General features: G+C 34.3%; 68 protein-coding genes, 1 tRNA gene and 2 pseudogenes (1 of these 71 running past the window's edge). 38 read left to right on the top strand and 33 right to left on the bottom strand.

Annotated features, from left to right (window positions below; genetic code table 11):
• Window positions 1-114: 114 nt before the first annotated feature.
• The gene (locus OPR58_RS01465) at window positions 115-1,674 is read left to right on the top strand and encodes a proton-conducting transporter transmembrane domain-containing protein (RefSeq protein ID WP_265022839.1); all 1,560 of its coding nucleotides are present in this window, start codon (window positions 115-117) and stop codon (window positions 1,672-1,674) included.
• Window positions 1,659-3,002: a signal recognition particle protein gene (ffh, locus tag OPR58_RS01460; protein ID WP_264374535.1), complete on the top strand. Its 1,344-nt coding sequence runs from the start codon at window positions 1,659-1,661 to the stop codon at window positions 3,000-3,002. Before OPR58_RS01465 ends, ffh begins: the two co-directional genes overlap by 16 nt.
• A 259-nt stretch (window positions 3,003-3,261) precedes the next feature.
• On the opposite strand, the gene OPR58_RS01455 is transcribed toward ffh, so the two are convergent.
• A complete protein-coding gene (locus OPR58_RS01455; protein WP_010405332.1) occupies window positions 3,262-3,963 on the bottom strand; it encodes an ABC transporter ATP-binding protein in 702 nt (233 codons plus the stop codon).
• The gene (locus tag OPR58_RS01450; protein ID WP_029237671.1) at window positions 3,956-4,738 is read right to left on the bottom strand and encodes an MlaE family ABC transporter permease; all 783 of its coding nucleotides are present in this window, start codon (window positions 4,736-4,738) and stop codon (window positions 3,956-3,958) included. Before OPR58_RS01450 ends, OPR58_RS01455 begins: the two co-directional genes overlap by 8 nt.
• Window positions 4,739-4,972: 234 nt before the next feature.
• Between OPR58_RS01450 and rpmF the strand changes: the two genes are divergently transcribed.
• The 4 genes from rpmF to OPR58_RS01430 all read left to right on the top strand — a co-directional run bounded on the left by rpmF (window position 4,973) and on the right by OPR58_RS01430 (window position 7,379).
• Window positions 4,973-5,155: a 50S ribosomal protein L32 gene (gene rpmF, locus OPR58_RS01445; RefSeq protein WP_006014434.1), complete on the top strand. Its 183-nt coding sequence runs from the start codon at window positions 4,973-4,975 to the stop codon at window positions 5,153-5,155.
• A gap of 8 nt (window positions 5,156-5,163) precedes the next feature.
• Window positions 5,164-6,201 carry a phosphate acyltransferase PlsX gene (gene plsX, locus OPR58_RS01440; RefSeq protein ID WP_265022838.1) on the top strand — a complete coding sequence of 346 codons (1,038 nt, stop codon included), beginning with the start codon at window positions 5,164-5,166 and terminating at the stop codon, window positions 6,199-6,201.
• The gene (locus OPR58_RS01435; protein ID WP_265022837.1) at window positions 6,194-7,150 is read left to right on the top strand and encodes a beta-ketoacyl-ACP synthase III; all 957 of its coding nucleotides are present in this window, start codon (window positions 6,194-6,196) and stop codon (window positions 7,148-7,150) included. The genes plsX and OPR58_RS01435 overlap by 8 nt, the downstream gene beginning before the upstream one ends.
• A gap of 155 nt (window positions 7,151-7,305) precedes the next feature.
• A tRNA-Arg gene (locus OPR58_RS01430) sits at window positions 7,306-7,379 on the top strand.
• 8 nt (window positions 7,380-7,387) lie between these two features.
• Here OPR58_RS01430 and OPR58_RS01425 read toward each other — a convergent pair.
• Complete coding sequence (locus OPR58_RS01425) at window positions 7,388-8,338, bottom strand: complex I NDUFA9 subunit family protein (protein WP_265022836.1); 951 nt, start codon at window positions 8,336-8,338, stop codon at window positions 7,388-7,390.
• Between the two features lie 48 nt (window positions 8,339-8,386).
• A complete protein-coding gene (locus OPR58_RS01420; RefSeq protein ID WP_265022835.1) occupies window positions 8,387-9,763 on the bottom strand; it encodes a UDP-N-acetylmuramoyl-tripeptide--D-alanyl-D-alanine ligase in 1,377 nt (458 codons plus the stop codon).
• A gap of 184 nt (window positions 9,764-9,947) precedes the next feature.
• On the opposite strand from OPR58_RS01420, the gene OPR58_RS01415 reads away from it, so the two are divergent.
• The 9 genes from OPR58_RS01415 (at window position 9,948) to OPR58_RS11235 (ending at window position 14,278) form a co-directional block, all read left to right on the top strand.
• On the top strand, window positions 9,948-10,682 hold the full coding sequence (locus tag OPR58_RS01415) for a hypothetical protein (protein WP_265022834.1): 735 nt from the start codon (window positions 9,948-9,950) through the stop codon (window positions 10,680-10,682).
• Between the two features lie 3 nt (window positions 10,683-10,685).
• Window positions 10,686-10,967 (top strand): hypothetical protein, encoded by a 282-nt coding sequence (locus OPR58_RS01410; RefSeq protein ID WP_010403548.1) that lies wholly within the window; start codon window positions 10,686-10,688, stop codon window positions 10,965-10,967.
• Window positions 10,968-10,973: 6 nt separating this feature from the next.
• On the top strand, window positions 10,974-11,342 hold the full coding sequence (locus tag OPR58_RS01405) for an HIT domain-containing protein (protein ID WP_006014413.1): 369 nt from the start codon (window positions 10,974-10,976) through the stop codon (window positions 11,340-11,342).
• A gap of 17 nt (window positions 11,343-11,359) precedes the next feature.
• Window positions 11,360-11,713, top strand: a complete 354-nt coding sequence (locus tag OPR58_RS01400) for an NADH-quinone oxidoreductase subunit A (protein WP_064085468.1) — start codon at window positions 11,360-11,362, stop codon at window positions 11,711-11,713.
• Entirely contained in the window at window positions 11,704-12,207 is a 504-nt protein-coding gene (locus tag OPR58_RS01395; protein WP_007302257.1) for a NuoB/complex I 20 kDa subunit family protein, read from the top strand. Before OPR58_RS01400 ends, OPR58_RS01395 begins: the two co-directional genes overlap by 10 nt.
• A 1-nt stretch (window position 12,208) precedes the next feature.
• The gene (locus tag OPR58_RS01390) at window positions 12,209-12,784 is read left to right on the top strand and encodes an NADH-quinone oxidoreductase subunit C (RefSeq protein WP_017532371.1); all 576 of its coding nucleotides are present in this window, start codon (window positions 12,209-12,211) and stop codon (window positions 12,782-12,784) included.
• A gap of 3 nt (window positions 12,785-12,787) precedes the next feature.
• Window positions 12,788-13,732 (top strand): malate dehydrogenase, encoded by a 945-nt coding sequence (gene mdh / locus OPR58_RS01385; protein WP_265022833.1) that lies wholly within the window; start codon window positions 12,788-12,790, stop codon window positions 13,730-13,732.
• Between the two features lie 121 nt (window positions 13,733-13,853).
• On the top strand, window positions 13,854-14,102 hold the full coding sequence (locus OPR58_RS01380) for a DUF6444 domain-containing protein (protein WP_265022268.1): 249 nt from the start codon (window positions 13,854-13,856) through the stop codon (window positions 14,100-14,102).
• Entirely contained in the window at window positions 14,102-14,278 is a 177-nt protein-coding gene (locus OPR58_RS11235) for an IS66 family transposase zinc-finger binding domain-containing protein (RefSeq protein ID WP_406846499.1), read from the top strand. The genes OPR58_RS01380 and OPR58_RS11235 overlap by 1 nt, the downstream gene beginning before the upstream one ends.
• Window positions 14,279-14,348: 70 nt before the next feature.
• Here the strand turns inward: OPR58_RS11235 and OPR58_RS01370 are convergent, their stop codons facing one another.
• Window positions 14,349-15,314 carry an IS110 family RNA-guided transposase gene (locus OPR58_RS01370; protein WP_265022736.1) on the bottom strand — a complete coding sequence of 322 codons (966 nt, stop codon included), beginning with the start codon at window positions 15,312-15,314 and terminating at the stop codon, window positions 14,349-14,351.
• A 279-nt stretch (window positions 15,315-15,593) separates the two neighbouring features.
• Between OPR58_RS01370 and tnpC (OPR58_RS01365) the strand changes: the two genes are divergently transcribed.
• Window positions 15,594-16,937, top strand: a complete 1,344-nt coding sequence (tnpC, locus tag OPR58_RS01365) for an IS66 family transposase (protein ID WP_265022247.1) — start codon at window positions 15,594-15,596, stop codon at window positions 16,935-16,937.
• A 138-nt stretch (window positions 16,938-17,075) separates the two neighbouring features.
• Window positions 17,076-18,035 (top strand): IS66 family transposase, encoded by a 960-nt coding sequence (gene tnpC / locus OPR58_RS01360; RefSeq protein ID WP_320109902.1) that lies wholly within the window; start codon window positions 17,076-17,078, stop codon window positions 18,033-18,035.
• A gap of 81 nt (window positions 18,036-18,116) precedes the next feature.
• Here the strand turns inward: tnpC (OPR58_RS01360) and OPR58_RS01355 are convergent, their stop codons facing one another.
• From OPR58_RS01355 to trmD, 4 genes are all read right to left on the bottom strand, one after another.
• Complete coding sequence (locus OPR58_RS01355) at window positions 18,117-18,914, bottom strand: phosphoribosylformylglycinamidine synthase subunit PurQ (RefSeq protein ID WP_265022832.1); 798 nt, start codon at window positions 18,912-18,914, stop codon at window positions 18,117-18,119.
• The gene (locus OPR58_RS01350; RefSeq protein ID WP_064085769.1) at window positions 18,911-20,164 is read right to left on the bottom strand and encodes a PstA family ABC transporter permease; all 1,254 of its coding nucleotides are present in this window, start codon (window positions 20,162-20,164) and stop codon (window positions 18,911-18,913) included. Before OPR58_RS01350 ends, OPR58_RS01355 begins: the two co-directional genes overlap by 4 nt.
• A 253-nt stretch (window positions 20,165-20,417) precedes the next feature.
• Entirely contained in the window at window positions 20,418-20,795 is a 378-nt protein-coding gene (rplS, locus tag OPR58_RS01345; RefSeq protein ID WP_007302278.1) for a 50S ribosomal protein L19, read from the bottom strand.
• Window positions 20,792-21,490 carry a tRNA (guanosine(37)-N1)-methyltransferase TrmD gene (trmD, locus tag OPR58_RS01340; protein WP_010403659.1) on the bottom strand — a complete coding sequence of 233 codons (699 nt, stop codon included), beginning with the start codon at window positions 21,488-21,490 and terminating at the stop codon, window positions 20,792-20,794. Before trmD ends, rplS begins: the two co-directional genes overlap by 4 nt.
• Before the next feature lie 74 nt (window positions 21,491-21,564).
• On the opposite strand from trmD, the gene purC reads away from it, so the two are divergent.
• A complete protein-coding gene (gene purC, locus OPR58_RS01335; protein ID WP_265022831.1) occupies window positions 21,565-22,287 on the top strand; it encodes a phosphoribosylaminoimidazolesuccinocarboxamide synthase in 723 nt (240 codons plus the stop codon).
• Here purC and purM read toward each other — a convergent pair.
• Window positions 22,284-23,321, bottom strand: coding sequence for a phosphoribosylformylglycinamidine cyclo-ligase (gene purM / locus OPR58_RS01330; RefSeq protein ID WP_264730070.1), 1,038 nt, complete (start codon window positions 23,319-23,321; stop codon window positions 22,284-22,286). The two genes, purC and purM, sit on opposite strands and share 4 nt — an antisense overlap.
• 137 nt (window positions 23,322-23,458) lie before the next feature.
• Here purM and OPR58_RS01325 point away from each other — a divergent pair, with 137 nt between their 5' ends.
• From OPR58_RS01325 to virB9, 3 genes are all read left to right on the top strand, one after another.
• Window positions 23,459-23,734, top strand: coding sequence for a hypothetical protein (locus OPR58_RS01325; RefSeq protein WP_012481935.1), 276 nt, complete (start codon window positions 23,459-23,461; stop codon window positions 23,732-23,734).
• A complete protein-coding gene (locus OPR58_RS01320; RefSeq protein ID WP_125855783.1) occupies window positions 23,719-24,084 on the top strand; it encodes a histidine phosphotransferase family protein in 366 nt (121 codons plus the stop codon). The genes OPR58_RS01325 and OPR58_RS01320 overlap by 16 nt, the downstream gene beginning before the upstream one ends.
• Before the next feature lie 328 nt (window positions 24,085-24,412).
• A complete protein-coding gene (gene virB9 / locus OPR58_RS01315; RefSeq protein ID WP_007302273.1) occupies window positions 24,413-25,198 on the top strand; it encodes a P-type conjugative transfer protein VirB9 in 786 nt (261 codons plus the stop codon).
• Between the two features lie 7 nt (window positions 25,199-25,205).
• On the opposite strand, the gene OPR58_RS01310 is transcribed toward virB9, so the two are convergent.
• Both OPR58_RS01310 and mraY read right to left on the bottom strand, forming a co-directional pair.
• Entirely contained in the window at window positions 25,206-25,799 is a 594-nt protein-coding gene (locus OPR58_RS01310) for a ribonuclease HII (RefSeq protein ID WP_007302272.1), read from the bottom strand.
• A 5-nt stretch (window positions 25,800-25,804) separates the two neighbouring features.
• Entirely contained in the window at window positions 25,805-26,785 is a 981-nt protein-coding gene (mraY, locus tag OPR58_RS01305; RefSeq protein ID WP_265022830.1) for a phospho-N-acetylmuramoyl-pentapeptide-transferase, read from the bottom strand.
• A gap of 157 nt (window positions 26,786-26,942) precedes the next feature.
• Between mraY and OPR58_RS01300 the strand changes: the two genes are divergently transcribed.
• Window positions 26,943-27,920 (top strand): hypothetical protein, encoded by a 978-nt coding sequence (locus OPR58_RS01300; RefSeq protein WP_265022829.1) that lies wholly within the window; start codon window positions 26,943-26,945, stop codon window positions 27,918-27,920.
• Between the two features lie 68 nt (window positions 27,921-27,988).
• Complete coding sequence (locus tag OPR58_RS01295; RefSeq protein ID WP_010403621.1) at window positions 27,989-28,552, top strand: DNA-3-methyladenine glycosylase; 564 nt, start codon at window positions 27,989-27,991, stop codon at window positions 28,550-28,552.
• Between the two features lie 200 nt (window positions 28,553-28,752).
• On the opposite strand, the pseudogene OPR58_RS01290 reads toward OPR58_RS01295, so the two are convergent.
• A pseudogene (locus tag OPR58_RS01290) lies at window positions 28,753-28,989 on the bottom strand (helix-turn-helix domain-containing protein); the annotation flags it as partial.
• Between the two features lie 148 nt (window positions 28,990-29,137).
• Window positions 29,138-30,157 (bottom strand): Mrp/NBP35 family ATP-binding protein, encoded by a 1,020-nt coding sequence (locus OPR58_RS01285; RefSeq protein ID WP_010403618.1) that lies wholly within the window; start codon window positions 30,155-30,157, stop codon window positions 29,138-29,140.
• A gap of 79 nt (window positions 30,158-30,236) precedes the next feature.
• On the opposite strand from OPR58_RS01285, the gene OPR58_RS01280 reads away from it, so the two are divergent.
• Window positions 30,237-30,473, top strand: a complete 237-nt coding sequence (locus OPR58_RS01280; RefSeq protein ID WP_264686899.1) for a hypothetical protein — start codon at window positions 30,237-30,239, stop codon at window positions 30,471-30,473.
• A gap of 74 nt (window positions 30,474-30,547) precedes the next feature.
• Window positions 30,548-31,096: a WD_0033/WD_0034 family tandem repeat-containing protein gene (locus OPR58_RS01275; protein WP_265022828.1), complete on the top strand. Its 549-nt coding sequence runs from the start codon at window positions 30,548-30,550 to the stop codon at window positions 31,094-31,096.
• Window positions 31,097-31,175: 79 nt separating this feature from the next.
• Here OPR58_RS01275 and OPR58_RS01270 read toward each other — a convergent pair.
• Window positions 31,176-31,557 (bottom strand): annotated as a pseudogene (locus OPR58_RS01270) (IS4-like element ISWosp8 family transposase); the annotation flags it as partial.
• Window positions 31,558-32,040: 483 nt separating this feature from the next.
• On the opposite strand from OPR58_RS01270, the gene OPR58_RS01265 reads away from it, so the two are divergent.
• Genes OPR58_RS01265 through OPR58_RS01255 form a run of 3 tightly spaced genes read left to right on the top strand, consistent with a single transcriptional unit; the run spans window position 32,041 to window position 32,791 of the window.
• The gene (locus OPR58_RS01265; protein WP_265022827.1) at window positions 32,041-32,193 is read left to right on the top strand and encodes a hypothetical protein; all 153 of its coding nucleotides are present in this window, start codon (window positions 32,041-32,043) and stop codon (window positions 32,191-32,193) included.
• 27 nt (window positions 32,194-32,220) lie between these two features.
• Window positions 32,221-32,565, top strand: coding sequence for an ankyrin repeat domain-containing protein (locus tag OPR58_RS01260; RefSeq protein ID WP_265022826.1), 345 nt, complete (start codon window positions 32,221-32,223; stop codon window positions 32,563-32,565).
• A 34-nt stretch (window positions 32,566-32,599) separates the two neighbouring features.
• Window positions 32,600-32,791 (top strand): hypothetical protein, encoded by a 192-nt coding sequence (locus tag OPR58_RS01255; RefSeq protein WP_320109897.1) that lies wholly within the window; start codon window positions 32,600-32,602, stop codon window positions 32,789-32,791.
• 4 nt (window positions 32,792-32,795) lie between these two features.
• On the opposite strand, the gene tnpC (OPR58_RS01250) is transcribed toward OPR58_RS01255, so the two are convergent.
• Window positions 32,796-33,734 carry an IS66 family transposase gene (gene tnpC / locus OPR58_RS01250; RefSeq protein WP_265023147.1) on the bottom strand — a complete coding sequence of 313 codons (939 nt, stop codon included), beginning with the start codon at window positions 33,732-33,734 and terminating at the stop codon, window positions 32,796-32,798.
• A 302-nt stretch (window positions 33,735-34,036) separates the two neighbouring features.
• Here tnpC (OPR58_RS01250) and tnpC (OPR58_RS01245) point away from each other — a divergent pair, with 302 nt between their 5' ends.
• Window positions 34,037-35,380: an IS66 family transposase gene (gene tnpC / locus OPR58_RS01245; protein ID WP_265022247.1), complete on the top strand. Its 1,344-nt coding sequence runs from the start codon at window positions 34,037-34,039 to the stop codon at window positions 35,378-35,380.
• 182 nt (window positions 35,381-35,562) lie between these two features.
• The gene (locus OPR58_RS01240) at window positions 35,563-36,528 is read left to right on the top strand and encodes an IS110 family RNA-guided transposase (RefSeq protein WP_265022277.1); all 966 of its coding nucleotides are present in this window, start codon (window positions 35,563-35,565) and stop codon (window positions 36,526-36,528) included.
• A 70-nt stretch (window positions 36,529-36,598) separates the two neighbouring features.
• On the opposite strand, the gene OPR58_RS01235 is transcribed toward OPR58_RS01240, so the two are convergent.
• The 4 genes from OPR58_RS01235 to rsfS form a co-directional block, all read right to left on the bottom strand.
• Window positions 36,599-36,775 carry an IS66 family transposase zinc-finger binding domain-containing protein gene (locus OPR58_RS01235; RefSeq protein WP_406846499.1) on the bottom strand — a complete coding sequence of 59 codons (177 nt, stop codon included), beginning with the start codon at window positions 36,773-36,775 and terminating at the stop codon, window positions 36,599-36,601.
• Window positions 36,775-37,023, bottom strand: coding sequence for a DUF6444 domain-containing protein (locus OPR58_RS01230; RefSeq protein WP_265022250.1), 249 nt, complete (start codon window positions 37,021-37,023; stop codon window positions 36,775-36,777). The genes OPR58_RS01235 and OPR58_RS01230 overlap by 1 nt, the downstream gene beginning before the upstream one ends.
• Before the next feature lie 339 nt (window positions 37,024-37,362).
• On the bottom strand, window positions 37,363-38,625 hold the full coding sequence (gene tyrS, locus OPR58_RS01225) for a tyrosine--tRNA ligase (protein ID WP_265022825.1): 1,263 nt from the start codon (window positions 38,623-38,625) through the stop codon (window positions 37,363-37,365).
• A gap of 229 nt (window positions 38,626-38,854) precedes the next feature.
• Entirely contained in the window at window positions 38,855-39,172 is a 318-nt protein-coding gene (rsfS, locus tag OPR58_RS01220; protein WP_064085463.1) for a ribosome silencing factor, read from the bottom strand.
• Between the two features lie 128 nt (window positions 39,173-39,300).
• Between rsfS and OPR58_RS01215 the strand changes: the two genes are divergently transcribed.
• The 3 genes from OPR58_RS01215 to OPR58_RS01205 are packed head-to-tail and all read left to right on the top strand — an operon-like array spanning window position 39,301 to window position 41,165.
• Window positions 39,301-39,900 (top strand): AAA family ATPase, encoded by a 600-nt coding sequence (locus OPR58_RS01215; protein WP_265022824.1) that lies wholly within the window; start codon window positions 39,301-39,303, stop codon window positions 39,898-39,900.
• Window positions 39,893-40,381 carry an RNA pyrophosphohydrolase gene (locus OPR58_RS01210; RefSeq protein ID WP_007302261.1) on the top strand — a complete coding sequence of 163 codons (489 nt, stop codon included), beginning with the start codon at window positions 39,893-39,895 and terminating at the stop codon, window positions 40,379-40,381. The genes OPR58_RS01215 and OPR58_RS01210 overlap by 8 nt, the downstream gene beginning before the upstream one ends.
• Window positions 40,371-41,165, top strand: a complete 795-nt coding sequence (locus tag OPR58_RS01205) for a TatD family hydrolase (protein WP_265022823.1) — start codon at window positions 40,371-40,373, stop codon at window positions 41,163-41,165. Before OPR58_RS01210 ends, OPR58_RS01205 begins: the two co-directional genes overlap by 11 nt.
• 4 nt (window positions 41,166-41,169) lie before the next feature.
• On the opposite strand, the gene tnpC (OPR58_RS01200) is transcribed toward OPR58_RS01205, so the two are convergent.
• Window positions 41,170-42,108 carry an IS66 family transposase gene (gene tnpC, locus OPR58_RS01200; protein ID WP_265023150.1) on the bottom strand — a complete coding sequence of 313 codons (939 nt, stop codon included), beginning with the start codon at window positions 42,106-42,108 and terminating at the stop codon, window positions 41,170-41,172.
• Between the two features lie 234 nt (window positions 42,109-42,342).
• On the opposite strand from tnpC (OPR58_RS01200), the gene OPR58_RS01195 reads away from it, so the two are divergent.
• Entirely contained in the window at window positions 42,343-43,308 is a 966-nt protein-coding gene (locus OPR58_RS01195) for an IS110 family RNA-guided transposase (protein ID WP_265022277.1), read from the top strand.
• 70 nt (window positions 43,309-43,378) lie between these two features.
• Here the strand turns inward: OPR58_RS01195 and OPR58_RS01190 are convergent, their stop codons facing one another.
• Window positions 43,379-43,555 carry an IS66 family transposase zinc-finger binding domain-containing protein gene (locus tag OPR58_RS01190; RefSeq protein WP_406846499.1) on the bottom strand — a complete coding sequence of 59 codons (177 nt, stop codon included), beginning with the start codon at window positions 43,553-43,555 and terminating at the stop codon, window positions 43,379-43,381.
• Window positions 43,555-43,803, bottom strand: coding sequence for a DUF6444 domain-containing protein (locus OPR58_RS01185; protein ID WP_265022250.1), 249 nt, complete (start codon window positions 43,801-43,803; stop codon window positions 43,555-43,557). Before OPR58_RS01185 ends, OPR58_RS01190 begins: the two co-directional genes overlap by 1 nt.
• A 70-nt stretch (window positions 43,804-43,873) precedes the next feature.
• Between OPR58_RS01185 and OPR58_RS01180 the strand changes: the two genes are divergently transcribed.
• The 3 genes from OPR58_RS01180 (at window position 43,874) to OPR58_RS01170 (ending at window position 46,025) form a co-directional block, all read left to right on the top strand.
• Window positions 43,874-45,025 carry a magnesium transporter gene (locus tag OPR58_RS01180; protein ID WP_265022822.1) on the top strand — a complete coding sequence of 384 codons (1,152 nt, stop codon included), beginning with the start codon at window positions 43,874-43,876 and terminating at the stop codon, window positions 45,023-45,025.
• An 81-nt stretch (window positions 45,026-45,106) separates the two neighbouring features.
• The gene (locus tag OPR58_RS01175) at window positions 45,107-45,475 is read left to right on the top strand and encodes a hypothetical protein (protein ID WP_265022821.1); all 369 of its coding nucleotides are present in this window, start codon (window positions 45,107-45,109) and stop codon (window positions 45,473-45,475) included.
• A gap of 85 nt (window positions 45,476-45,560) precedes the next feature.
• A complete protein-coding gene (locus tag OPR58_RS01170) occupies window positions 45,561-46,025 on the top strand; it encodes a hypothetical protein (RefSeq protein WP_265022820.1) in 465 nt (154 codons plus the stop codon).
• 77 nt (window positions 46,026-46,102) lie between these two features.
• Here the strand turns inward: OPR58_RS01170 and ccmE are convergent, their stop codons facing one another.
• From ccmE to OPR58_RS01125, 10 genes are all read right to left on the bottom strand, one after another.
• Complete coding sequence (gene ccmE, locus OPR58_RS01165) at window positions 46,103-46,495, bottom strand: cytochrome c maturation protein CcmE (RefSeq protein WP_265022819.1); 393 nt, start codon at window positions 46,493-46,495, stop codon at window positions 46,103-46,105.
• The gene (locus OPR58_RS11385; protein ID WP_458694758.1) at window positions 46,479-46,616 is read right to left on the bottom strand and encodes a CcmD-like small membrane protein; all 138 of its coding nucleotides are present in this window, start codon (window positions 46,614-46,616) and stop codon (window positions 46,479-46,481) included. The genes ccmE and OPR58_RS11385 overlap by 17 nt, the downstream gene beginning before the upstream one ends.
• Window positions 46,613-47,449: a biotin--[acetyl-CoA-carboxylase] ligase gene (locus tag OPR58_RS01160; RefSeq protein ID WP_265022818.1), complete on the bottom strand. Its 837-nt coding sequence runs from the start codon at window positions 47,447-47,449 to the stop codon at window positions 46,613-46,615. Before OPR58_RS01160 ends, OPR58_RS11385 begins: the two co-directional genes overlap by 4 nt.
• Window positions 47,450-47,453: 4 nt before the next feature.
• Window positions 47,454-48,839 (bottom strand): NADH-quinone oxidoreductase subunit N, encoded by a 1,386-nt coding sequence (locus OPR58_RS01155; protein ID WP_265022817.1) that lies wholly within the window; start codon window positions 48,837-48,839, stop codon window positions 47,454-47,456.
• Window positions 48,836-50,278, bottom strand: coding sequence for a complex I subunit 4 family protein (locus tag OPR58_RS01150; RefSeq protein WP_264376130.1), 1,443 nt, complete (start codon window positions 50,276-50,278; stop codon window positions 48,836-48,838). Before OPR58_RS01150 ends, OPR58_RS01155 begins: the two co-directional genes overlap by 4 nt.
• A gap of 3 nt (window positions 50,279-50,281) precedes the next feature.
• On the bottom strand, window positions 50,282-52,129 hold the full coding sequence (gene nuoL, locus OPR58_RS01145; protein WP_265022815.1) for an NADH-quinone oxidoreductase subunit L: 1,848 nt from the start codon (window positions 52,127-52,129) through the stop codon (window positions 50,282-50,284).
• 4 nt (window positions 52,130-52,133) lie between these two features.
• Complete coding sequence (gene nuoK, locus OPR58_RS01140) at window positions 52,134-52,442, bottom strand: NADH-quinone oxidoreductase subunit NuoK (protein ID WP_010404075.1); 309 nt, start codon at window positions 52,440-52,442, stop codon at window positions 52,134-52,136.
• Entirely contained in the window at window positions 52,433-53,020 is a 588-nt protein-coding gene (locus tag OPR58_RS01135) for an NADH-quinone oxidoreductase subunit J (protein ID WP_029237644.1), read from the bottom strand. The genes nuoK and OPR58_RS01135 overlap by 10 nt, the downstream gene beginning before the upstream one ends.
• 64 nt (window positions 53,021-53,084) lie before the next feature.
• A complete protein-coding gene (locus OPR58_RS01130) occupies window positions 53,085-53,636 on the bottom strand; it encodes a hypothetical protein (RefSeq protein WP_265022814.1) in 552 nt (183 codons plus the stop codon).
• 120 nt (window positions 53,637-53,756) lie between these two features.
• On the bottom strand, window positions 53,757-54,425 hold the full coding sequence (locus OPR58_RS01125; RefSeq protein WP_265022813.1) for a hypothetical protein: 669 nt from the start codon (window positions 54,423-54,425) through the stop codon (window positions 53,757-53,759).
• A gap of 170 nt (window positions 54,426-54,595) precedes the next feature.
• Here OPR58_RS01125 and OPR58_RS01120 point away from each other — a divergent pair, with 170 nt between their 5' ends.
• Window positions 54,596-56,255, top strand: partial view of an ATP-dependent helicase gene (locus tag OPR58_RS01120; RefSeq protein ID WP_265022812.1) — the 5' portion only. It continues 254 nt past the right edge of the window; only the first 1,660 of its 1,914 coding nucleotides appear in the window; it begins with the start codon at window positions 54,596-54,598; its stop codon lies beyond the right edge, outside the window.

The following is a 56,255-nucleotide window of genomic DNA, read 5'->3' as shown; positions in this document are numbered from 1 at the left end:
TAACCTTCTAAACCCTGATATAATTATATGGTAATTAGCTTAACTAGTGGTTAATATGCAAATTGATTTTATTTGTATGTTGAGGTAGCATAAACCATACTGTTTTACATCATTGTGCAACTTTATAAATTTTTATTGCTATTTCTATTGACTACATTAATAGTGATAGTCCTAATATTACCTGAAAATTTAGGTACTACACTGAATTGCTCTCATCCAGTTCTAAATTTTGATTTATCTTTTCGTATCGTACTAATATCTTTTTTATCAGTTGCATTTTTAGCTGTTCTACCAACACAAAATTTGACTTTTTCAGAGATGCTATCTTTTTTTGCTTATACTACCTGCTCACTCTGTGCAATTTTATCCAAGCAGATAATGTTGGTTATAATATTCTTTGAATTAATGACCATCAGTGCATTTTTTATTATCGCAGCTAGCTGTAGAGATAGTGGATCTGCAATAAGGTACGCTTGTGTACACTTTTTGGTTGGAGTTATATTGACAGCAGGATTGGCACTTCAAAGCACTAACCTGATAATTTTGGGTTTATTGATAAACTGCGCTTGTTTTCCTTTTTCGTTTTGGGTTGTTGATGCATATCCTGCTGCATCACTACATGGCACTACATATCTCTCTTTATTTACCACTAAAGTCTCTTTTTTAGTGATGCTTTTACACACTTACACCCTATGGCAAGATTGTACTGAAATATTAGCACTTGTAGGCGCCATCACTGTAATTTACAGCATTATATTTGCTTCTCTTGAGCAAAATATTCGCAGATTTTTATGCTATAACGTTGTAGGACAAATGGGCTTGCTGATTATTGCAGGAAGTTTGCTCAGTCCTTCGGAAAAAGCAATACCAATTTTGATACTGCATATAATCTTCTCTCTTGTTTATCAATCATTATTGTTTGTGGTCAGTAATTCGATTATTTTACAAAAAAAAATAATTAGTTTTAATGGAGTGGGTAAACTGATGTCAGTGGAAGGCATGTGTGCTATAATCGCAATACTTACAATGGCTGCATTTCCTGGAACCGTTGGATTTATCAGTAAATCATATATCACAGCTGAAATTGAAATGAACACTGTTGCCTTAAAAGGGTATAAAAATTTATATAAGCTTCTAAATTTGCTGCTTCATTTAAGCGTGGGGCTAAAGTTTCTTTATTACTTATTTATTGCAAAAAGTAAGTCAAAACCTTTAGCAGAGAGGGGAGGCAAAATGACTATGATTATTTTAGCATTTATATGCGTAATCGCTGGCAATCCTTACTTACCTATTTACAATAAACCTTCGATTTTCGATTTTGTGTACAACACAAAAAATGTTTTGTCGCAATTTAATTTATTACTATGTACCACTTTATTGTTTATTCCTTTACGCAAGTTATTTTACCCGAGAGTAAATTTTAAAATGGATGTTGATTGGATTTTTAGAGTTTTCATATCCTATATTGTCTTGTTGTTCAATCAATTGGTCTTTAAAGTGAGAGAAATGTCTGCCAACGTACTGCAAAACTTGACTAATTCACTTACTAATTTATACTTTAATAATATTACTAAACTTAAAGAAGTGCTAAGTTATAACTCAGTAAGTTTTGTTTCAGCTTCTTCTCTCTTTTTAATGAGTATTCTACTAATGCTATTATGTTTAAATCGTTAACTGAAAGTTTAAATTCTGTATTTAGTAAACTGAGAGGAAAGTCGATCATTTCTGAAGATGATTTTAATCTTGCCATGCGTGAAATACGTATAGCTTTAATTGAAGCTGACGTTTCACTTGAAGTTGCAAAAAAATTCATCAACGACATTAAAGATAAAGTGATTGGGGAAAAAGTCATAAAAAGTGTTTCTCCAGCACAAATGATAATTAAAATTGTGCAGGATAATTTAGTTGCAGTTCTCGGATCAGAGAAAAGTGACTTAAATCTAGCAGTTAAACCCCCTGCTGTGATTATGATGGTGGGCTTACAAGGTGCAGGTAAAACAACTACCTCAGGAAAGCTTGCTTTAAAGCTAAAAAAGCAAAAGAAAAAAGTGATGCTTGCCTCTTTAGACATTTATAGGCCGGCTGCCCAGAAACAACTTGAGGTGCTGGGTAAACAGATAGACGTACAAACTTTATCTATAGTAATAAATGAGGAGCCTATTGCAATTACAAAAAGGGCACTGGCAGCAGCAAAGAACGATAATTATGATGTATTAATACTAGACACCGCAGGCAGGCTTCATATTGACAATAATATGATGAATGAGTTGAAAGCCGTAAAGGAAATAGCTTCACCTGCAGAAGTTATTTTAGTAGCCGACGCAATGATAGGCCAGGATGCGGTCAACATTGCCAAATCATTCAATGAGGTAATAGGTGTAACCGGCATTATTCTCACCCGTGTTGATGGTGATGCACGTGGTGGTGCTGCTCTTTCTATGAAAATGATCACCGATTGTCCAATTAAATTTATTGCTTGTGGTGAAAAATTAAGTGACCTCGATGATTTTTATCCCGATAGAATTGCAAAAAGGATACTTAGCATGGGTGATGTTGTATCATTGGTTGAAAAAGCTGCTGAGATTGTTGGTCAGGAAGAAATTGATAAGTTACAAAAGAAAGTAAAAAAGGGTAAATTCGACCTAAACGACCTAGTGGGAATGTTAAAAACTCTGAGTAAAATGGATGGCATTAGCAACATAATGAAATTCATCCCTAGTTCATTCACAAAAAAGCTAAGTAGCAGTGTGCCAGACGACAATAAAGTGAAAAAATATATAGCCATCATAAACTCAATGACCGAAAAAGAAAGGCAAAATCCAGATATTTTAAATGGCAAAAGAAGACTTAGAATTTCTAAGGGGTCCGGAACAAGTGTAACTGACGTTAATCTTCTAATTAAGCAGTATAATCAAATGAGCTCTATGGTGAATAAATTCAGTAAAGTTGATCATAATAAACTCAAAGAATCTGATTTAATGGATATGCTGAGCAGAAAATAAATCAGCAGGTAGTAGAATGAAATAAAATCATCAGTTGTAATTGCTGTTGAGTAGTGAAGTAACAAATTCAATAAATTTCCGCAGTTGGAATTGGCATAATAATAAAAATTGATATAAGTTACTTTAGCTATATTTAATGCGTTGTTTTATAGCTAACACACCATACCACCGTGGCACTACACTAGTAACAGAACGACAATTGTCAGTAGCTCAAGTTAGGCTAGATATGGCATTCACAATATCGTTTGTAAACCTATAGCTATATATAATGAATGAATTTTTTTATATATTCGTTATTAGTATTTTGTATTTCTTGGACAGTTCCGTGGTAGATAATATTCCCTTCGTATAATACTGCTATTTTATCAGCTATTTTAAATGCACTATGAATATCATGTGTAATCGTGATAATTGTAGGGTTAAAGTCTTTAGATAATTTTATTATTATCTCGTTTACCATATCTGACATAATTGGGTCCAATCCTGAAGTTGGCTCATCCAATACAATAATTTCTGGATTGTGCGCAATCGCCCTTGCAAGTGCTACTCTTTTTTTCATTCCGCCTGATAGCTCGATTGGAAACATATCTGCTATGCTTTCCTCCAGTCCAACATCATTTAACTTCTCGATTGCTAGCTGTTTTGCCTCCTTTTCGCTGATATTAAAGCGCTTTTTATAATTAAAAGATATATTTTCCCACACTGTAACGTAGTCAAATAAAGCGGAATTTTGAAATAAGACTCCAAATTTATTTTTGCTTTCACTATTTATTTTAATAGACCCTGAGTCTGGTTTTAGCAATCCAATGATTATTTTTGTTAATACAGATTTACCACTTCCTGAGCCGCCAAGTATGACTAATGATTCCCCCTTCGATATATTAAAACTTATGTTGTTTAATATCGTTCTATCATCAAAAGACAAGCTTAGGTTCAATATTGATATTATGGGGCTATACATGTATCAAAGTAATCAAGTAGTTTGCTAAAATGATCAATATGGACGAAAAAACAACAGTTGATGTTGTAGCAACACCTACTCCTCGTGCACCTTCTCTACAATGGTAACCGTAATAACAACTTGAAACAGAAATTATAGCACCAAAAGCAGTCGCTTTCATTAGCCCAACAACAAAATCGTTTATATTAAAGAATTGAGCTGTATATTTTATGTATATATTTAAATTGTGGTTAAATTCAAAGACTGCGGTGACATACCCTCCAAATATTCCTATTAGATCTGCACATACTGTAAGTATTGGAAATACTATAACTGACGCTAGAATTCTTGGTGCAATTAAATATTTGAAAGGATTGATGTCCAAAGTTGTAAGTGCATCTATTTGTTCAGTGATGCGCATCGTGCCAATTTCTGCTGCAATTGAGGACCCAACCTTTCCTACCATTATTAAGCTAATCAAAACTGGCCCTAACTCTTTAATGATAGTGATCGTAACAAGCTTAGGTACTACTTGTTCTTGATTAATCAATAGACCACTTAAGCTACTTTGTAAAACTATCACCGCTCCTATAAAAACTCCAGTGAGCCCAACAATTGGTAAAGAGAAAAAGCCTATCTCTATAATTTGTTTTGCTACATTGCTAAAATAATACGGTGGCACAAAGCAGTGGTATAGAGATTGAATAAAAAACACAAATGCGTTACCAAGCCTCAACAGAAAGTTGATAAAGCACCTACCGATTATTCTAACACTGTTTACATCAAAGGAACTCACTTTGCATTTATCTTAGCTAAAAATTAGTTTTACTGATTTTATTAAAATTTTTATTAACTCTATCGCAGAGTATAGTCAAGATATGTCTTAAGTTCAATATACTTTGATCAAAATGCTTGAGTTTAAGTTTATAAGAGTGAATTGTATAAGAAAACCTTACTTATTTCGCTATTTACTTCTTGTAAAAAACATGCTACTAATAAATTGTGTTATATAATTGGATTGGAGTAAATCTTGGCAGTTCCAAAAAGAAAAAAGTCAAAGTCAAGGCGTAATATGCATCGTTCTCATCATGCTATTAAGCCTAAGAATATTGTGGTATGTGCAACAACTGGAGAATTCATGTTGCCTCACAACATAGCAGTTGACAATAGTTACAAAGGAAAACGTGTTTTCATTAAACAAAAGGCGGAGTAACTCATGATATGTTACCCACGGTCAACAACAACATAGTTATCGCACTTGATGCTATGGGAGGGGATTTTGCACCTCTTTCCGTAATTCAGGGTGCTAGTTTTTTCTTGGATAATCTTGTTGACCCAGGTGTTGAAGTTTTTTTTCATATTTATGGAGATCAGAAAGAAATATCTCCTTTGCTTTCAAAATACAAAAAAGTAAGCGATAACTCCGAATTTACCCATTGCTCTGATAATGTTCTTCCAAATGATAAACCCTCTTTTGCACTTAGACATCGCAAAGATTCAAGTATGAAGGCAGCTGTTGAAGCAGTGAAAAAAGGTAAAGCTTTTGGGATGGTGTCTTCAGGCAACACTGGAGCATTGATGGCTATCTCCAGATTTATTTTAGGAACATTACCCAATATCTATCGTCCGGCTATTGCATCTGTCTGTCCAACTAAGACAAAAAGCTTTGCATTGCTTGATCTTGGTGCAAATGTTGACTGTAATACTGACTCATTATTTCAATTTGCATTAATGGGGAGTATATTTGCAAAAATAGCATTAAAAGTTGAAAATCCTGAAGTCGCTTTGCTAAACATTGGTACAGAGGAAGTGAAAGGTACTGACTCAGTAAGAGGAGCTTTTGAGTTACTCAAAAATGCTCCAAGTATTAACTTCAAAGGATATATAGAGGCAAGTGAATTTTTAGATGGTAATATAGACGTAATTGTTGCTGATGGTTTTGTTGGTAACGTAATGCTCAAGACAGCTGAGGCAACTGCTGGTACTTTTATCAGTCTAATAAAACAGGAAGTATTTAATTCATGGATGACAAAAATGCTTGTCGGCATATTGTTGAAACCCAAGCTAAATAAAACATTAGAGCGTTTTAATCCTAAAATTAGAAGTGGAGCTATGTTTTTAGGGCTAAATGGTATCATTATAAAGAGCCACGGAAATTCTGATGCTATTTCTTTTGCTCACGCTATAAAATTTGCAGTAAATGCAATCAGTGAAAATTTGAACCAGAAGATAATTAACGGGGTAAGTCATATTGAATAAAAGTTTCATATTGAGCACTGGTTCTTACCTACCAAAAAAAATTTTGAGTAATAACGAAATTGCATCGATAGTTGAAACAAACGATGAATGGATAAGGCAAAGAACAGGAATAGTTCAAAGACATATAGCAGATGAAGGAGAATTAACGTCAGATCTAGCTGTAAATGCAGCAAAAAGTGCTATAGAAAAAGCTAAAATTTCAGTGGATGAAATTGACTTGATTATAGTTGCAACAACAACACCTGATAAAACTTTGCCTAGCTGTGCAACGATTGTACAAAGTAAGTTAAAATGTAAAAATGCATTTTCTTTTGATGTACAAGCAGCATGCTCTGGTTTTATATATGCAGTTACAGTTGCTGATTCGCTCATAAAATCTAACAATAGAATAAAATATGCGCTCGTTATTGGTGCTGAAATAATGTCTAGGATTGTTGACTGGGAAGATAGGTCAACTTGTGTACTCTTTGGTGATGGTGCTGGTGCAGTGATAATAAAATCAGAAATGGGTAGCAGCGGCATCATATCAACAAACTTACACTCTGATGGCAATGTGGACATACTATGTACAAACGGAGGAATATCCTCTACTCGTGATTCTGGAAAAATATGCATGAATGGAAGAGAAGTGTTTAAACACGCAGTAGAAAAGTTAACAATCTTAGTAGAGGAAACTTTGAAATGCAATAATTTGAAAATCACTGATATTAACTGGTTAATTCCCCATCAAGCAAACATTCGTATTATTGAAGCAGTAGTAAGGAAATTAGATTTTCCTATAGAGAAAGTGATTAATACCGTTGATAAGCATGCAAACACCTCAGCAGCGTCAATTCCACTGGCCTTAGACTATGCAATACAAGAATCAAAAATAAAATCAGGAAATCTGGTACTGCTGATTTCAATAGGTGCAGGCCTAACCTGGGGTTCTGTGTTACTGCGCTATTAGACTTCCTGCATTATTTCTCGTCACTCAAGCTTCTTTTTTTTTAAGTTTCAGCGTTACATGCTGTACTGACAAAGTTTTAAGATATTATTACAAACATCATATTCACAAGAAATACTTGACTTCACGTGTACTAAGAAGCATTTTATATATGCTGTGTGCCCGTAGCTCAGTTGGATAGAGCAACAGCCTTCTAAGCTGTGGGTCGTAGGTTCGAATCCTACCGGGCACATTCTTCTATCAATACTTTCTATAAATCTTCAAGTACTCTGGCACCACATTTTCAATCGCTAATGGTCGAATTTTCATTATTTCAAGATCATCTGACTTTTCGATTGAACTACTCATCATAACTTTCACCTGATCTCGAGTAAGTATAGGACTTGCATCTCCGGTTATGGGTTTTAACAGCACAGAAACAACTTTACTTTCTAAGAAGAAGGCTATCAATCTTGCCATTGGAAAAGATACATTGATCAGTAAACACTTTCTGTTAGTAACATTCAGAATAAACTTTAATAAGCTTTTAAAAGAGTAAACTTTTGGTCCACCTATATTATAAATTTTTTTATCTTGCTTATTAAAGCTGATAATACGGTATACCACTTCAGCTAAGTTTGTTACACATATCGGCTGAAACTTCGTTATTCCACTACCGATTAACGGCAAAAAAGGAAGAATTGTTGCTAATCTTGCAAATTTATTGAAGAAACTATCTTCTTTACCGAATACAAGACTTGGCTTAATTATTATTGCTCCCTGAAATGCTGAAGTTACAGCTTTTTCACCTTCTAATTTACTGTGGGCGTATCTTGACAGCTTACTATTTTCTATTCCCATGGCAGAAAAATGTATCATCATGTATACACTTTTTATTTGCGCAGCTTTTGCTATTCTTTCAGCTACTCCAACATGAACGTCATAGAAATCGTATTTTCTTTTTTCATATAATATTCCTACTAAATTTATAACAACATCACACCCCTCCATACTTTCTAAAATTGATTTTTCATTAAAAAAATCTCCTTCAATTATTGATATTTGTCCTAAATTTCCACATAACTTCAGACAAGCAGCTTTTTCCTGATCACGAGTAAATATTCTTATTAAATACCCCGCCGCTGCCAAGCGTCTTACGATGTGTTTTCCTATAAATCCCGTTCCACCAAAAATAACTATACGTTTTATCACAGTTAAAACTTCCAATAACTTAACTTTAAATTAATACAATAGTTTTATTTAATATTCTATTGTGAATTCCTGCACTATAAGGTCCATTCTCATTCCATGAGAACCTTTAACTAAAATTACATCATTACCTTGAACAATATTAGCTAAATTACTTTTCAATTGGTTAGAATCATCGAAATGCATGCCTTTTATATTCTCCGGTAAAAGTTTATTCAATTCTAACATAAATTTACCAACTGTATGAACTTTATTCACATTTTGTTCTACTATAGAGTCAAGCAACTCTGTATGAAATACTATGCTTTCATTACCAAGTCCTAACATATCGCCAAGTAGTGCCACTTTTCTTAAATTAGAATATGTACCTAAAGTTCTTATTGCAGCCTTCATTGAAGTAGGGTTAGCATTATAGGAGTCGTTAATCAAATGTACTAATTTTCCATTGTATTTAGCTTGATGAACATTACCTCTACCTTCTGTTACAGTAAAATTCTCAAGTGCTAGTGGTAATTTAGATAAATCAAGTTCGAGACTTTGCAAAACTGCTGTAACAACTAATGCAGAGTATGCAAAATGTTCGCCTTTTACAGGTAAATTACAGTTCATAATTTGACCACTGTTCAGTTTGATTTTTAAATTTAGACCGTTATCGTCTCTTATTAGGTCTAACAAACAAACAGTAGCACTTTCATTCTTACCAAAGCTTACTACATTTCTGTTAGCATTTGATAAGAGATAATCATAATGTTCATTATCCTTATTCAAAACCAAAGTACCATTATTTTTCATACCATGTAGAATTTCTAATTTCGCTTGCGCAATATCAAGTAGAGATGAAAAATTTTCAACATGCGCAGGTTCAATGTTGGTAATAACTGCAATATCCGGATTGCTAATCTCCGATAACTCTTTTATTTCACCAGCTCTACTCATTCCTATTTCAAGGATTAAATACTGGCAGTCTTCTGGCGCTTTTAGAATCGTAAAAGGCAATCCTATATTATTATTCAAGTTACCTTCATTTACATGAGATACTCCATAATGCAACAAAACAGTGTTAAGCATATCTTTTGTAGTGGTTTTCCCAACACTACCTGTAATTGTGATAACTTTAGCATTAACAAGAATATTTCTAATGTAATATGATGCCATATTATGCAAAGCTTTTAGAGTATCTTGCACAATAATTAGAGGAAAATTTCTATATTTATCTTCGCTTACTACCGCAGCAACAGCTCCTTTTAAAAATGCTTCATGTAGAAAATCATGCCCATCAAATTTCTTTCCCTTGAGAGCAATAAATAAATCACCTTTTTTTATGCTTCTTGTATCCGTTGAAATATTTGAGCTATATACCGAATTACAAACACCCTCCCCTCTTCCGCCAGTAGCATCGATAATATTATTTGCGTTCCATTTTAACATAATTTATCTTTAAAGGTAATTTGAACAAGAAAAGCAGCAAAAATACTAAATACTTTGGTAATGTACAAATAATGATTGCTATCTCTATAATTTCATCTTATAATAGATATACAAGCTTAAATATTTTCGTCTATAATTGGGTGTATTTTACTATCTGATTGTAGAAAGTGACTTGGAGGTATGTATGGCAAAAGATGAGTCAAATAAAAAGTCTATTTTGGCTAAGATAAAAGGCGTGTTTTTTCTTGTGCCTAAAGCACTTATTTATCCTATAAAGAAACCGTTTGCTTCAATTGATGAAATGAAGCATGATGCTAAAGTTTCATTAAAAAAGGCTGTGAGTGATGTACCTAAAGAAGAAGAGAAATATGACCCACCTATAAAAACCACAGAAGCTAGTAAGTACCTTGGCATACAAATAACAAAACAAGAAAAAGGTAAGGTAAGTTTTTTAGCGTCAAGAACTTTAACGGGGGATATACCTTACTTGAGTCCAGAGAAATTAGATAAAATAAGGAAAGATCTGCCAAATATAACTATTTTTAGAGAAGGAAACAAAATTGTAATTGAAGTTGATGTTGAGAAGATTATCCAAGAAATAAAAGATAAAAATCCAGGTATAGATGAAAAAGTAATGAAAAAGTACGCTCTTGAAGGAATTTATAATAAAATTGATTATGATCTCAAAAATTTGGCAAAAATTACTGGTGGAGAGTTTAAAGTTCACACAGACCGAAAGTTGCTGTATGATATTGCAGAAAAGTTGTATAGTGGATACGATAGTAAAAAGCAACAGTCACAAGAAGTTATAAGGTCTATAGGTAAAGAAAAGTCATCAGAGAAAATTTTAAATAATTGGCAAAAAGCTATTAAACAAGATTTTGAAAATTGCGAAAGCATAAGAGGTAGGGGGAAATAAATTATGGAGAGTGTTATGAAAGAAGTTAAAATAGAGGAAAGGTATCATAGCCTAACTGTTCCTGGAGATATGTATCATTTACAACCAGAAGTTATTGCTGCAAGAAGGGCAAAAAGAATAGAAACGTTTTCAAAAAGACACCAAATGGACTATGGGTCAGTTTTGCGTGGACAAGATATACAGCTAAAAGACGTTTCAAGTCTTGAAGATGCTTCTAGCGAAGCAGCAATAAGCCCACCTTCTACACCAAATCATAAGCAAAATAGAAGAGGACCAGGAATTTAATAAAGTATGGGTAGTACAGCTTATGATGACACTAATATTTTTGCTAAGATATTAAGAGGTGAGTTGTCTTATGAGGAAATACATAAAAATGAAAATGTGCTAGCTTTTCGTGATAAGTATCCTGATGCACCAGTTCATATTCTAGTTATACCAAAAGCTCAATACGTTTCATACGATGATTTTGTTCTGAAAGCTTCCGAAGAGGAAATAGTAAGTTTTTTTAAAACTGTTAGAGAAATAGCACATAAATATAACTTAGAAAAAACAGGATATAGATTAGTTACTAATCACGGTAAAGATGGAGAGCAAGTTATACCGCACTTTCACATACATATTTTAGGTGGTAAAAGATTAGGAAAGCATGTAAATTCATAGTGTTATATGTTTTTTAAATGAGTGAATATTTAACCATATTAATTTTTATCTGTGTATCAATTGTAGTATCCTTTACTTTAGGTGTATTACCTATGTTTCTTGCAGTCAGTAACCCAGATGGTGAAAAGCTTTCTACATATGAGTGTGGCTTTAATCCTTTATCAAGAGCCAGAAAAAGTTTCGACATAAAATTTTACTTAGTTGCAATATTGTTCATAATATTCGATTTAGAAATTGCTTTTCTTTTCCCTTGGGCCGTTTCTTTATCTAAAATAAGCTATTGCGGATTTTGGTCTATGATGATATTCCTTGCAATACTTACTATAGGCTTTATTTATGAGTGGTGTAAAGGTGCGTTGGAATGGGAATAAATTTATCTAATGGCGACTGGAATCGTTACAAAAAAGAAGGTTTTCTTATCACTAAATTTGGCGATTTAATAGATTATATAATGAACTGGGCAAGGTCTGGTTCATTGTGGCCAATGACATTTGGTCTTGCATGTTGCGCAGTAGAGATGATGCACACTGCATCCAGTCGTTATGATCTTGATAGATATGGCATAATCTTTCGTGCAAGCCCAAGGCAAGCAGATGTTATGATTGTTGCTGGCACGTTAACTAATAAAATGGCAGCAGCATTGCGTAAAGTTTATGATCAAATGGCAGATCCCAAATACGTCGTCTCTATGGGAAGTTGTGCAAATGGCGGTGGCTATTATCATTATTCTTACTCAGTAGTCCGTGGTTGCGATAGAATTGTGCCAGTTGATGTGTATGTTCCTGGATGCCCTCCAACTGCTGAGGCGTTGCTATATGGAATGCTATGTCTACAAAATAAAATAAAACGAACTAAAAATATATAGCATGGATAAAACTGCAAAATACATACAAAAAAAGACTAAATGTGAATGTATTCAGAAAAATGATGGCACTATTGTAATATATTCAGCTTTGAATGACATTGAAAATCACTTACTCTTTCTACGTGATGATGAAAAGTGTAGGCTTGAATTATTAGTTGACGTTTTTGGAGTTGATTACCCAGATAGAGAAAAACGTTTCGAGCTAATATACAATTTGCTCAGCGTTGTACACAATATCAGAGTGCACATAAAGCTTCAGTTATGTGAAGGTGATATACCTCTAAGTGTAGCAAAGATATTTAACGCAGCTTCGTGGTTTGAGCGTGAAGTATTTGATATGTATGGAATAGAGTTTTCTGATCACCCAGATTTACGTAGGATTTTAACGGATTATGGATTCAAAGGTCATCCAATGTTAAAAGATTTTCCTCTCACTGGCTACGAGGAAGTAAGATACGATATAGAGGCAAAAAAGGTTGTATATAATCCTATAGACTTACCACAAGATTTTCGTATGTTTGACAGCTTATCCCCTTGGGAAGGTAGTAAAGCCACAAAAGTAAATATAAAGGAGTAGAAAATGACAGCACAAAGAAAAAAAATATCTTTGATTGGTGCGGGAAATATCGGTGGGACTCTTGCCCATATGATTGCACTAAGAGAGCTAGGAGATGTTATTTTGCTTGATGTAAGCGATGGAATACCACAAGGTAAAGCGCTTGACATTACAGAATCATCTCCTATTGATCGATCTAATGTCAATATTACTGGTACAAATAGGTATGAAGATATAAAAAACTCTGACGCAATTATAATAACTGCTGGCATTGCCAGAAAACCTGGAATGAGCAGAGATGACCTTCTGCAAACTAATGCTGCAGTAATGAAAGAGGTTGGGGAAAATATTAAAAAACATTCTCCAAACGCATTTGTAATAGTGGTTACCAATCCTTTAGATGCTATGGTTTCAGTAGTATACAAATCTTCAAGTCTGCCAACTAATATGATTGTTGGTATGGCAGGAGTGCTTGACTCTGCTCGTTTTCGTTATTTTCTTGTAAGTGAGTTAAATATTTCTGTCGAAGATGTATCTGCTTTTGTGCTTGGAGGACATGGTGACACTATGGTACCACTAATCAATTATGCTTCAATTGCTGGCATTCCACTTACCCAAATCATTGAGATGGGTTTGATTACGCGAGGAAAAGTTGATGAAATAGTTGAGCGCACTCGTAATGGTGGAAAAGAAATAGTTGATCTACTTAAATCTGGATCTGCATACTATGCTCCTGCATCTTCAGCCATAAGCATGCTAGAATCATACTTAAAAGATAAAAGGCGTATATTACCATGCGCTGCTTATCTTAATGGTGAATATGGTGTGAAAGACTTATTCATTGGTGTTCCTACTATTATTGGCAAAAATGGAGTTGAGAAAGTTCTAGAAGTTAAAATGAACGATAGTGAACAAGAGATGTTTTATAAATCTGTAAGTGCAGTAAAAGAGCTCTGTCAGCTAAATTAATTGCCCTATAGAATTTCTTTGAGCTCAAGCTTCGAAAACGTAACCGTTCACGGAGATAAGGTGGTTTACAAAGTAAGTATAAAAGTGTAAAGAGATAGGAATCTAAATATGGAATGGGTAAATGACAACAGTGCTGCAAGAAAAGGTTGTAGCAGAAAACGCTAATCTCAAGGAAGAAATAAAAGCACTGATCAGAGAAAATGATAGCTTGAAAGCAAAAATAGTTGAATTAGAAGACAAATTGGGCTTAAATTCGCAAAATTCTCATCGCTGCCACCATCACGAGATATATATCGTAAGAAAGCAAAAAAGAAAAGTGATAAAAAACCAGGAGGTCAGCCAGGACATAAGGTGCATAAGCGTGAATTAATGGCTGCAGACGAGGTAGTGAGATGCACAATTGATACAATTTGTATGTGTGGAGGTAAGATTACTTTAGAAGATGAAATTATTCATCAGAAGGCAGAGTTGCCAGAAATTAAGCCAATTGTAACTGAGTACAGGTTGCAAAGAGGACATTGTAGCAGTTGTGTTAAAAGTCAATAGAAAAATTGATGTAGCTGTGAATAAGTACTTAAAATTTGTGTGGGCGTACTTATTCACAGCTATGCTATTGCTATATAGAAGCAGTTTTAGGGCTATACTCCTCAGTAAACAGTCTACCGTCTCTTACTAAAGAGTTAGCAAGGATAAGTAATTTTCTCATTGCAGCAGTAGAGGTAACTTTATATGGTTTTTTATATTGATTGTATAGCCTATCAAAGAAGATTTTTATATAAGAATTGTACCTTTGCGCACTAAGAATGCACATATGTAAAACCTTTCTAATTTGTGATCTACCACCCTGAATACACCTTTTTCCCTTACTAAAACCACTATCTCGATTAAAAGGTGCAACTCCGGAAAGGCTGGATATTTCTTTATGTTGGAGAGTTCCAAGCTCGGGTAGATAACAAATAAAAGTAATAGCTGTTATTGCACCTACACCAGGTATACTAGTTATTGACATGTACTTTTTTTTAAGCTCTTGATTTTTATCGACTAATTCCATTACCTCATCTTCTAAGACTTGAATTTGATTTTGTAAAATTGCAAGTAGCTCTTCCATTTGTTTGATTATAGATAAATCGGTTACTTGATGAGCTTGGGTTTTTTGTATTTTTGCTATTTCTACTAGTTGATTCCTGCGAGATAATTTTTGCTTCAAACAGTCAATACTACTAACTTTTAAAGGAGTGACACGCATGTCTGTATTACTAACATAACGTGAGATGATGCTACAGTCTATTTTATCAGTTTTAGTAGCAATACCAAGGCTTTTTGCATAATCTCTCACCCATCTTGGTTGAATGACATATACTTCAAAACCATGGCTTAATAAAGTATAAGCACATAATTTTTCGTACCCACCAGTTGCTTCAAGTCCAACTTTGGTTACGTTATGTAAACGCAAAAAGTCGATTATTTGATCAATAGCTTGAACGTTATTTTCAAATACTTTATGATGTCCAAGTGGATGAATATGGATATCTAGTTTATTTTTGCTAATATCAATGCCAGTAATAATATTTGATAAATTCATAATCCCTCCATAAATAATGTGTATACTGCATTTTCCACCCTTATATACGAGCCTAAAAGCTCAACCAGTTGTTCGGAACTTTCAGTATAATAAACCAGAGAGGAGAACCTGTAACCGTTCACGCAATGGCGTCAACTTAAGAGCCTTCATTAGCAGACTCTCCTAAAGACATGATGGCGTTTAGGCTTATCAACTTTGTCCATTCACGGTATAAGAAAGTAGTTTACAAAAATTGCATAATTAGTATAAAAAACAATAAACTAGATAGATGAGGGGTTGATGATAGAGGTGCTACAAGAAAAGATTGTGGTATTGGAGTCAGAAGTTGGTACTCTGAAAGCAGAGAATGATAAGTTAAGGACAAAAATAATTGAGCTAGAGGATAAGCTGGGTTTAAATTCAAAAAATTCATCGCTGCCACCATCGCAAGATGTATATCGCAAAAAGACAAAAAAGAAGAGCGATAAAAAACCAGGCGGGCAGCCAGGACATGAAGCGCACAAGCGGGAATTGATGGTAGCAGATGAGGTGGTAAAATGTTCAATTGATACAATTTGCATGTGTGGAAGCCAAGTTATTTTAGAAGAAGAAACTGTGCATCAAAAGGTTGAATTGCCAAAAATTAAACCGATAGTGACTGAATATAGGCTACAAAAAGGCTACTGTAAGGCGTGTAAGAAAAGGATCTCAGCTAGTCTGCCTGAAGGTGTGACAAGGGATCTTTTAGGAGCTAATGCAAAAGCAGTAATTAGCAGTTTTAGTGGATTTTTTATCAATTCAAAAAGGGAAGTACAGCAAATTTTGAGCAGCATATTTAATCTGAATATAAGCCTAGGTTTGGTATCAAAGACCGAGGGTAGAGTATCAGAAAAATGTATATCTGAATACGAAAAAATAAGAGAAGAGCTACGGAAAAGCAAGTATTTACATATAGATGAAACAAGCCATAGGAACCAGGGAAAGAAAGGTTGGAGTTGGGTAGTAACGAATAAAACAGCAACACTTATGAAGTTAGTTGGATCTCGCGGAAAGAAGATATTAAAAGGGCTATTGCCAGAGTATGATGGAATAGTTATAAGCGATAGGTATGCTGCGTATAATTACTTTAATCGTGAAAACAGACAGATATGCTGGGCCCATTTAGCAAGGGACTTTGAAAGGTTTTTTTACAGTAAAAATGTTGAAGTGAGCAGAATTGGCGCAGCATTAAAATCGCTGAGCAACAGGGTATTTGTGGTAGATAGAGCACGTAAACAAAACCTGATAGACAATTTAAGATTTTTCCGGTTAATGAGGAAGATTCGAAAAAGGGTGAAACATTTTTTGCGAGAGATAACAAGGGTTGCAAAAGGAACTCAGGCCTCGAGAATGGCTGCCAATATACTACGTTCTGAAGATATGATGTGGAGATTCGTGCGCAATCCTGATCTGATCGAGACAACCAATAACCTTGCAGAACGTCAGGCTAGACGGTACGTCATTTATCGTAAAAATAGTTTTTTCACTTGGTCAGAACGTGGAGAAAAGTTCATTGAAAGAATGCTTTCGATATTTTTGACTGCACGTTTGAATGATCAGAATCCTGTCCAGAAACTACAGAATTTAGTCGCTATTCCTGCCTAATTGGGAATATTCCGTGAACGGTTACAGGAGAACCTTGCTGCAAAACGGTCCTTATGACCAAGAGTATGTACGGTTCCTCCTCTCTGCGTGTCTTTATACCGCCATTTCGTGACATTTATAAAGACTTGTTTTTAACATATAAGAGTATGTAATAAAAGAATTACAGCAAATTTACCCGAAGGTGTTGCAAGAGATTTTCTAGGACCCAATGCTAAAACAGTTATAAGCAGCCTTAGCGGCTTTTTTATTAACTCAAAAAGAGAGGTACAGCAAATTTTGGGCAGTATTTTTAATCTAAATATAAGCCTTGGTTTAGTCTCAAATACTGAACGCAGGGTATCGAAGAAGTGTGCATCTGAATATGAGAAAATGAAGGAAGAGTTGCAAGGAAGCGAGTATTTGCATATAGACGAAACAGGGCACAGAAATCAAGGAAAGAGAGGCTGGAGTTGGGTAATAACAAACAAAGCGTTGACACTTCTGAAGGTAAGCGAGTCTCGTGGTAAGAAGGTGTTGAAGAGTTTACTGCCAGAATATGATGGTATAGTTGTGAGCGATAGATACGCTGTATACAATTACTTCAATCGTGAAAATAGACAGATATGTTGGGCACATCTGGCAAGAGATTTTGAGAGATTTGCCCATAGTAAAAATGTTGAAGTGAGCAAAATTGGCCAAGCACTAAAATCGCTCAGCAATAAGGTGTTTGTAGTAGATAAGGCAAAAAAACAAAATTTGATAGATAATTTGAGATTTTATCGACTGGTGCGAAAAATTCGGAAAAGGGTAAAACATTTTTTACGTAAAATGACGAGGGTTGCAAATAGCACTCAAGCTTCAAGAATGGCCGCTAAGATGTTACGATCTGAGGATATGATGTGGAAGTTTTTAAGAAAACCTGAAGTGATAGAAACAACTAATAACCTTGCAGAACGGCAAATTAGACGGTACGTAATTTATCGTAAAAACAGCTTTTTCACCTGGTCAGAACGTGGAGAAAGATTCGTGGAAAGAATGTTGTCGATATTTTTGACATCACGTCTAAATGGCCAGAACCCCTTTCAAAAGCTACAGAATCTAGTAGCTGTCACTGCTTAGTTCTTTAATTCATTCTCACAATCCGTGAACGGTTACCTTTTTATGGCTTAAAAACTTGTTGTATGTAACGTATTGTAATACTTACGCAAAATATTTTAGTGCATTCTCAAATATGAGCATTCCATTACCATATTTTGGCATAGCCACTCCTGAACGTTTACATTTTTCTTTTTCAAGAGGCCAGTTGTCCTGCTGAGTAAAAAATATTCCTCTCTCTGGGTGAGGCATTAAAGCTAAAACTCTACCACTTTTGTCTGACAAAGCTGCCAGGTCGTATATAGATCCGTTTGGATTGTAAGGAAATTGTAAATTTGCATAGTCACCATTTTCATCAACGTAACTCAGTGCAACGGAATTATTTTCAATCAATTGATTTAAAATATCTTGATCCATAAAAAACCTGCCTTCTCCATGAGCAACAGGAAGATATAGCTCACTCAGGCCCCGTAGCCAAACAGAACTACTCTGCGGATTAACTCTCACTCTAATCCAACGACATTGGTAATTACCTATATCATTAGAGGTTAAAGCTAGATTAGAGAATTCTGGAACTAATTTTACTAATATCTGGCAACCATTACATATCCCTATAATAAGCTTATCCTGAGATAAGAAATTTTGAAATTCGTCTAACAAGTTGTTTTTTATACGCAAAGCAAATGCATTACCAGCACCAGTATCATCACCATAGGAAAAACCTCCTGGAATTGCAAGTATATTGCTTAATTTCAGTTCACTTGGATTATCTATAATATCATTAATGTGAACGATTTTTACTTCAATATTATTAATACCAAGCTTTCTGCTGCATTCCATAAATGCAAATGCAGTTTCTTTTTCGCAATTTAAGCCATAACCAGAGAGGATTGTAATTTTCATGAATCAAAAAACTCGAACTTTCTTTTTACAAAATTTGCTATTAAATTCAAAGCAAATAGCATTAACAATAAAGCTATAATTGCAATGGCAGCAAGCTCAATAAATGCAATTTCAGGACTACTTGACCATATGTATATTTGTACAGGTAAAACAGTTGCCGGATCGAAGAAGGATGTAGGTGTATCAGCAATAAATGCTACCATGCCTATCATAAGTAAAGGGGAAGATTCGCCTAAAATCCTTGCAATTGCAAGCACTGCACCATGTATTATCCGTGGCAACGCAATCGGTAAAGAGTGATCCAATATCACCTTGATGTGAGGTGCACCTAGCGCAAACGCTGCATCTTTTATTGCAATAGGAACGTTTGTAAAGGCATTTTTTGTTGCAATAATAATATTAGGCAGCATCATAAATGAAAGAGTCATCCCGCCAACAAGCGGTGAAGAACGGGGTAAACCAAATATGCCCAAGTAGAGAGTCAGTCCTACCACACCAAATATTATCGAAGGCACTGCAGCAAGGTTATTCATGCTAATTTCTACAATACTGGTTATTAGCCTATTTCTAGGCATAAATTCATAAAGACAGATACCTGACATAATTCCTATTGGCAATGCCAACGCTAAGCATACTATAATTGTCATTAATGAACCGATAAATGCCCCTAAAATCCCTGCATTCTCAGGCTCACAAGAATCAGACTTAAGAAACAGAGACTTATTAAAAAATTTTCTTACTCTTCCCTTCTCTTTTAACCAATCAAGTAATTTAGCATAATGATCATTCAAACATTTATTTTTATATAGTGAATTGATCACACTTGATGCGGTAAACCAAATCTCATATTCACCACTATTTTTTACTCTCTTAAGAAAAAACCTCTCTAGCTCCTTGTAAGAGTTACGACTTAAAATTTCGTCACTGTCTTTAAAGTCAATTCCTTCAAACACTTTATGTAAAGAGTTATTGAGTAGTCTAATGGACTTATATCGTAAATCACCAGGATTATTAGTTAAAATAAGATCAGCATTTATTTCAACTGGCAATAAAATTTTCGTTACTGTTAAAGCACTGTAAGAGTTAACTAATATACTTAGTAATATACATATAGGACACCCAATTGAGACAATCAGTGCTGTAAAAGAGCAAAAGCATAAAATGCTGTTCTTTTTATTTTTTCTTTTTACACGAGCATGTACGCGCTTAGATTGAAGTAACTTAAGGAAGTTTTTCTTTATTATACCCATTTACTTTTCTTTACATGAGGATTTGAAAAGACTTTCCCCTTTTTCCAGTGCTTGACACTGAGATCTAACAGGCTTTGCCTGCAAATAATTTTTATATTTTCCATGAAAGCACAAACCAAAAGGAGAATCTGGATCCCAGTGTCAAACATTGGGATGACACCACAGCAGGAGGCAAAGTACAGTTGTGCGCCACACACTGGGATAATAAGAGAGAGTTTTGAGATGATACAATTGACATCACTCCCTATTGTATCTACTTAGATTTTTTTTTAACATAAGTAGTACGTTCTTTGATCCTTGCAGCTTTCCCAAATAGCTTGCACAGATAATATAATTTTGCTCTACGGACCTTTCCCTTTCTCATCACTTGTACTGAAATTAATGCAGGAGAGTAAACAAAAAATTGTGATACTATACTTTCTCCATGACTTACCTTTCTAACTGAAAAAGAAGAGTGTAATCCACGATTTCTTTTTGATATACATACGCCCTCAAATATCTGTATACGCTCACCCGTACTATCAACTACCTTAAAAGTGACCTTCAAATCATCGCCAGGACAAAAAGCTGGCATCTCTTTGGCTAACCTTTGTATTTGTTGTTCGTTAAATTTTTCAAGTAAGTTTGTCATTTATCATCTCCATTCAACAATTCAGGTCGACGTTCCTTTGTTCTAACATATGACTGTTCCCTTCTCCAATCACTTATTTTTCTGTGATTGCCAGACAACAGAACCTTAGGAACTTTGTACCTACTCCACTGCTCAGGCCTAGTATATTGAGGATATTCAAGCATACCACCACTATAACTAAAACTTTCTTCAGCAACGCTATCGAAATTATTTACTACACCTGGAAGAAGCCTAATACATGCATCAAGAACCACCATTGCAGCTGGCTCACCTCCCGAAAGTATATAATCTCCAATACTTAACTCATAAGGAGTATACACATCAATTACTCTTTGGTCAACACCTTCAAATCGACCACACAATATTGTTACATGAGGAATTTCTGTTAGCTCCTTTGCAATGCTCTGATTAAATTTTGTACCAGATGGAGTCATATAAATAAATCTAGTATTTTTATGAGCAGAAAGCACATTATCAACTGCATTACCAATCACATCTGGGCGCATCACCATCCCTGCTCCACCTCCATATGGAACATCATCTATAGTTGAATGTTTATCTTTAGCAAAAGAACGAATATTTACTATTTCAAGATTCCATATTTTTTTTTCCAACGCTCTTCCAGCAAGAGAATAGTTCAAAAATCCGGGGAACATTTCTGGAAATATGGTTAATATTGTAACATTGAACGCCATTAAGGTTTATTTTAAGTTATTTGGGGCTATACTCTAAGAACAGTAAATTGATATGATACATAGTTAAATTAAATATGTCACTGAATAAAACGATATACGAAGGTAAAGCCAAAGTCATTATTGAAACTGAAGACTCATCAACTGTTATACAGTACTTTAAAGATGATGTTACAGCGTTCAACAAGGAAAAATATGAAATTATTGAGGGCAAAGGAATAATTAATAATCATGTTAGTGCTTTTATCATGGAAAAGCTTGAAGAAGCAGGAATTAGCACGCACTTTATAAACACTCTAAACGAAAGAGAACAGCTAGTCAAAAAACTCAAGATAATACCTCTTGAGATAGTGGTTAGAAACATTGCAGCTGGCAGCTTTTGCAAACGTTTTAATATCAAAGAAGGTGAGACACTTACATCTCCTATAATCGAGTTTTTTTACAAAAATGATGACCTAGCCGACCCAATGGTGAATGAAAATCACATACTATATTTTGGTTGGTTATCCAATAAAGAAATGGAAGAAGTTAAAACTACAACTTTAAAGATCAACAAAATCTTAGTCGACCTATTTTCAAATGCAAATATATATTTAGTTGATCTCAAGTTAGAATTTGGCAAATTGATAAACAACAGCACTAAAATCATTTTAGCCGATGAAATCAGCCCTGATAATTGTAGGCTATGGGATAAAAATACGCATAAAAAGCTAGACAAAGATATTTTCCGTTTAAATCTAGGAAACTTAAAGGAAGCATACTCAGAAGTTGCAAAAAGACTGTCAGTAAAGTTAGACTAACTAAATACTACTCTATCAAGTGGAGGGTTACATGCCTCATCAAGTTTTCCAATAATCTCAATTTTTTCTCCACGCTTTTGGAAATGGCTTTCCACATCCTTCATATTATCGGGATCTACAATCAGTACTATACCTATGCCGCAATTAAATGTTTTTAACATTTCTCTCTTTTCTATTTTGCCTTCTTCTTTCAGCCATAAAAATATATCTGGCCATTTCCAAGAATTAATATTTATGTCTACAAATAAATTTCCTGAGAGAATTCTTGGGATATTGTCTATTAACCCGCCACCTGTTATATGCGCAATGCCTTTTACCTTTGGCATAATAGGCAACAAAGAATCAACATATATCTTTGTTGGCTTAAGTAATATTTCACCCCAAGATTTATTATTCCATGGAGATATATCATTATAATTTATACCTAAGCTTTTAAAAATATGGCGCACCAAAGAAAATCCATTTGAGTGAATTCCATTTGATTCTAAACCAACTACACAGTCACCTGCTTTCATTATACTACAATTTGGAAGAATTTGCTTTCGATCAACAACACCAACCACAAACCCTGCAAGGTCATAGTGATTGTTACCATACATTCCAGGCATTTCTGCAGTTTCTCCACCAACTAATGCTATTTTAGATTCCTTGCACCCTTCTGCAATGCCCTGGATTACAGACAATAAAACGTTTTTGTTTAAAACGCCTGTTGCAAAGTAATCAAGGAAAAATAAAGGTGTTGCTCCTTGTGCAAGTAGATCATTTACACACATTGCAACTAAGTCTATACCTATAGTATCATGCTTATTCACCTCTTGAGCTATTAATAGTTTTGTGCCCACTCCATCAGTTGAGGAAACAAGTACTGGATGGTCGTATTTCTTACTCAGCGAAGAAAAGTCAAACAATGCGGAAAATGATCCTACTTCACTAATTACTTCTTCTCCTTTAGTCTTTTCAATAATAGGTTTAACTTTTTTTATTAGTTCATTATATAGTTTAAGGTCTATTCCAGATTTAGCATAAGTATTCATAACGCCTTCATAAATCTTATAATTATTAATACTACATTAATGCTTTGACACAAAAAGCGCAACGAAACTTTCTCTTAAATTGACTACTACATGCCTACCAATATAGGGTTAACTTAAATCATTTATACTTTTATCCAATGAATAAAAACATAATGTTAATAACAGAATGCCTATCAGGACGAATTCTTCATGATTTTGCTAGTTCTATGCAAGGAATAGTGGGTGGATTGGAAGAGCTTGAAGAAAACAACCCTAATATGCAAAACGAAGCATTGTCATTGCTTAAAGAAAGCTCCGATGATTTAATATATAAATATAAAGTTATGAAGCAAGCTTATTCTCATTCATCAGATAATTGCAGCTTTGTTAAGACTAAATCCAATATAGAAAATTATTTATTAAAAAAAAAGTAAAGCTTCAGTGGAGAGTAAGTGAATGTCCTACAGAAAACTTAATTGAAAAAATAAATAAGATAATTTCCAATATGGTGATAACTATAATCAGTGCAGTGGCACAAATTGAATTAGTGTCTATTTTACTGACTAAAACAGAAGATAAAACACTACTCACTATAAAAGTAGTAAATGAACATAAATCAATAAGTACATTATTAGTGAGCAAATTAACAAAAAAAAATGATATTCGTTTGGATACAAAAGACATTATTATCTATATGACTTCTTTACTGTTAGAACAGTATAACACTAAAATCAATTGCACTTGTGAAAGTAATTCACTGAATATAGGCTTAACTATAACTTGAGGTGGCTTCATATTTCATAAAAAGGAATCGATACTATAAATTTGAATCTTGGATAAGGAAAGGAAAAATTTTGTGGAGTAACTTAGACATAAAATCTGTAGTTAATTTCTTTGCAGGGAGTGTTAAATAAACTGTGTCAAACCGAGAAGTAAAAATAAAATAGAAACAAAAAATGGAGGTTTGACACAGTTTATTTAACACTCCCCTTTTTCCTGCAGTAATGAATTATTATGAAGCTTGCATTTTCTATCGCTTACTACTGGGATAGCTTAACAGTTGCAGTGCATGTCTATCAATGATAAAATGAAGATCAGTTTATTTTGATACTATGATTAGGGTACTCTTTGTTGCACTATTATTTTTTTGTGGTGGTTATGCACTTGCAAAACAGGAACCAAGACCAATAGCTGGTGATAACCACATAAAGGTAATGAATTATAATCCACAGGCTATACATAAGTACACGGGCTTTTATGGTTATCAATCCAGCATATTGTTTGAGCCAGGGGAGGTAATAGAGAGTCTTTCAATGGGTGATGCAACCGGTTGGCAACTCCTTCCTCAAGGTAATAGATTATTTATTAAGCCTATAGATGATATTGCCGATACTAATGCAACTATAATTACCAATAAAAGAGTTTATTATTTCGAATTTCATGCTGAAGAAGCAAACGGGCTAGATGATCCAAGGTTAGCATATGAAGTAAGGTTTCTTTATCCACTGTTCAACAGTGATGAAATTTATTCAACGAGTAACGGTGATATTCTAGAGCAAGCTAGTCATACCACTATCCCTGATATAAGTGATATTGAGGTTATAAAGAAAGGCTTGAATTTTAACTATTCCATCTCGCACGTTAAAGGCAGTCAATCAATAATACCAATTAAGGTTTTTGATGACGGAAAATTTACATATCTACAATTTAATAAAATAAACTCTGATTTCCCGGCAGTTTTTATGGTTGATTCTGCAGGATATGAATCCTTGATAAATTTTCGTACAGTTGATGACTACCTGATAATTGAAAGAGTAAGCTCGGTATTTACCTTAAGAAACGGATCAAGCACAGTCTGCCTGTTTAATGAAAACATACCTTTCAAAAAAGGTAAGTGATTAAAGGCTATAGTATTCTTATAGGTGCAAAATTCTTTCTATGGTGCTTCGTAATTCCATGAAGGCCAATAGCGCTGAGGTGTTCTTTTGTTCCATATCCCTTATTTTTATACCAATTATATTGAGGATGTTTATTATGCAATTCTTCCATAAGCCGATCTCTTGTAACTTTTGCAACGATTGAAGCAGCTGCGATTGATATACTTAAGCTATCACCATTCACTATAGATTTTACTTGCCATTTTACTTCAGGTGGTTGATTACCATCAACTAGCACATAATCTAGTTCTAGATTCAAGTTTGCCAACGCACGTTTCATTGAAAGCTTTGTTGCTTGCAAAATATTGTATGAGTTTATTTCTTCTACGCTTGCCATTCCTATACCAAATTTTGCAACAGACGTTATTTTTTCGTATAGAACTTGCCTACACTTAGGGGTTAGCTTTTTTGAGTCGTTTATTCCATCAATAACCGTATCTCTATCAGTAAATATTACAGCTGCAGATATCACTGGACCGGCAAGCGGACCTCTTCCTACTTCATCTACTCCTGCTATAATTCCTGATAATGTATTTTCTAATGAAAAGTCTGGATATTTCATAATTCCTATAATAAGAAAGTTAAAGCAAAAATCGAACAAGCAATAGAAATTATCCAAAATTTTATAACTATTGTATTTTCTGACCACCCTTTCTTTTCAAAGTGATGATGTATTGGTGTCATAAGGAAAATTCTTCTTCCTGCTCCATATCTAAATTTTGTATATTTAAAATATGATACCTGAATAATCACAGATAAAGTCTCTATTACAAAGATTATTCCAATAACGGCAAAAAGCATTTCTTTTTTAATTAGAACACTAGTGAGTCCTAAAGCTGCACCGATTGATAGGCTTCCAACATCACCCATAAATATTTTTGCTGGATGTGTGTTAAACCACAAGAAACTTAAAATAGCTCCTATAAATGTAATGCAGAATAAAGTAATGTTTACATCTGTCTGAGTGATGTATGCAATTAGCCCCAAAAAAGCAAAGGAAGTAATGGCTTGAGTTGCAGCAAGGCCATCTAGGCCATCTGTAAGATTCACAGCATTAGAAGAGCCGACAATTACAAATGCAGCAAACGGAAGATATAGATAGCCAAGGTCGATTGCTACTTCTCTAAATAGAGAAATTTTTGTAAAACCTTCAGCAGATTGTAGCTTAAGTATAAACATACAGACCAGAGTAACGACAAACTGAATAAGTATTTTGGTTTTTGCACTTAAACCTCGGTGGTGATTTGTCTTCAATTTTAAATAGTCATCAATAAATCCAAGTAGAGCAAAAAATAGAGTTATAAATACCAGCAATGAAATTTCTGGTGTTAATTGAGTCCAAAGCAGGATTGGTAATAAAGCAGAAGTTAGTATTATTATTCCACCCATAGGTGGTATATTCTTTTTTGTTATTAAATGACTTTCTGGTCCATATGATCTGATTGGTTGTCCATCTTTACTTATCTTTTTTAGAAGTTTTATAAAATAGGGAAAGAGAATAAACCCAAAAATAAATGAGATAAAAAACGTCTTTGTAGATGAGATCACCTGCCTATTCAAAATTAACTAGATATTATACCAAAAGCTTTACCTAATCTCAATTTATACCTTTTTATCAGCTCATTTTATTTGGAGTAAATTTAGTTATTGATTAGTTATAGCAAAGTTTGCATACTGATATTTAGTTAATGGTAAGAGGTGGCATATGTTAGATTATATTAAAAAGCTTTTGTGGGCTACTACAGTACCTGATAATGAGAGTAGAGTTAAAAGTTCTTACACGCATATAGTAGAGAAACCTTCTTTTGGTGATGCAGATTCAAAGTTGAGTAAGGAAGAAAGGTCAGAAGAGCATCTTGTTCTTCTAAAAGGTAAGGGCAATAGCTCTGGTACAACTGTAACAGAAGGATCGTCTAGTATTCAGAATGCAGTATCAGGCAAGAACAAGCGTGAATATATCAAATTAGACAGTGATGAAGAATGGGATAAATTCTTTGAGTTACAGAATGATCCAGACACTAATACTACAAACAAAGAACCTTTTTCTCCGAAGAAAGGAGAATCTCACTATCATGGTAAAGAGATTGTAGGCAAGATTGCTGACCAAATTAAGGCAGAGATATCGAAGGTATATACCATAGAGTCCATAATGATAAAAGAAGGCAAAAGGGAAGAGAATATTGTTTATCCTACCGTGAGAGTTGTGCTACATGCCAATAAAGAAGGAGTAGATATAGCTAAACTTCTAGGCGGTAGTATATGTAAAGAGTATGGTGTAAGAACAATTACATTTTGTCATCCTAATCAAGAAAAAAAGAGGGGGGCATCTTGCTATATTAATAATGATAGTGATAATGAGGAAAGAGTTTATGAAATAATTAGTGGGTTATATGAAATGACTTTAAAGTGGTATGTTGATGGAAGAGAATGCAAAGTTAAAGTTAACATTGATGGTAAGAATGGTGTAACTCTCCTTGAAGGCAACGGTGTTACTGCAGAGCAGTTGCGTGCAAATAAAGAAGTCAAAATAGGTAAGAGACGTGAGCCAAAATCTTTATATGAAGCGTTAGTACCGCAATTGCAACAAAAGAGCTCTGAATCAGTCAAGGTTTTACAGCAGCCTTCAACAGATGTAACAAATGTGACAACAACACCAACTTCTACTTCTCAGAGATGCTCTTGACTAAATAAATAAGAAAAAGCAAAAATAGTATAACTTGCTTACAAATGTAAGTAACTTGTACTTCTATGATGAATAACACAATATTACCAAGAAATTTCTATGAACGGCCAACTTTAACCGTAGCTGGGGAGCTGCTAGGGAAGATTCTGAAATTTTCTAATTTTAGTGGAATAATAACTGAAGTTGAAGCGTATATAGGAATGGATGACCCAGCTTGTCATGCAGCAAGAGGCTATACTAATCGAACCTCAGTAATGTTTGGTACGCCAGGGTTTTCGTACGTATATTTTATATATGGAATGTACTATTGTCTAAATATTGTAACAGAAGCAGAAGGATTCCCAGCAGCAGTGTTAATACGAGGATTAAAGCTCACTGAACCGCTTGAAGCAAATTTAGGCGGGCCAGGCATACTGTGCAAAAAATTAAACATTACAAAAGAACATAATAAACAAGACCTTACTATAAGTCATGAATTTTGTCTCTATGAATATCACCTCAAACCAGATTATGTGTGCACTCCAAGAATCGGAATTAGTAAAGGCAAGGAGAAATTTTGGCGATTTAAAAGTTGCGTTTTAGCAGAAATGCCTAAAATCACACTCAACAATAAATATAGACCTCCTGCATAAACTAGATAAAAAGGCAAATAGCCTTTTATGTTTACCAACAATAGACTTCTTGGATAACCTAAGGATATTTTTTGATCTTCTATGGGGGAGTTGAACATTCCCTTTTTATAAAACTTTTGCATACTCCTATTTAACTTTAATAGCTCTTTATCTTTCTGAAATCTGGATGTTTTATCAATGCATCTTCTATTCAGCCGTTAGCAAGAACTTTCACTTATTCCATAGCTTTGCACTATATGGAAATATGTACGGTATTTACACAAATATTCGAGTGCTATTAATAAATATGCATTGTTTATTTGGTTTTCCTCCTCTTGCCTTTTTCTTGGCCTCTTCCTCTATTAAAATTTCTATTATTTTTCCAATGTTTTTCTTTTTACTCCTCTTAGTCTTCGAAGCTTCTCTTCATCAAGTTTACTTACCTGCTCAAAATTTATACCTTCCCTAATATTGCTTCTACTACTTGTTTCTTAAGTTATCCAAGAAGTCTATTGTCTGTTCAGATACGAGGTAGCTGCTGCCATTTGAAATATTTTATTCACCTAAAATTACATTCTACCTATTTTAAAAGTAGTTTAAAAAACTTTATAGACTGCATACAAAAGACCTAACATCTTTAGCAATGCCTTCATAAATCCTTACTAAATCCTCACTTAGTATTGAAGGATTTCCACAATCAGAAGCACTACATATTTGCGGATCTAGAGGAACTCTGCTCAAGAGTTTGACTCCCAGCTCTTCAGACATTTTTTTTGCACCACCTTTTCCAAATATGTGTATTTTTGAATTATCTTGAACAAAATAGCTCATATTTTCCACAATGCCGATAATTGGCACGCTGAGCTTTGTGAACATATCATAAATTTTTTGTGCATCGATTAAAGCAAGCTCCTGTGGAGTTGAAACTATTATTGCTCCAGTTAAACTAAAATTCTCCATCAGACTTAAATGTACATCGCCAGTGCCAGGCGGTGTATCAATGATTAAATATTCTATATCAGACCACCTTGTTCCCATTAGCAAATTGTAAAGTGCTTTTGTGATCATAGGTCCACGCCATATTACTGCGCGGTCCTTATCAATAAAATAGCCAATTGAAATAGTATAGAGACCATGTTTCTCTATAGGCATTGCTTTACCACTCTGTATTTCTGGTTTTAATTTCTCAGTGCCCAACATTTTAGGAATCGAAGGACCATATATATCTGCATCAACTAGCGCAACTTTATGTTTTAATTCTGCTAACGAAAGAGCTAGATTTAGTGCAACTGTCGACTTACCCACACCTCCTTTACCAGAAGCAACGACAATTATATTTTTCACTCCTTCGATATGAAGTTTAGCTTTTTGTTGCCTAGCTTGTTTTTGACCAGTAGCAACTACAGTAACCTTTCCTACTCCCGGTATCGCCTTAACAGCTTGCTCACAATTTTTTCTTAATTCTTCATTTGGCTCAGTAACTTCAAGAGCAAAAGCAACATCTTTACCCTTAATAACAATTGAGGATACTACACCAACATTCTTACCACTTTTCTTCTCTATAACCTTTTTTAGGCTCTCTCTTACGATTTCCTCATTAACCTGTGTAAATTTTTTCCAGAACATATGATGAAATTTTTTCTATTGGTGTATACTAACATAGAATAATTAAACTGCACTGACTTTAAAGCGAGGTTACAAGAATATGCTAAATGATAACAACTTAACACAAGCACAACGAAATTTGCATTTTAAGTTGAAAAAGGTAATATCAAATGGTGAGGGAATTAGTAATATCTTGAAAGTAGCCTCAGAGAATGATTTACTAAAAGTTCTTACAATAGGATATACTACACGATTTCCAACAGATGGAGGACGCACTTTAATACTGCTTAGCCTAGCTATACATAGAGACAATAATGAATGTGTTAATTCTATTTAGAACAAGCTCAAAACAATGGTATACTACAAGATATTCTTACTACTGCAAATATTATAAACTATCAAAATGGTTTGATGTACACCTTAACATCGCTTGGCTTTGCCATACATCATAATAAGGGAAGGTATATTAATGTTATTTTAACAAAAGCCCAAGAAAATGGTATATTACAAGATATTCTTGCTTCTAGAAATATTGTACAGTATTTAAATATTATAGCGTATACTTTAACGCCACTTAACTTTGCTATATATAAAGGCAATAACGAATGTATCACTATTTTAATACGAGTTCAAAATAGTGATACACTACGAAATATCCTTACTTCTAAAGATATTGTGCAGCTTCCAGGCGTGACGTATGTCATTAAACCATTTGCCTTTGCTATATATAAAGGTAATAATGAATGTATCAATTCTATTTTAATACGAGCTAAAAATAGTAGCATGCTACAAGATGCATTTACTGAAGTAAGTACTCTACTGTTTCCATATGGTAGATATACTTTGAATGCTTGTGAGCTAGCTGTAGTTGTTAATGAGAACAATGCTAGTATTAGGACTGCATTAGATAATGTATCTATTTCTTCTAGGTATGTTAGAGAAAATAGCAAAGTTAATTAATTTCTTAAGTAACTCTTTCTTGCAAGTACTACTTTTTTATGTATCTGTTTAGGCAATGGCGTTAACTTAAGAGAATAAATTAGCAAGCTCTCCTAAAGACATTATGGCGTTTAGGCTTATCTACTTTATTGCGGCTATACAATCTTCACGTTGACTTTAGTGCGTATTTTAAAAAGGGCTTGAAAGTTTTTTGGTGCTAATAAGCACCTGATAAAGTTTCTGTCTCATTACACCAAATAAAACTGAAAAATTTAAACAATACTCAGCAATTTGATCTGGGTTCCAAGGCTCTTGTGCATCACACATATGAAGTATTGCACATGACCAAGTTTGCACAAAATTCTTATTTCTAAATTTATCCCAGAAAAATTCTCTAATTCTCCTTCTACTTTGAGTCGTTTATAGCACTCCTCTATGTGACACCTTAATAGATAAGCTTTACTGATATCTTCTTTATTGAAATAAAATAGAAACCAAAGGTCCTATTTTTTACAGTATTTTACTCCTTAACATCTTTCCTTAAGTTGACGCCATTGGGCTTTGTTGCATCGCTATCTACGATGGATAAAAGATAAAAATGTAGAATATCAATAGCTTATTATTCTAGCATTTATAGTAAGGACAGTCAGTAAATATCTAAATTTAAGTAAAAGAAGTTTTATTATCATTCACTAATCTAGCTAGAATTCAAGAATTTCAATGCTTTAGCTATTTTAAGTAGAATTAAATTTACTAGTACAAACAATAAATTACTATTCTTAAATTTGATCAGATTGATTGCAAAAAATAAGATTTTCAATAAGCTGCTTGTATAGTTAACCTTTCATAGATAGTGATGCAACAAAGCCCGCTGGAATCTAGTTCATATTATATATTTATCTGATAAGTTCCATGTATGTGTAATTTATTTAAATTGACTTCTTATCATATAATTAAATACATTATTGAAAATTAAAGGTAAGGTTATGGCAATGGAAATTTCAAATTGGCACGAATTATTGAGTTTAGTTAATGTTGACAAAGATTTAAGCAAAGATAACGTAATTGAAAAAATACAAAATGAGCTGAAAAGATATTCAAAGGAATATGAAGAGTGAGAAAAGTCTGGCTTTGATATAAATTATGTGTTTAAAGATGGTGAAAAAGTGACTCTTTTGCATTTAGCTGCTTCCTGTAACCTAGAAAATATAGTGAACGCTCTCATAGAAAAAGGTGCAAATGTTAATGAAAAAGGTGCAGGAGGAGAGACTCCTTTACATGAGACTACTCATCTTAAAAGTATAAACATAGCAAATGTTCTAATAAAAAAAGGTGCCGATGTTAATTCAGTAGATATGTTGGGAAATACTCCTTTACACTATCTTAATCGTTCAGCAATTAAGAAAGGGCAGATTGATGGTGGGGCAGCTACATTATTAGTTATAGCTCTTCTTATAATAGTCCGAACGGAGGTAAAAACGTCTTTATAGCTATTATAAGCCAAGAGGCCAGCAGTATGTTATTATGACCTGTTCGGATTATTGTGAGAAGAGCTATACTGCTATAGCAGTGGCACTTTTTGCAACTCGAACAGTGACAGCTGAGTTAATACCTATAGTTATAGCAGTGGCTGCAATTACAGCAGCAGCACTAACGGTTGGCAATGTAACATATAAACTGTTAAGTAACCGTTCACGGATTGTGAGAATGAATTAAAGAACTAAGCAGTGACAGCTACTAGATTCTGTAGCTTTTGAAAGGGGTTCTGGCCATTTAGACGTGATGTCAAAAATATCGACAACATTCTTTCCACGAATCTTTCTCCACGTTCTGACCAGGTGAAAAAGCTGTTTTTACGATAAATTACGTACCGTCTAATTTGCCGTTCTGCAAGGTTATTAGTTGTTTCTATCACTTCAGGTTTTCTTAAAAACTTCCACATCATATCCTCAGATCGTAACATCTTAGCGGCCATTCTTGAAGCTTGAGTGCTATTTGCAACCCTCGTCATTTTACGTAAAAAATGTTTTACCCTTTTCCGAATTTTTCGCACCAGTCGATAAAATCTCAAATTATCTATCAAATTTTGTTTTTTTGCCTTATCTACTACAAACACCTTATTGCTGAGCGATTTTAGTGCTTGGCCAATTTTGCTCACTTCAACATTTTTACTATGGGCAAATCTCTCAAAATCTCTTGCCAGATGTGCCCAACATATCTGTCTATTTTCACGATTGAAGTAATTGTATACAGCGTATCTATCGCTCACAACTATACCATCATATTCTGGCAGTAAACTCTTCAACACCTTCTTACCACGAGACTCGCTTACCTTCAGAAGTGTCAACGCTTTGTTTGTTATTACCCAACTCCAGCCTCTCTTTCCTTGATTTCTGTGCCCTGTTTCGTCTATATGCAAATACTCGCTTCCTTGCAACTCTTCCTTCATTTTCTCATATTCAGATGCACACTTCTTCGATACCCTGCGTTCAGTATTTGAGACTAAACCAAGGCTTATATTTAGATTAAAAATACTGCCCAAAATTTGCTGTACCTCTCTTTTTGAGTTAATAAAAAAGCCGCTAAGGCTGCTTATAACTGTTTTAGCATTGGGTCCTAGAAAATCTCTTGCAACACCTTCGGGTAAATTTGCTGTAATTCTTTTATTACATACTCTTATATGTTAAAAACAAGTCTTTATAAATGTCACGAAATGGCGGTATAAAGACACGCAGAGAGGAGGAACCGTACATACTCTTGGTCATAAGGACCGTTTTGCAGCAAGGTTCTCCGTAACCGTTCACGCAATGGCGTCAACTTAAGAGCCTTCATTAGCAGACTCTCCTAAAGACATGATGGCGTTTAGGCTTATCAACTTTGTCCATTCACGGTATAAGAAAGTAGTTTACAAAAATTGCATAATTAGTATAAAAAACAATAAACTAGATAGATGAGGGGTTGATGATAGAGGTGCTACAAGAAAAGATTGTGGTATTGGAGTCAGAAGTTGGTACTCTGAAAGCAGAGAATGATAAGTTAAGGACAAAAATAATTGAGCTAGAGGATAAGCTGGGTTTAAATTCAAAAAATTCATCGCTGCCACCATCGCAAGATGTATATCGCAAAAAGACAAAAAAGAAGAGCGATAAAAAACCAGGCGGGCAGCCAGGACATGAAGCGCACAAGCGGGAATTGATGGTAGCAGATGAGGTGGTAAAATGTTCAATTGATACAATTTGCATGTGTGGAAGCCAAGTTATTTTAGAAGAAGAAACTGTGCATCAAAAGGTTGAATTGCCAAAAATTAAACCGATAGTGACTGAATATAGGCTACAAAAAGGCTACTGTAAGGCGTGTAAGAAAAGGATCTCAGCTAGTCTGCCTGAAGGTGTGACAAGGGATCTTTTAGGAGCTAATGCAAAAGCAGTAATTAGCAGTTTTAGTGGATTTTTTATCAATTCAAAAAGGGAAGTACAGCAAATTTTGAGCAGCATATTTAATCTGAATATAAGCCTAGGTTTGGTATCAAAGACCGAGGGTAGAGTATCAGAAAAATGTATATCTGAATACGAAAAAATAAGAGAAGAGCTACGGAAAAGCAAGTATTTACATATAGATGAAACAAGCCATAGGAACCAGGGAAAGAAAGGTTGGAGTTGGGTAGTAACGAATAAAACAGCAACACTTATGAAGTTAGTTGGATCTCGCGGAAAGAAGATATTAAAAGGGCTATTGCCAGAGTATGATGGAATAGTTATAAGCGATAGGTATGCTGCGTATAATTACTTTAATCGTGAAAACAGACAGATATGCTGGGCCCATTTAGCAAGGGACTTTGAAAGGTTTTTTTACAGTAAAAATGTTGAAGTGAGCAGAATTGGCGCAGCATTAAAATCGCTGAGCAACAGGGTATTTGTGGTAGATAGAGCACGTAAACAAAACCTGATAGACAATTTAAGATTTTTCCGGTTAATGAGGAAGATTCGAAAAAGGGTGAAACATTTTTTGCGAGAGATAACAAGGGTTGCAAAAGGAACTCAGGCCTCGAGAATGGCTGCCAATATACTACGTTCTGAAGATATGATGTGGAGATTCGTGCGCAATCCTGATCTGATCGAGACAACCAATAACCTTGCAGAACGTCAGGCTAGACGGTACGTCATTTATCGTAAAAATAGTTTTTTCACTTGGTCAGAACGTGGAGAAAAGTTCATTGAAAGAATGCTTTCGATATTTTTGACTGCACGTTTGAATGATCAGAATCCTGTCCAGAAACTACAGAATTTAGTCGCTATTCCTGCCTAATTGGGAATATTCCGTGAACGGTTACGTCACTGCTTAGTTCTTTAATTCATTCTCACAATCCGTGAACGGTTACGGTTCTCCTCTCTGGTTTATTATACTGAAAGTTCCGAACAACTGGTTGAGCTTTTAGGCTCGTATATAAGGGTGGAAAATGCAGTATACACATTATTTATGGAGGGATTATGAATTTATCAAATATTATTACTGGCATTGATATTAGCAAAAATAAACTAGATATCCATATTCATCCACTTGGACATCATAAAGTATTTGAAAATAACGTTCAAGCTATTGATCAAATAATCGACTTTTTGCGTTTACATAACGTAACCAAAGTTCGACTTGAAGCAACTGGTGGGTACGAAAAATTATGTGCTTATACTTTATTAAGCCATGGTTTTGAAGTATATGTCATTCAACCAAGATGGGTGAGAGATTATGCAAAAAGCCTTGGTATTGCTACTAAAACTGATAAAATAGACTGTAGCATCATCTCACGTTATGTTAGTAATACAGACATGCGTGTCACTCCTTTAAAAGTTAGTAGTATTGACTGTTTGAAGCAAAAATTATCTCGCAGGAATCAACTAGTAGAAATAGCAAAAATACAAAAAACCCAAGCTCATCAAGTAACCGATTTATCTATAATCAAACAAATGGAAGAGCTACTTGCAGTTTTACAAAATCAAATTCAAGTCTTAGAAGATGAGGTAATGGAATTAGTCGATAAAAATCAAGAGCTTAAAAAAAAGTACATGTCAATAACTAGTATACCTGGTGTAGGTGCAATAACAGCTATTACTTTTATTTGTTATCTACCCGAGCTTGGAACTCTCCAACATAAAGAAATATCCAGCCTTTCCGGAGTTGCACCTTTTAATCGAGATAGTGGTTTTAGTAAGGGAAAAAGGTGTATTCAGGGTGGTAGATCACAAATTAGAAAGGTTTTACATATGTGCATTCTTAGTGCGCAAAGGTACAATTCTTATATAAAAATCTTCTTTGATAGGCTATACAATCAATATAAAAAACCATATAAAGTTACCTCTACTGCTGCAATGAGAAAATTACTTATCCTTGCTAACTCTTTAGTAAGAGACGGTAGACTGTTTACTGAGGAGTATAGCCCTAAAACTGCTTCTATATAGCAATAGCATAGCTGTGAATAAGTACGCCCACACAAATTTTAAGTACTTATTCACAGCTACATCAATTTTTCTATTGACTTTTAACACAACTGCTACAATGTCCTCTTTGCAACCTGTACTCAGTTACAATTGGCTTAATTTCTGGCAACTCTGCCTTCTGATGAATAATTTCATCTTCTAAAGTAATCTTACCTCCACACATACAAATTGTATCAATTGTGCATCTCACTACCTCGTCTGCAGCCATTAATTCACGCTTATGCACCTTATGTCCTGGCTGACCTCCTGGTTTTTTATCACTTTTCTTTTTTGCTTTCTTACGATATATATCTCGTGATGGTGGCAGCGATGAGAATTTTGCGAATTTAAGCCCAATTTGTCTTCTAATTCAACTATTTTTGCTTTCAAGCTATCATTTTCTCTGATCAGTGCTTTTATTTCTTCCTTGAGATTAGCCTTTTCTGCTACAACCTTTTCTTGCAGCACTGTTGTCATTTACCCATTCCATATTTAGATTCCTATCTCTTTACACTTTTATACTTACTTTGTAAACCACCTTATCTCCGTGAACGGTTACAACTGTTAAAGCCTAATACTAAAGTTGATGGAGTAGCAGTCTTAACAAATGTGCGTGAAGAAAGTGCTAGCATTACTTTATAATAAGGTTTCCTAGTGCTGAGATTCCAGATCAGATACTAAGTTGGTAAATACGAAAGCGCTTTACAATATTTTTGTGCGAAAGAAAGTGCCAGCTACTCGTATAATACCCATTTATTCTTGTAGTTGTCTTTTCCCGCCTACCTTATTTTACCACTCTGCTGAACAGATACAAATTCACTTTCTTACTTCACTCACTAAAATTTTAATATGGCGTTTCTTTCCTGCAGACAATTTTATGAATGACTGATCTTTGAAGCTCTCAGAATTTATTATATAGTTAACATCATTTATAGTATTATCATTAACTTTGCATCCATTGCCCTGTATTAAACGCTTTGCCGAACCTTTTGAAGGTTCAAAACCGGTGTCATGAAGCAAGTCTATCAGGAGTATGCCATTTGCAACTTGTTCTCTTGTGATAGTGTAACCAGAAAGCAATGAACTGTCTTCATTTTCAAAAGCAGAGATTGCAGCAGATCGTGCAAGTTTCGCTTCTTTACAACCGTGACATATTTTTGTCACTTCTGTTGCCAAGACCTTTTTTGCTTCGTTTGTTTCTTGATCCTTCAAGGACTCTAGTTTTTTAATTTCATCAATTGATAAATCAGTGAAAAGTCTCAAAAAACGACCAACATCTTGATCATCAACATTGCGAAAATATTGCCAGTAGTCATAGGGCTTTAGCATGCTACCATCAAGCCATACTGCTCCACTTTCAGTTTTGCCCATCTTTTTTCCTTGTGCGTTTAATAAAAGAGGTGTGGTAAGACCAAACAGCTCAGGTAAATTTAACTTTTTGCCAAGTTCAATTCCGTTTACTATATTTCCCCATTGGTCTGACCCTCCAATCTGGAGACGACAGCCATACTTTTTATTCAACTCGACAAAATCATAGGCTTGTAACAACATGTAATTAAACTCGAGAAAGCTTAGATTTTGCTCCCTATCTAGCCTAATTTTCACACTATCAAAGCCTAACATGCGATTTACAGAAAAATGTGTCCCTATATCACGCAAAAAGTCTATATATTTTATGTTATCTAACCAATCTGCGTTGTTTACTATGATTGCACCAGTTTTTCCATAATCGAAAGATATCATCTTCTCGAGGGTTTTCTTGATACCAAGTATATTTTGATTGATATCTTCTATCGGCAAGACGCTTCTTGCTTTGTCTTTACCAGATGGGTCACCAATTTTTGTTGTGCCACCTCCAAGTAGAATTATTGGCTTATAACCGAATTTTTGTAGGTGACGGAGCATCATGATTTGAATGAGACTGCCAATATGCAAACTTGGTGCCGTACAATCAAACCCAATGTATGCAATTATATAATTATCTTGTGATAATAGCTGGTCTAACCTATCAATGTTTGTACATTGATATAGGTATCCTCTTTCTTGAATGAAGTTTAAAAACTCGGATTTATGTTTCATAATATGTTATTTTGTGTGTAAACGGTGTTGTTAACGATGGCGTCATTCCAGTGCTTGACGCTGGAATCCAGTTTATTATGAAATTTCATCAAAAATGTTGTATAGTGTGCTCGTTTATGATTAAGTTTTCTAGATTCCAGCGTCAAGCACTGGAATGACACACCAACTTCATAAGGGTTGCCTTCAAAATTACAACATTTGAGCAAGTGTATACCAGCTACCTGGATAATCAATTCCATAACTCTTCTATCTTATAATATTCTCTTACTTCTGGCCTGAATAGGTGAACCATTATACCTTGAAAATTCACAATCACCCAGTTACCTTCATCCATACCTTCTACATCTATTTTATCATATTGCTTGAGATTTTTCATCACTTGCTCAGCTAATGCTTTTACATGGCGGCTCGAATCACCGGATGCAATGATCATATATTTTGCAATGACAGTTTTATTCTGTACATCAAAAGTAACTATATCTTGACCTTTGTTTTGATCTATTACATCTACAATTGTATTTTTTATTGATTCTGTATCACCATTCATTATTCTAAATTATATAATTTATCTGTAATGATACACTCAAAATTTCTGAATATGAACTATTTTTGATATGTTTCTAGTGTAACGTTTATAATACATATATTTGTAATATATGATAGTTTTCTGATGGTATGGTCATTTACTTAATCGGATTTCCGGGTAGTGGCAAACTTACGATTGCAAAAGAGCTGTGTAATATTATTGATGGGGTGATAGTAGACAATAACCTGTTTAATAATATCATATTTGATATGATTGATTTCAGAAACGCTGAGGTTACAAGTGAAATATGGGAAGAAATTTTTGTGATTAGAGAGAATATGTTAGCAATATTGGAAAAATACCATATAGAATCAAAGCATTATATATTTACAAACGAATTGATAAAAGGTGATTCCTATGATCAAAAAGTATATAACTCAGTGGTGAATTTAAGTAAAAAAATGAACGTGGAGATTCTCCCTGTGGTGTTATATTGTAATAGTGGAGAACTAGTAAAGCGCATTCAATTAAAGGAAAGAGAGCAGGAGAGAAAAATTACTGATTCAGATTTTGCTATGAGAAGAATTAAAGGAAAGAAACTATTTATCCCTCAAGGTTCACTTGAAATTGATAACTCAAACTTAAGCGCAAAAGAAGTTGCAAAAAAAATTGTTGAAAAAATGAATAGTAAAAAAGTAGTTGAAACTTCTATGATAGATAATTTAGCAATAGAGAGTATTTGTGATTAGTGAGGAGAAAGAGTATCGCCCTTGTGTTGGCATAATGTTATTTAACAAACAGGGAAATATTTTTATTGGAAAACGTTTTGATAGTGACTCTTATTGGCAGATGCCACAAGGAGGAGTTGATGAAGGTGAAGAGCTAGAGCAGGCAGCGCTACGTGAGCTATTGGAGGAAGTTGGTACTGATGAAGCAGAAGTTGTGGCTCAAAATAAAGAGTGGATATATTACAACTTACCCGAGGAAGTTATACCGATATGCTGGAATGGGAGATATTCTGGCCAAAAGCAAAGGTGGTTCTTAATGAAATTTTGTGGGAAGGATAAGGATATTAATATTAACTATACTGATCATCCAGAGTTCAAAGAGTGGCGTTGGCAAAATGTGGATGATTTGGTAGCCAGTGCCATACCGTTCAAAAAAGAAGTTTATAAAAAAGTGATAGAAGAGTTTTCTTCTATCATAAAAGGATCTATTTATGATAGTTGATTCTCATTGTCATCTAATTTATTTTTCTGATGATGAAATACCAAAGGTAATTTCAAGAGCAGAGCAAAATGGTGTGAGAATTTTGCATAACATATGCATAAGCATTAATGATATCCCTAAATTATTAAAAATCTCTTCATCCTATGATCAAGTCTACTGCTCCGTTGGTATACATCCGCTTGATACTACTGTGGAAAAAGGTGAGTGTATAAATGCTGATGAATTGATTGAATTTACTAAGGGCAAAAAGGTAATTAGTATCGGTGAAACCGGATTAGATTTTTATAAATCTGATAACAAAAGCAATCAAAAAAAAAGTTTTGCATCACATATAGAAGCGGCAAAAGTAACAGGATTACCTTTAGTTATTCACACTAGAAATGCTGATAGTGAGATGATTGATATGTTAAATTCAGAAATGAAGAAGGACGCTTTTAGTGGAGTAATGCATTGTTTTGCTTCTTCTAAAGAGCTTGCTTATAAGGCTATGGACTTGGGATTATACATTTCATTTTCTGGAATTATTACTTTTAAAAATGCGAACTTACTAAGAGAAATTGCACAAAATGTGCCACGTGAGCGTGTTTTAGTTGAAACTGATGCACCTTATCTATCACCTGAACCTTACAGAGGAAAAAAAAATGAACCGGCAATGGTAAAATACGTTGTAGATTGCCTAGCAGAGCTATGGAATGAATCGCCGGAACAAGTAGCAAAAATAACTACAAATAATTTTTTTAGGCTGTTTTCGAGTAACCGTTCACGGATTGTGAGAATGAATTAAAGAACTAAGCAGTGACAGCTACTAGATTCTGTAGCTTTTGAAAGGGGTTCTGGCCATTTAGACGTGATGTCAAAAATATCGACAACATTCTTTCCATGAATCTTTCTCCACGTTCTGACCAGGTGAAAAAGCTGTTTTTACGATAAATTACGTACCGTCTAATTTGCCGTTCTGCAAGGTTATTAGTTGTTTCTATCACTTCAGGTTTTCTTAAAAACTTCCACATCATATCCTCAGATCGTAACATCTTAGCGGCCATTCTTGAAGCTTGAGTGCTATTTGCAACCCTCGTCATTTTACGTAAAAAATGTTTTACCCTTTTCCGAATTTTTCGCACCAGTCGATAAAATCTCAAATTATCTATCAAATTTTGTTTTTTTGCCTTATCTACTACAAACACCTTATTGCTGAGCGATTTTAGTGCTTGGCCAATTTTGCTCACTTCAACATTTTTACTATGGGCAAATCTCTCAAAATCTCTTGCCAGATGTGCCCAACATATCTGTCTATTTTCACGATTGAAGTAATTGTATACAGCGTATCTATCGCTCACAACTATACCATCATATTCTGGCAGTAAACTCTTCAACACCTTCTTACCACGAGACTCGCTTACCTTCAGAAGTGTCAACGCTTTGTTTGTTATTACCCAACTCCAGCCTCTCTTTCCTTGATTTCTGTGCCCTGTTTCGTCTATATGCAAATACTCGCTTCCTTGCAACTCTTCCTTCATTTTCTCATATTCAGATGCACACTTCTTCGATACCCTGCGTTCAGTATTTGAGACTAAACCAAGGCTTATATTTAGATTAAAAATACTGCCCAAAATTTGCTGTACCTCTCTTTTTGAGTTAATAAAAAAGCCGCTAAGGCTGCTTATAACTGTTTTAGCATTGGGTCCTAGAAAATCTCTTGCAACACCTTCGGGTAAATTTGCTGTAATTCTTTTATTACATACTCTTATATGTTAAAAACAAGTCTTTATAAATGTCACGAAATGGCGGTATAAAGACACGCAGAGAGGAGGAACCGTACATACTCTTGGTCATAAGGACCGTTTTGCAGCAAGGTTCTCCTCTCTGGTTTATTATACTGAAAGTTCCGAACAACTGGTTGAGCTTTTAGGCTCGTATATAAGGGTGGAAAATGCAGTATACACATTATTTATGGAGGGATTATGAATTTATCAAATATTATTACTGGCATTGATATTAGCAAAAATAAACTAGATATCCATATTCATCCACTTGGACATCATAAAGTATTTGAAAATAACGTTCAAGCTATTGATCAAATAATCGACTTTTTGCGTTTACATAACGTAACCAAAGTTCGACTTGAAGCAACTGGTGGGTACGAAAAATTATGTGCTTATACTTTATTAAGCCATGGTTTTGAAGTATATGTCATTCAACCAAGATGGGTGAGAGATTATGCAAAAAGCCTTGGTATTGCTACTAAAACTGATAAAATAGACTGTAGCATCATCTCACGTTATGTTAGTAATACAGACATGCGTGTCACTCCTTTAAAAGTTAGTAGTATTGACTGTTTGAAGCAAAAATTATCTCGCAGGAATCAACTAGTAGAAATAGCAAAAATACAAAAAACCCAAGCTCATCAAGTAACCGATTTATCTATAATCAAACAAATGGAAGAGCTACTTGCAGTTTTACAAAATCAAATTCAAGTCTTAGAAGATGAGGTAATGGAATTAGTCGATAAAAATCAAGAGCTTAAAAAAAAGTACATGTCAATAACTAGTATACCTGGTGTAGGTGCAATAACAGCTATTACTTTTATTTGTTATCTACCCGAGCTTGGAACTCTCCAACATAAAGAAATATCCAGCCTTTCCGGAGTTGCACCTTTTAATCGAGATAGTGGTTTTAGTAAGGGAAAAAGGTGTATTCAGGGTGGTAGATCACAAATTAGAAAGGTTTTACATATGTGCATTCTTAGTGCGCAAAGGTACAATTCTTATATAAAAATCTTCTTTGATAGGCTATACAATCAATATAAAAAACCATATAAAGTTACCTCTACTGCTGCAATGAGAAAATTACTTATCCTTGCTAACTCTTTAGTAAGAGACGGTAGACTGTTTACTGAGGAGTATAGCCCTAAAACTGCTTCTATATAGCAATAGCATAGCTGTGAATAAGTACGCCCACACAAATTTTAAGTACTTATTCACAGCTACATCAATTTTTCTATTGACTTTTAACACAACTGCTACAATGTCCTCTTTGCAACCTGTACTCAGTTACAATTGGCTTAATTTCTGGCAACTCTGCCTTCTGATGAATAATTTCATCTTCTAAAGTAATCTTACCTCCACACATACAAATTGTATCAATTGTGCATCTCACTACCTCGTCTGCAGCCATTAATTCACGCTTATGCACCTTATGTCCTGGCTGACCTCCTGGTTTTTTATCACTTTTCTTTTTTGCTTTCTTACGATATATATCTCGTGATGGTGGCAGCGATGAGAATTTTGCGAATTTAAGCCCAATTTGTCTTCTAATTCAACTATTTTTGCTTTCAAGCTATCATTTTCTCTGATCAGTGCTTTTATTTCTTCCTTGAGATTAGCCTTTTCTGCTACAACCTTTTCTTGCAGCACTGTTGTCATTTACCCATTCCATATTTAGATTCCTATCTCTTTACACTTTTATACTTACTTTGTAAACCACCTTATCTCCGTGAACGGTTACAATTTTGTAGGTGAAGAATTGAAGTACAAATATTTAACATGGGAGGAATCAGGTCTTGGTGACGATAAATATTATTTTTCAGATAAGGAAGGAAACATAATCGATTCGCCTGACAACAAGATATTACAATACAGTATGCCACACCATGATACAGCAAAGGTGATAGAAGATATAACATCGTCTAAGATACCAAAGAGTGTACTAATATCAAGTGAGTTCGCCAAAACTTTTTTTAAGAACTTAACAGGAAATCAGTTAGAGACTCTTGCCGATATTCTTAATAATGAGAAATTACAGATTTTAGCAAAGAGCTTAACAAATAAACAACTACAGGTTTTAGCAGAGAACTTAACAGATGGACAATTTCTAGCTTTAGTGGATCATTTAACCAATCATCAATTACAAGCCCTTACTCACACATTGGATTCAAAAAAGTTAGGAATAATAGTCCCCTTATTAAATGAGAATCAGGTTACGAACTTAGTAAAAGACTTTAACTCAGATCAAGTAAAACAAATTTTCCCTCACCTTAAAATGGATCAGTTCGAGATAGCGGTCAAGACAATGAAGGATGACCAGTTTGTAGAACTAATAAAAAATGCAAATGAGAAAATAATAAACACTATTTTGGACGACGCGTTGAAAAATAAACTTCCAACCTTAGTAAAAACTTTAGAAGAAGATACATTACATAATTTAATTAATAAGCTAGACCACGAGAAACTTGCAATAGTAGCTCGAGATTTAACTGATCCTAATAAAATTCAGATGGTTATTAAGTCTTTAGCTAATAACCCAGAAAAACTTCAAGCTTTTGCTCATAGTATGTCTAATGAGCAGTTTAAAGAACTTTTGGATAACATAGGCGCAGAAGAGCTTAAAGACATCATTCACAAACTGCCTTATGAGAAAGTGACAGCTGTGATTGGTGATCTTGGCAATCAAGATCAGTCTAAAGCTATTATTGATGCATTGAAGGAGAAATTTAACGAGCAAAATGAAAAAATGAAAGACCTTATGAGTAAGGTTGACCGAATGCTTCCTGAGGAGAGTGAAGCAAATTGGAATGATGCACATCCATCAACTTACGTTCTTCAAGATGTTAATGCTGAGTTTGCAGTAACAGATCATTTATTGTGAACTTGGATATTGATAAATCAACAGTGTGCATGTGAAACTAAAAAATAATTTAAACTTTAATAATTTATGGAGGTAATTCATATGAGTAAGAACTCGCAAAACCTTTTACAAAGAGGGGATAATGTTACTGATAATAGTGGAAAACAACTTATAAGCGCTCTTGATCTTATTACACTTAAGACAGCTACTGGTAAGGATGTAAAGGACCTTACAAGAATTGTTACTGGTGATACTGTTAAAAAAGCAATTGATGAATTAGCTAATAATATTAATAAACAACTTATTATTAGCTTGAATACTATGTTAGAAAAAGAGCAAGCTAAAGTTAAAAGTTTGGAAGATATAATAGGCGACGAAACTCAAGGATTACAAAAAAATCTAGCAGATTTAACAGCTCAAGTAAATAATATGTTACCTGAGGAGGCACCACCCTATCATGACATGTTGTAAGGTGCAAAAAAGTAACAGCTTGCTAGCAGGCTGTACATACCATTTCAATATAACTGAGTTAATTTTAAAATTTTATGGAGCTAACATGAGTAACAACAGTAAACAAGAAAGCGAAAATAACTTTGAAGCAATAAACCAAATGAGCGCTTTCAACTTTAAAAAAATAGACCATATAGAAGTTGCAGTTAAGCCCACAAACTTTGAGGACGTTAAAAACAAGATTGCATCGATTTATTACGTCAATCAAGTTATGGATAAGTTAGTCTGCGATTTAAACGAGAAGTTTGTTGTTGACTTAAATGCCTCACTTATGAACAACATAGCACAACTTCGAGAAGAGTTTCTTGATATAAACCAACGCTTGGCCAAAGGTTTATTTAATTTGAATGAGTTAATTCAACAGGATGGATTTATTGATAATAATAAAGAATATAGAACATGGGCAGAAGAACTTGATCACCTAAGGGAAGAAGTTGAAGGATTAAAAGCAGCAATAATTGACCATAATAACGTAGAATGGGAAGCACCAACTCACTCTGATATATTATAGTAGTTAGGAAAGTAAAAGCTTGCTAGCAGGCTGTTACTCTCTCTACATATCGTTTCAATACAGCTGCATTAGGGAATCTATTTTAAAACTTTCGGCATATAGTTCTCATCATGTTTTGCAAACACCGTATCTGCAAGAAAGGTACTATTATCAAACATTTTACCTTGCACAACAATACCACTTTTTTCTGAAAACATTGGTGGAAGTATTCCCTGATATTTCACCATAACGCTCTTATTAAAATCTGTCATTTGAAAAACTACTTCGCTTTCGCTCCGTATCACGCTATTTTCAACAACCATTCCACCAACACGGATTGGCTTTTGATGACTTGGCAAAACTATAGCTTCACTTACTGTATAGAAAAATGAGATATTTTCTTTGAGCGTCGTTAAAATAAAAAAGACTATGCAGCTTAAAAAGCAGAAAATTCCTGAAGTTATAAGTAATCGCTTATGTTTCTTCTTCATTATTATCTTTCAGGCTTTCTAGAATTTTTTTACTTTTAGTATAGCAAGAAATGGTAAAAATCAGTTCTCCGGTAATCAACGTAAGACTAATAAGGTAAGCAAAAATCACATACGTGTTCATAATATATCATTAATAAATAACTCACCTGCATCAAAATAAATTAAGCTTTCATCCTTTTTCTGCAACACCAATTTACCACTTTTATCTATATCAGCAAAAATTCCTTCATACAATTTGTCAGCTAACTTTACACTGATTTGCTCATTCATTTTGAATGCTTTTTTCAACCACATTTCTCTTATAGCATAAAACCCATCAAATAGCCATTGCTTTCTTAGCTTATTAAAGTTTATTATTAATTCTTTTAACAGATCCATGTGAGACACAGACTCATCGTAATTGCTAATGCACGTTGTGCCTGGAAGTGGCGCATGATTGACATTAATTCCAATTCCTATAATGAGCCAATTTGAATTGGATTTTTTTTCAAGCAATATTCCGCTTATTTTCTTGCCATCGATTAGAATGTCATTTGGCCATTTATGTTGAAGATTGAGATCGTTTATGAATTGATCTCGTGTCATCCCAGTGCTTTGACACTGGGATCCAGAAGAAAAAGTATGGATTCCAGTGTCACGCACTGGAATGACACCGCAGTGGGTTTGATTATTCAAGAAATTTAACGATAATAAAGTATTTCCAACAGCAAGAGCAGTCACAAAAGTCAATTCTGTCAATTTGCTGACATCCTTTTCTTGGTTAATTATCAAACTCGCATAGAGATTACCCTCTGGAGAAATCCAGCTTTTTCCAGTGCGTCCCCTGCCTTCTGCTTGTTTATCAGCAATAATGACAGTTTCATTTGATATCCCTTTCTCAATTAAACCCAATGCTTCTTTATTAGTACTTGGAACTTCTTTGTAATGATAAATACGAAAACCTTCAAGGATCACCTTGTCAGCCCTTTAGTTTAATGAGTGAGTCAAGATCTTCTACACACAAGAAAAGAACGAGATTGATCAGTGAAACCACTGAAGTGATAATGAATAGACCCTTAGAATAAGCAACCTTATTACCACTAGCTTTATCAAAATACATAACTTTCATGATATTTAAATAATAGTAGCATGATATCACACTCGCTATTACAAGGATCAAAGACAGGCTGATAAAGCCAGAATTTATTAAACTTTTGAATATAAAAAATTTAGCGATAAAACCTGCAAGTGGAGGTATTCCCGACATCGAGAGTAATAGTATAGAAAGATGGAATGCTAAAATTGGTTGCTTTTTTCCTATACCAGATAAATTTGCAATATCACAATCATCATCGTCAATTTGTACGAGATATGAGAATAGCCCTATGCTTGTGATGATATATATCACCAAATACATTAAGGCACTATCTGTTCCTGCTTGTGTAAAAATAGAAAGTGAAGCAAATATAAAACCAATGTGACCAATTGAACTGTAAGCAAACAGCCTTTTTAAGTTTTGCTGACGCAAGGCCCCAAAAGCTGAGATAAGCACAGACAATGCTGAAACGTATAAGAAAATAGGCTGAACATAACTTTTTACATTTACTAACTCTTCATTCATCAATCGAATTAAAAATGTTACAAGTGCAGCTTTTGGGGCCGTAGAAAAAAACGCAGTTACTATGGTAGGTGCACCTTGATAGACATCTGGAGCCCACATATGAAAAGGAGCAATAGCAAGCTTGAAACACAAACCAATAAGGATAAAAACTAACCCAAAAACTATTCCATAAGTTATCTGATGGTTTTGCAAGAATGAACCGAGCTCAGAGAAATTGACTTGTCCTGTATATCCATAAAGCAGCGACATTCCATATAGCATAATGCAGGAAGATAGTGCACTAAGTGTAAAATATTTCACTCCTGCTTCACATGAATAAGCTGAATCTTTATTAAAGCTCGCAAGAACATACAAAGATATACTCATCAACTCAAAAGCTAAATAAAAAGAAATCAGACTATTTGCTGAAACCAAAGTTATCATGCCAAATAGCGCAAAAAGAATCAGTATTGAAAATTCATATTTATAGTCATATTTTGATAAATTCAGCATCAAAAGTATTAAAATTCCTGTGCTGAGAATTAACCCTTGGGCTGACCTGATGTATAAATTGAGTTTTAACAACGAATTAAAGAGAAAAATTTCATTGTTTTCTGCCGAAATAATTAAAATAATCAAAGTTACCACTGTGCAGCCAAGTGCTAATAAGTTGATAGTTCGGCGGTTAAATATAATTCCAAGCAGTAGCAACACTAACGAGGAGATAATAGAGAACATTTCCGGCAATATCTGTATATAATTCATAGCGCATTATATTTGACTAACAAATTTGCCATACATGGCTTCAAATAATTCAGTGCAAGGGTTGGGTAAAATCCAAGCAAAATAACAAACACTGCAAGCAGAATTAAGACAGAAAATTCTATGCTATCCAAGCGATTATTTAATAATTTAGAATAGCTAACCCCCCATATTATTTGCTTACATAAATTCAGCATATAAACTGCGCTTAAAATAGTGCCAAGTGCGATAAATCCTGTAAAAAACCCTATGCTCTTAAACATTCCAACCATAGCCAAAAACTCACCTATGAATCCAGATGTTCCAGGTAGCCCTATTGAAGCCATTGAAAATAAAATGAACATAAAACCAAATTTTGGCATTGTGTTTACTATGCCAAAATACTTTGCAATCTCCAAAGTTCCAGTTCGAGTATATAGCATTCCAACACACAAAAATAAAGCAGCAGAAATAAGGCCATGACTAATCATTTGAAATATGCTACCCAGTACTCCTTCCTCACAAAATGAAAAGAGGCCAGCGGTAACGATCCCCATATGTGCTATTGAAGAATAAGCTATTAACTTCTTTATATCATCTTGAGCAAACGCAACTAGAGAAGCATATATCACCGCAATAATGCTCAGCACAACAACGAAATTTGAAAAATACAAACTTGCCTGAGGAAGCATTGGAATAGAAAACCTTAAAAATCCATATCCCCCCATTTTAATAAGCAAGCCAGCTAAAATCACAGACCCAGAAGTTGGTGATTGCACATGTGCATCAGGAAGCCAAGTGTGAAATGGAAACATCGGTACTTTTATTGCAAAAGAAATAAAAAATGCAATCCACAGCAATGACTGCACTTCAAGATCAAGGCTTGGCACTAATGTAGCTAATTTTTGTATACTAAACGTTCCAAAAACACTATAGATGTATACTAACCCCAGTAGAAATAATAATGAGCCAGTTAATGTATAAAGAAATAACTTAAACGTCGCATATATCCTTTGCTTCCCTCCCCAAATGCCAATAATAAAGAACATTGGTATTAAGACAGCTTCAAAAAACACATAAAAGCTTATAGCATTCAGTGAAACGAAAAAACCGACTACAAAACTCTCAAGCAGTAGAAATAATGCCATATAGGCTTTTAGGGTCGTATAACTCATTTTGCAATTATAGAGCATACAAATAACAAACAAGAAAGTTGTAAGCAGAAGGAAAAGCAACGATATTCCATCCACCCCTATTCCAATATCTCTTACTGGATAGCTGACAAACTGAAAGTCCGCATCGTTATAATCAAATTCTATACAAGCTACAATGCTAAGCAAAAATGGAAGTACAGCAAAAAATAGGGCAAGGAATCTTAAGTGTATAGATTGATGATTAATCCTGATCGAGGATAAAATCAACGCTCCTATCAGTGGAAGCAAGAATATACTAAGTAACAACACCTTCTATTTAATTCCAATAATATATAAAGCACCGATTATTAAAGTAACAAACATAATAAATGCATAATCAAATATATAACCAGTTTGTAACTTTATAGAACTTTTTGAACATTCATTAACCAACCTTACAACACCATTTGGTCCAAATGAATCAATAGCCTTAACATCAAACTTCAATAGAAGCCTAGATATAAACCTTATCGGTGCAATTATAACAAACTCATACACCTCATCAAAGTACCATTTATTCTGCAAAAACTTAAGTAAAAATTTACTCTTAATTTGCCTAATTACTTGATATTGGTAAATTAGGTACGCAAGTGCTATTCCACTTAGGCTTGCTAAGGTTGGCAGTAGTTTTATAAAGAAATTATGAACTCCATGCTCATCAATCATCACTAAACTTGATTTCCAAAACGCATTACTAGTTATGTTCAAAATATTTGCTCCCCATATTCCAGAAAATACTGATCCAAAAGCGAGTATCAGTAATGGTATAAGCATAATCTTTGGTGCCTCATGTATATTAATTTTACTTTGTTTTTGGCTGTGGAACACAAGAAGCAATAACCTCCAAGAGTAAAACGCTGTGAAGAATGCAACAACTAAGCTTATTACAAAAGCAAAGCTATCCGTGCTATAAGCATGTTCAATTATCAAATCCTTTGAGTAAAAACCTGCAAATGGAAATATTCCAGAAAGCGCAAGAGATCCAATCCACATGAGAGTATAAGTGCAAGGGATTTTCTTCCAGCAATTTCCCATTTTCTGAATGTTTTGCTCATGATGCATTGCATGAATCACATTGCCAGCACCAAGAAATAGTAGAGCTTTAAAAAAAGCGTGTGTCATTAAATGAAAAATAGCAACATTGTAAGCAGAAAGCCCACATGCCATGAACATATAACCAAGTTGACTGCAGGTTGAATAAGCAATTATTTTTTTTATATCGTTCTGAGTAATCGCAACCGTAGCTGCAAAGAAAGCAGTAAGTGCCCCAACAATAACTATTAATTCTCGTGCCACATTTGATAGCTCAAATAATGGAGAACATTTTGCTACTAAAAATATACCTGCTGTTACCATCGTTGCTGCGTGAATGAGTGCAGAAACAGGGGTTGGCCCTTCCATTGCATCTGGCAACCAAACATGTAAACCAAGCTGTGCAGATTTACCCATACAGCCAATAAAAAGTAATATGCATATTATATGAGTTACTTTGAATTCACAGCAGAATGCTCTAATGTTCTGCGTGCCAAGAAGATCAGTTGTATCAAAAACTTCAGTAAAATTCAAAGAGTGAAATGTATAATAAATAAGAAAGATTCCAATCAATAGTGCAAAGTCTCCTACCCTATTCACAACAAATGCTTTAATTGCTGCATTATTTGCAGAATATTTTTGGAACCAAAATCCTATGAGTAAATAAGAACACAGGCCAACCCCTTCCCAGCCAAAAAAAAGCTGCACGAAATTATCGCTTACAACCAGCACAATCATGCAAAACGTAAATAGCGATAGGTAAGAAAAAAACCTCGACTTCCCTTTGTCATGCTCCATATAACCGATAGAATAGAGGTGGACTACTAGTGAAACGGTGGTAATGACAATAAGCATTAAGGATGAGAGAGCATCCACACTAATTGCCCAATTTACTTTTAATACACTTAATGAAAATAGAGGAAATAAACTCAAGTGATAATTTTCAGAGAAGGTGAGAAAAACATACCAAGATAAAACTGCAGATATTCCAATCCCTGCCGTTGTAACTAACTGACTTTTTCTAAAAAATGCTCCAAACAATGAACCAAAAAGTGGCAGAAATACTATTAATTTCAGTATATCCATCATACTTTCATTCTTTCATTAAATTTGCTTGTTCAACGTCTATATTGCCACGGCTTCTATAATATACAACCAATATTGCAAGCCCAACTCCTGACTCTGCTGCCGCAACAGTCAACACAAACATCACAAAAATTTGCCCAACTATATCATTCATAAAGGCAGAAAAAGCAACTAGATTGATATTAATTGCCAGCAATAATATTTCTATTGATAACAGTATATTGATTATGCTCTTACGGTTAATGAAAATACCACACACGCCAATAGTGAACAAAACAGCAGCAATTATCAAAAAGTGATTTAATCCTATTTCCATTCCACTCCTTTTCCAAATTTAGCCTTAATCAATTTTACAGATGAAGATTGTGTCAATTGCTTTAACACGTTCTGTTTTCTAACTCCTTTTTTCTTTTCCTGCAAAGTAAGAGCAATTGCACCAACAATTGCAACAAGCAGCAGAATACCAGAAAGATGAAAAGCGTACATGTAGTCAGTGTAGAGCAAATTACCGATAGCTTTCACGTTATTGTTATTATAGTTTATAACATTGCTTATATTCGGTTCTGAACTGCGAATTACAAAGCTGATGATTAGAAAAAACACAACACATAATATAGCACCAAGAGTGAAATGCTTTGCAAAACCCTGATGCAATCTTATGTAGTCAATATCGAGCATCATGACTACAAAGAGGAATAACACTGCAACTGCACCGATGTATACTATCAGCATCATCATAGCGATGAATTCAGCTCCAAGGAGAATAAAAAGAACTGCAGAATTAACGAAGGTGAAAATTAAAAATAATACTGCATGCACAGGATTCCTTACACTAATTACGCATACAGCAGATAAAATGCTAAGAATTGCAAAAAAATAAAAGAAAAAAGGCATTAACGTACTACTTTCAACGCTACTTACCTAATTAAAGCACTATTACAATAAAGTCAATATCATATTAGATATTTGAAACTCTACCCTTACTTAACCATTGAGGGGTAAGCACTTCTCTCAAGGCGGTCAATGTATCTATTTCTGGCTTTTTTTCCTTCTTTTTACTGACTTCTTCATAAATTTTTGCAATACCAAGTATTAATGCACTAATTACAGGGACTGCTATAAAGACTCCTCCAAGAACTGGATTACCTGTAGCACATAACATCACTCCAATTGCTATAAAACCGACAACAGCAACACCTAAAGCGCTATACATACCTGCATTATCATAAGGGTTTTGCAGTTCGTGAGAGGTTGTTTGTAATTGGCCACTATTCATATCTATTTTAGTGCCAGCTGAAGGAACAGCTAATCCTTCTGTTCCTTCACGCTTTAGTGGTTTACAGCCTCCTGGTGTAGGTTGGGTGCCTTGTAAATCATTCTCAGTATCGCCTGGAAAAGATTCCTTAGACTGCAAACTTACTTCTGCAAGTGCTGTTGTTTTAAGATTTTGATCTTGTATTATGTTGATAGGAGGGCTTAGCTCTTTATATTGCTTTAATGATGGTTCCATGAGATCTTCAATGTTACCCAATATTTGTTTAAAATTTCCATGGTTAATCTTTAGCAATTCTTTTACACAATGTATCAGCTTCCATTCATGAATAGATTTTCCTAGTTTACTAGGTTTATCCTAAATATCACCTACAATAACATTATTGACTCTAATAAGCAGACTTACATGGATATCATGATTAAAGTTATTTTTTGAATGAATAATTAAATTCCTTAATTCTTTTAGCTTATTATCGTAAGCCTCTTTGTCATATTGTTTAGCTGTATTTTTATCTGAAGTAGCATAAAGAGATTGAGGGTTTTTTTTACGCAATCTTTTAGTTCTTGTTTTTTTCTCGTATTTAATTTTAATGCCTTTTATAAATTCGTTGGTTTCTTCAGTCATTTTTATTTGCACCTTTTCAGCAAAATATCTGACCAATACAATATGACTTTTCATCCTATTTGACGCTCTAGATTTATCCTCATCAACATACGATTTTAACTCCTTTATAATCTCTTCAGGATTATTAAAATGCTTAGTTAGGTATTTGATAAATTTGAGGTCTGTTTCCGTATCACTTTTTAACCTCTTTTTATTTTTATCCTCTAATTCTTCGAGTTCTTTTTCTAACTCACTGATCTCTTTTTTTAACTCCTCTATAGCCTTGTGAAACTCCAGAGATATCAAGTGATCGATCCAGCCATACCAGTCATATTCAGATTTATCTTCTGATAGCTCATTGTGGTCTGCAAAACGCACTTTTCTTTGTTGTAATTGTTCTTGACCATTTAAATTAGCAAACATATTTATTATCTATTTAATATTATTAGTATATATTTCAATATTACCTAAAATTTTAACATTTGTCAATCCAGGCACCTACTGTTTGAAATAAACTGGAAGCAAGCAACAAAAACTTTACAGAGCGCAAGTAGTAAGATTAACTTACTGCAGCTATAATTTATAGGGCTACAATGAACGATTATCTCTCGCTGCTAAATCCAGAACAACAATCAGCTGTAACTAACATAGATGGACCAGTTTTAATACTGGCAGGAGCTGGAACGGGAAAAACAAGAACGATCACTTCAAGAATAGCGCACATAATTCGAAATGGCTACGCTTACTCCGATGAGATCTTAGCAGTTACATTCACGAACAAAGCAGCAAATGAAATGATATCAAGAGTGCTTGAACTTACGGGCACAAATATACCATGGCTTGGCACCTTCCACGCAATTGCAGCAAAAATTTTACGTTATCATGCTGAAATTGTGGGCTTAAATTCCAATTTCACAATCATTGGTGTGGATGATCAATTACAGGTAATAAAAAATATTATTAATGAAATCAGCCCTGATTACCTATCAGAAAAATGTAAGACCATTATGAATATTATTCAGCAATGGAAAGAGAAGTGTTTATTGCCGTCTGAAGTGGAAGATGTTCAATCATTTAGGCAAGTATACGTGACTGCACTCAAAGTCTATCACCAATATCAGGAAAGGTTGAAATTTCTTAACTCTGTTGATTTTGGTGACTTATTGTTATATAACATACAACTTTTTAATCAAAAGACCGAGGTTCTGTCCTACTACCAAAACAAGTTTAAATATATTATGGTAGATGAATATCAAGATACAAATGCAATACAATATCTTTGGCTAAAATACCTTGCAAAAGAGCACTCAAATATTTGTTGTGTAGGAGATGACGATCAATCGATATACAGTTGGCGTGGTGCAGAAGTTGAAAATATTTTGAAATTTTCCGATGATTTTAAAAATGCAAAAACCGTTAAACTGGAGTGTAACTACAGGTCAACATCCCACATACTTGCAACTGCATCATATGTTATCAATCACAATAAGACTCGCTTAGAAAAAAAGTTGTGGACAACAAACATTGAAGGGGAAAAGGTAAATCTAATAAAATTATGGGACGGGAAAGCTGAAGCAAGGTTCATAAGCGAACAGATATTAAAGCTCAATAAATACAGATTTAGTGACATTGCAGTGCTCGTAAGAGCGACTTTTCAAACTAGAGTGCTCGAAGAGTATTTTATAAAATATTCAATTCCCTATAGGATTATAAGTGGCGTAAAATTCTACGAACGTCAAGAAGTAAGGGATATAATTGCATATTTGAGGCTTGTTACAAATAATAATGATGATCTCGCTTTTGAAAGGATCGTAAATCGTCCAAAAAGAAGCATAGGAGCTACAACTCTAAAGAAAATATACACGACTGCTCAGGATAACAAAATTTCTTTTTTTCAGGCAGCAAAAATATTGGTTAATAGTGATCAAGTAACCGAAAGAATTAAACTCTCACTAAATGATTTTTTAAATAAAATTAAAGCTTGGGAAGAAATAGTAAGCGTAAAACCACTGCATGAATTTGTTAAAATCGTAGCAAATCAATCAGGATATATGGAAATGCTTGAGAATGAAGGAGTGACGGGTTTAGCGCGAATAGAAAATGTTAAAGAGCTCATTTCATCTTTGAAGAATTTTGACAGCACTATAACCTTCTTGGAGCATATTAGTTTGGTGATGGAAGTGGATAATATGAATAGCGATGACACTGTATATGTTATGACTCTTCATGCGGCTAAAGGGCTTGAATTCCCGT

Source organism: Wolbachia endosymbiont (group B) of Ischnura elegans (assembly GCF_947251585.1).
Taxonomy (GTDB): Bacteria; Pseudomonadota; Alphaproteobacteria; order Rickettsiales; family Anaplasmataceae; genus Wolbachia.
The sequence above is the reverse complement of the archived record's forward strand: the minus strand, read 5'-3'. Positions and strand labels throughout refer to the sequence as shown.

Coding starts and splice junctions, on each gene's coding strand:
- ffh (WP_264374535.1), top strand. CDS start 1,659: ATGTTTAAATCGTTAACTGAAAGTTTAAATTCTGTATTTAGTAAACTG.
- OPR58_RS01455 (WP_010405332.1), bottom strand. CDS start 3,963: ATGTATAGCCCCATAATATCAATATTGAACCTAAGCTTGTCTTTTGAT.
- plsX (WP_265022838.1), top strand. CDS start 5,164: ATGTTACCCACGGTCAACAACAACATAGTTATCGCACTTGATGCTATG.
- OPR58_RS01420 (WP_265022835.1), bottom strand. CDS start 9,763: ATGTTAAAATGGAACGCAAATAATATTATCGATGCTACTGGCGGAAGA.
- OPR58_RS01415 (WP_265022834.1), top strand. CDS start 9,948: ATGGCAAAAGATGAGTCAAATAAAAAGTCTATTTTGGCTAAGATAAAA.
- OPR58_RS01410 (WP_010403548.1), top strand. CDS start 10,686: ATGGAGAGTGTTATGAAAGAAGTTAAAATAGAGGAAAGGTATCATAGC.
- OPR58_RS01405 (WP_006014413.1), top strand. CDS start 10,974: ATGGGTAGTACAGCTTATGATGACACTAATATTTTTGCTAAGATATTA.
- OPR58_RS01400 (WP_064085468.1), top strand. CDS start 11,360: ATGAGTGAATATTTAACCATATTAATTTTTATCTGTGTATCAATTGTA.
- OPR58_RS01395 (WP_007302257.1), top strand. CDS start 11,704: ATGGGAATAAATTTATCTAATGGCGACTGGAATCGTTACAAAAAAGAA.
- OPR58_RS01390 (WP_017532371.1), top strand. CDS start 12,209: ATGGATAAAACTGCAAAATACATACAAAAAAAGACTAAATGTGAATGT.
- mdh (WP_265022833.1), top strand. CDS start 12,788: ATGACAGCACAAAGAAAAAAAATATCTTTGATTGGTGCGGGAAATATC.
- OPR58_RS01380 (WP_265022268.1), top strand. CDS start 13,854: ATGACAACAGTGCTGCAAGAAAAGGTTGTAGCAGAAAACGCTAATCTC.
- OPR58_RS11235 (WP_406846499.1), top strand. CDS start 14,102: ATGGCTGCAGACGAGGTAGTGAGATGCACAATTGATACAATTTGTATG.
- OPR58_RS01370 (WP_265022736.1), bottom strand. CDS start 15,314: ATGAATTTATCAAATATTATTACTGGCATTGATATTAGCAAAAATAAA.
- tnpC (WP_265022247.1), top strand. CDS start 15,594: ATGATAGAGGTGCTACAAGAAAAGATTGTGGTATTGGAGTCAGAAGTT.
- OPR58_RS01355 (WP_265022832.1), bottom strand. CDS start 18,914: ATGAAAATTACAATCCTCTCTGGTTATGGCTTAAATTGCGAAAAAGAA.
- OPR58_RS01350 (WP_064085769.1), bottom strand. CDS start 20,164: ATGGGTATAATAAAGAAAAACTTCCTTAAGTTACTTCAATCTAAGCGC.
- rplS (WP_007302278.1), bottom strand. CDS start 20,795: ATGACAAACTTACTTGAAAAATTTAACGAACAACAAATACAAAGGTTA.
- trmD (WP_010403659.1), bottom strand. CDS start 21,490: ATGGCGTTCAATGTTACAATATTAACCATATTTCCAGAAATGTTCCCC.
- purC (WP_265022831.1), top strand. CDS start 21,565: ATGTCACTGAATAAAACGATATACGAAGGTAAAGCCAAAGTCATTATT.
- purM (WP_264730070.1), bottom strand. CDS start 23,321: ATGAATACTTATGCTAAATCTGGAATAGACCTTAAACTATATAATGAA.
- OPR58_RS01325 (WP_012481935.1), top strand. CDS start 23,459: ATGAATAAAAACATAATGTTAATAACAGAATGCCTATCAGGACGAATT.
- virB9 (WP_007302273.1), top strand. CDS start 24,413: ATGATTAGGGTACTCTTTGTTGCACTATTATTTTTTTGTGGTGGTTAT.
- OPR58_RS01310 (WP_007302272.1), bottom strand. CDS start 25,799: ATGAAATATCCAGACTTTTCATTAGAAAATACATTATCAGGAATTATA.
- OPR58_RS01300 (WP_265022829.1), top strand. CDS start 26,943: ATGTTAGATTATATTAAAAAGCTTTTGTGGGCTACTACAGTACCTGAT.
- OPR58_RS01295 (WP_010403621.1), top strand. CDS start 27,989: ATGAATAACACAATATTACCAAGAAATTTCTATGAACGGCCAACTTTA.
- OPR58_RS01285 (WP_010403618.1), bottom strand. CDS start 30,157: ATGTTCTGGAAAAAATTTACACAGGTTAATGAGGAAATCGTAAGAGAG.
- OPR58_RS01280 (WP_264686899.1), top strand. CDS start 30,237: ATGCTAAATGATAACAACTTAACACAAGCACAACGAAATTTGCATTTT.
- OPR58_RS01275 (WP_265022828.1), top strand. CDS start 30,548: ATGTACACCTTAACATCGCTTGGCTTTGCCATACATCATAATAAGGGA.
- OPR58_RS01255 (WP_320109897.1), top strand. CDS start 32,600: ATGACCTGTTCGGATTATTGTGAGAAGAGCTATACTGCTATAGCAGTG.
- tnpC (WP_265022247.1), top strand. CDS start 34,037: ATGATAGAGGTGCTACAAGAAAAGATTGTGGTATTGGAGTCAGAAGTT.
- OPR58_RS01240 (WP_265022277.1), top strand. CDS start 35,563: ATGAATTTATCAAATATTATTACTGGCATTGATATTAGCAAAAATAAA.
- OPR58_RS01235 (WP_406846499.1), bottom strand. CDS start 36,775: ATGGCTGCAGACGAGGTAGTGAGATGCACAATTGATACAATTTGTATG.
- OPR58_RS01230 (WP_265022250.1), bottom strand. CDS start 37,023: ATGACAACAGTGCTGCAAGAAAAGGTTGTAGCAGAAAAGGCTAATCTC.
- tyrS (WP_265022825.1), bottom strand. CDS start 38,625: ATGAAACATAAATCCGAGTTTTTAAACTTCATTCAAGAAAGAGGATAC.
- rsfS (WP_064085463.1), bottom strand. CDS start 39,172: ATGAATGGTGATACAGAATCAATAAAAAATACAATTGTAGATGTAATA.
- OPR58_RS01215 (WP_265022824.1), top strand. CDS start 39,301: ATGGTCATTTACTTAATCGGATTTCCGGGTAGTGGCAAACTTACGATT.
- OPR58_RS01205 (WP_265022823.1), top strand. CDS start 40,371: ATGATAGTTGATTCTCATTGTCATCTAATTTATTTTTCTGATGATGAA.
- OPR58_RS01195 (WP_265022277.1), top strand. CDS start 42,343: ATGAATTTATCAAATATTATTACTGGCATTGATATTAGCAAAAATAAA.
- OPR58_RS01190 (WP_406846499.1), bottom strand. CDS start 43,555: ATGGCTGCAGACGAGGTAGTGAGATGCACAATTGATACAATTTGTATG.
- OPR58_RS01185 (WP_265022250.1), bottom strand. CDS start 43,803: ATGACAACAGTGCTGCAAGAAAAGGTTGTAGCAGAAAAGGCTAATCTC.
- OPR58_RS01175 (WP_265022821.1), top strand. CDS start 45,107: ATGAGTAAGAACTCGCAAAACCTTTTACAAAGAGGGGATAATGTTACT.
- OPR58_RS01170 (WP_265022820.1), top strand. CDS start 45,561: ATGAGTAACAACAGTAAACAAGAAAGCGAAAATAACTTTGAAGCAATA.
- ccmE (WP_265022819.1), bottom strand. CDS start 46,495: ATGAAGAAGAAACATAAGCGATTACTTATAACTTCAGGAATTTTCTGC.
- OPR58_RS11385 (WP_458694758.1), bottom strand. CDS start 46,616: ATGAACACGTATGTGATTTTTGCTTACCTTATTAGTCTTACGTTGATT.
- OPR58_RS01155 (WP_265022817.1), bottom strand. CDS start 48,839: ATGAATTATATACAGATATTGCCGGAAATGTTCTCTATTATCTCCTCG.
- nuoL (WP_265022815.1), bottom strand. CDS start 52,129: ATGATGGATATACTGAAATTAATAGTATTTCTGCCACTTTTTGGTTCA.
- nuoK (WP_010404075.1), bottom strand. CDS start 52,442: ATGGAAATAGGATTAAATCACTTTTTGATAATTGCTGCTGTTTTGTTC.
- OPR58_RS01135 (WP_029237644.1), bottom strand. CDS start 53,020: ATGCCTTTTTTCTTTTATTTTTTTGCAATTCTTAGCATTTTATCTGCT.
- OPR58_RS01130 (WP_265022814.1), bottom strand. CDS start 53,636: ATGGAACCATCATTAAAGCAATATAAAGAGCTAAGCCCTCCTATCAAC.
- OPR58_RS01125 (WP_265022813.1), bottom strand. CDS start 54,425: ATGTTTGCTAATTTAAATGGTCAAGAACAATTACAACAAAGAAAAGTG.